At 67.3% G+C, this 57,671-nt stretch carries 43 protein-coding genes and 1 pseudogene (2 of these 44 running past the window's edge); 16 read left to right on the forward strand and 28 right to left on the reverse strand.

Annotation, left to right across the window (positions count from 1 at the left end; genetic code table 11):
* On the forward strand, window positions 1-83 hold the 3' end of the coding sequence (locus IT361_10225; GenBank protein ID MCC6318055.1) for a TerB family tellurite resistance protein. The gene continues 385 nt to the left of window position 1, outside the view; 83 of the gene's 468 nt are visible here — the last part of the coding sequence; its start codon lies beyond the left edge, outside the window; it ends in the stop codon at window positions 81-83.
* On the opposite strand, the gene IT361_10230 is transcribed toward IT361_10225, so the two are convergent.
* From IT361_10230 to IT361_10255, 6 genes and pseudogenes are all read right to left on the reverse strand, one after another.
* On the reverse strand, window positions 45-293 hold the full coding sequence (locus IT361_10230; protein ID MCC6318056.1) for a helix-turn-helix domain-containing protein: 249 nt from the start codon (window positions 291-293) through the stop codon (window positions 45-47). The two genes, IT361_10225 and IT361_10230, sit on opposite strands and share 39 nt — an antisense overlap.
* 155 nt (window positions 294-448) lie before the next feature.
* The gene (locus tag IT361_10235) at window positions 449-625 is read right to left on the reverse strand and encodes a hypothetical protein (GenBank protein MCC6318057.1); all 177 of its coding nucleotides are present in this window, start codon (window positions 623-625) and stop codon (window positions 449-451) included.
* Between the two features lie 24 nt (window positions 626-649).
* A pseudogene (locus IT361_10240) lies at window positions 650-1,704 on the reverse strand (IS630 family transposase).
* Between the two features lie 2,231 nt (window positions 1,705-3,935).
* Window positions 3,936-4,193 carry a hypothetical protein gene (locus tag IT361_10245; protein ID MCC6318058.1) on the reverse strand — a complete coding sequence of 86 codons (258 nt, stop codon included), beginning with the start codon at window positions 4,191-4,193 and terminating at the stop codon, window positions 3,936-3,938.
* A 2-nt stretch (window positions 4,194-4,195) separates the two neighbouring features.
* Window positions 4,196-4,669, reverse strand: coding sequence for a transposase (locus IT361_10250; protein ID MCC6318059.1), 474 nt, complete (start codon window positions 4,667-4,669; stop codon window positions 4,196-4,198).
* A gap of 994 nt (window positions 4,670-5,663) precedes the next feature.
* Window positions 5,664-7,433 carry a M28 family peptidase gene (locus tag IT361_10255; protein ID MCC6318060.1) on the reverse strand — a complete coding sequence of 590 codons (1,770 nt, stop codon included), beginning with the start codon at window positions 7,431-7,433 and terminating at the stop codon, window positions 5,664-5,666.
* A gap of 561 nt (window positions 7,434-7,994) precedes the next feature.
* On the opposite strand from IT361_10255, the gene IT361_10260 reads away from it, so the two are divergent.
* The 3 genes from IT361_10260 (at window position 7,995) to IT361_10270 (ending at window position 11,300) form a co-directional block, all read left to right on the forward strand.
* Window positions 7,995-8,378 carry a RidA family protein gene (locus IT361_10260; protein MCC6318061.1) on the forward strand — a complete coding sequence of 128 codons (384 nt, stop codon included), beginning with the start codon at window positions 7,995-7,997 and terminating at the stop codon, window positions 8,376-8,378.
* A 172-nt stretch (window positions 8,379-8,550) separates the two neighbouring features.
* Window positions 8,551-8,904 carry a hypothetical protein gene (locus tag IT361_10265; protein ID MCC6318062.1) on the forward strand — a complete coding sequence of 118 codons (354 nt, stop codon included), beginning with the start codon at window positions 8,551-8,553 and terminating at the stop codon, window positions 8,902-8,904.
* Window positions 8,905-9,005: 101 nt separating this feature from the next.
* Window positions 9,006-11,300 carry a TonB-dependent receptor gene (locus IT361_10270; GenBank protein ID MCC6318063.1) on the forward strand — a complete coding sequence of 765 codons (2,295 nt, stop codon included), beginning with the start codon at window positions 9,006-9,008 and terminating at the stop codon, window positions 11,298-11,300.
* A gap of 63 nt (window positions 11,301-11,363) precedes the next feature.
* On the opposite strand, the gene IT361_10275 is transcribed toward IT361_10270, so the two are convergent.
* The 4 genes from IT361_10275 to IT361_10290 all read right to left on the reverse strand — a co-directional run bounded on the left by IT361_10275 (window position 11,364) and on the right by IT361_10290 (window position 22,857).
* A complete protein-coding gene (locus IT361_10275) occupies window positions 11,364-12,833 on the reverse strand; it encodes a hypothetical protein (protein ID MCC6318064.1) in 1,470 nt (489 codons plus the stop codon).
* The gene (locus IT361_10280; GenBank protein MCC6318065.1) at window positions 12,830-18,286 is read right to left on the reverse strand and encodes a peptidoglycan-binding protein; all 5,457 of its coding nucleotides are present in this window, start codon (window positions 18,284-18,286) and stop codon (window positions 12,830-12,832) included. The genes IT361_10275 and IT361_10280 overlap by 4 nt, the downstream gene beginning before the upstream one ends.
* A complete protein-coding gene (locus IT361_10285) occupies window positions 18,283-20,328 on the reverse strand; it encodes a CHAT domain-containing protein (GenBank protein MCC6318066.1) in 2,046 nt (681 codons plus the stop codon). The genes IT361_10280 and IT361_10285 overlap by 4 nt, the downstream gene beginning before the upstream one ends.
* A 177-nt stretch (window positions 20,329-20,505) precedes the next feature.
* A complete protein-coding gene (locus tag IT361_10290; protein MCC6318067.1) occupies window positions 20,506-22,857 on the reverse strand; it encodes a CHAT domain-containing protein in 2,352 nt (783 codons plus the stop codon).
* Between the two features lie 133 nt (window positions 22,858-22,990).
* Here IT361_10290 and IT361_10295 point away from each other — a divergent pair, with 133 nt between their 5' ends.
* Window positions 22,991-23,995 carry a trypsin-like serine protease gene (locus IT361_10295; protein MCC6318068.1) on the forward strand — a complete coding sequence of 335 codons (1,005 nt, stop codon included), beginning with the start codon at window positions 22,991-22,993 and terminating at the stop codon, window positions 23,993-23,995.
* A gap of 108 nt (window positions 23,996-24,103) precedes the next feature.
* Here the strand turns inward: IT361_10295 and IT361_10300 are convergent, their stop codons facing one another.
* The gene (locus tag IT361_10300) at window positions 24,104-26,122 is read right to left on the reverse strand and encodes an Ig-like domain-containing protein (protein ID MCC6318069.1); all 2,019 of its coding nucleotides are present in this window, start codon (window positions 26,120-26,122) and stop codon (window positions 24,104-24,106) included.
* Window positions 26,123-26,607: 485 nt separating this feature from the next.
* Entirely contained in the window at window positions 26,608-27,843 is a 1,236-nt protein-coding gene (locus IT361_10305; protein ID MCC6318070.1) for a protein kinase, read from the reverse strand.
* A 423-nt stretch (window positions 27,844-28,266) separates the two neighbouring features.
* Here IT361_10305 and IT361_10310 point away from each other — a divergent pair, with 423 nt between their 5' ends.
* The 7 genes from IT361_10310 (at window position 28,267) to IT361_10340 (ending at window position 34,519) form a co-directional block, all read left to right on the forward strand.
* Window positions 28,267-28,656, forward strand: coding sequence for a class IIb bacteriocin, lactobin A/cerein 7B family (locus IT361_10310; protein MCC6318071.1), 390 nt, complete (start codon window positions 28,267-28,269; stop codon window positions 28,654-28,656).
* A gap of 43 nt (window positions 28,657-28,699) precedes the next feature.
* The gene (locus IT361_10315) at window positions 28,700-29,083 is read left to right on the forward strand and encodes an NHLP leader peptide family RiPP precursor (protein ID MCC6318072.1); all 384 of its coding nucleotides are present in this window, start codon (window positions 28,700-28,702) and stop codon (window positions 29,081-29,083) included.
* Window positions 29,084-29,152: 69 nt separating this feature from the next.
* Window positions 29,153-29,530 carry an NHLP leader peptide family RiPP precursor gene (locus tag IT361_10320; protein MCC6318073.1) on the forward strand — a complete coding sequence of 126 codons (378 nt, stop codon included), beginning with the start codon at window positions 29,153-29,155 and terminating at the stop codon, window positions 29,528-29,530.
* A gap of 95 nt (window positions 29,531-29,625) precedes the next feature.
* On the forward strand, window positions 29,626-29,787 hold the full coding sequence (locus IT361_10325) for a hypothetical protein (GenBank protein MCC6318074.1): 162 nt from the start codon (window positions 29,626-29,628) through the stop codon (window positions 29,785-29,787).
* Between the two features lie 10 nt (window positions 29,788-29,797).
* A complete protein-coding gene (locus IT361_10330) occupies window positions 29,798-32,995 on the forward strand; it encodes a type 2 lantipeptide synthetase LanM family protein (GenBank protein MCC6318075.1) in 3,198 nt (1,065 codons plus the stop codon).
* 21 nt (window positions 32,996-33,016) lie between these two features.
* Window positions 33,017-34,153 (forward strand): zinc-binding alcohol dehydrogenase family protein, encoded by a 1,137-nt coding sequence (locus IT361_10335; GenBank protein ID MCC6318076.1) that lies wholly within the window; start codon window positions 33,017-33,019, stop codon window positions 34,151-34,153.
* Between the two features lie 36 nt (window positions 34,154-34,189).
* Window positions 34,190-34,519, forward strand: coding sequence for a hypothetical protein (locus tag IT361_10340; GenBank protein MCC6318077.1), 330 nt, complete (start codon window positions 34,190-34,192; stop codon window positions 34,517-34,519).
* A 68-nt stretch (window positions 34,520-34,587) separates the two neighbouring features.
* On the opposite strand, the gene IT361_10345 is transcribed toward IT361_10340, so the two are convergent.
* The 13 genes from IT361_10345 to IT361_10405 form a co-directional block, all read right to left on the reverse strand.
* Complete coding sequence (locus IT361_10345; GenBank protein MCC6318078.1) at window positions 34,588-34,785, reverse strand: hypothetical protein; 198 nt, start codon at window positions 34,783-34,785, stop codon at window positions 34,588-34,590.
* Between the two features lie 199 nt (window positions 34,786-34,984).
* Entirely contained in the window at window positions 34,985-36,133 is a 1,149-nt protein-coding gene (locus tag IT361_10350; GenBank protein ID MCC6318079.1) for a sigma 54-interacting transcriptional regulator, read from the reverse strand.
* Between the two features lie 199 nt (window positions 36,134-36,332).
* Window positions 36,333-37,472 carry a hypothetical protein gene (locus tag IT361_10355; protein ID MCC6318080.1) on the reverse strand — a complete coding sequence of 380 codons (1,140 nt, stop codon included), beginning with the start codon at window positions 37,470-37,472 and terminating at the stop codon, window positions 36,333-36,335.
* Between the two features lie 4 nt (window positions 37,473-37,476).
* Window positions 37,477-38,688, reverse strand: a complete 1,212-nt coding sequence (locus IT361_10360) for an ABC transporter substrate-binding protein (protein MCC6318081.1) — start codon at window positions 38,686-38,688, stop codon at window positions 37,477-37,479.
* A gap of 20 nt (window positions 38,689-38,708) precedes the next feature.
* Complete coding sequence (locus IT361_10365; protein ID MCC6318082.1) at window positions 38,709-41,675, reverse strand: NHLP bacteriocin export ABC transporter permease/ATPase subunit; 2,967 nt, start codon at window positions 41,673-41,675, stop codon at window positions 38,709-38,711.
* Window positions 41,676-41,711: 36 nt separating this feature from the next.
* Complete coding sequence (locus IT361_10370; protein ID MCC6318083.1) at window positions 41,712-43,961, reverse strand: NHLP family bacteriocin export ABC transporter peptidase/permease/ATPase subunit; 2,250 nt, start codon at window positions 43,959-43,961, stop codon at window positions 41,712-41,714.
* 40 nt (window positions 43,962-44,001) lie between these two features.
* Window positions 44,002-45,267: an NHLP bacteriocin system secretion protein gene (locus IT361_10375; GenBank protein ID MCC6318084.1), complete on the reverse strand. Its 1,266-nt coding sequence runs from the start codon at window positions 45,265-45,267 to the stop codon at window positions 44,002-44,004.
* 14 nt (window positions 45,268-45,281) lie between these two features.
* Complete coding sequence (locus IT361_10380; GenBank protein MCC6318085.1) at window positions 45,282-46,793, reverse strand: TolC family protein; 1,512 nt, start codon at window positions 46,791-46,793, stop codon at window positions 45,282-45,284.
* A gap of 23 nt (window positions 46,794-46,816) precedes the next feature.
* Window positions 46,817-47,002 (reverse strand): hypothetical protein, encoded by a 186-nt coding sequence (locus IT361_10385; GenBank protein ID MCC6318086.1) that lies wholly within the window; start codon window positions 47,000-47,002, stop codon window positions 46,817-46,819.
* An 18-nt stretch (window positions 47,003-47,020) separates the two neighbouring features.
* Window positions 47,021-47,356, reverse strand: a complete 336-nt coding sequence (locus IT361_10390; protein MCC6318087.1) for an NHLP leader peptide family RiPP precursor — start codon at window positions 47,354-47,356, stop codon at window positions 47,021-47,023.
* Between the two features lie 136 nt (window positions 47,357-47,492).
* A complete protein-coding gene (locus IT361_10395; GenBank protein ID MCC6318088.1) occupies window positions 47,493-48,437 on the reverse strand; it encodes a hypothetical protein in 945 nt (314 codons plus the stop codon).
* Window positions 48,438-48,629, reverse strand: coding sequence for a hypothetical protein (locus IT361_10400; protein ID MCC6318089.1), 192 nt, complete (start codon window positions 48,627-48,629; stop codon window positions 48,438-48,440).
* A gap of 406 nt (window positions 48,630-49,035) precedes the next feature.
* Window positions 49,036-51,960 (reverse strand): protein kinase, encoded by a 2,925-nt coding sequence (locus IT361_10405; GenBank protein ID MCC6318090.1) that lies wholly within the window; start codon window positions 51,958-51,960, stop codon window positions 49,036-49,038.
* Window positions 51,961-52,190: 230 nt separating this feature from the next.
* Here IT361_10405 and IT361_10410 point away from each other — a divergent pair, with 230 nt between their 5' ends.
* A complete protein-coding gene (locus IT361_10410; GenBank protein ID MCC6318091.1) occupies window positions 52,191-52,421 on the forward strand; it encodes a hypothetical protein in 231 nt (76 codons plus the stop codon).
* Between the two features lie 25 nt (window positions 52,422-52,446).
* Here IT361_10410 and IT361_10415 read toward each other — a convergent pair whose 3' ends face one another.
* Complete coding sequence (locus IT361_10415; protein MCC6318092.1) at window positions 52,447-53,607, reverse strand: S9 family peptidase; 1,161 nt, start codon at window positions 53,605-53,607, stop codon at window positions 52,447-52,449.
* A 196-nt stretch (window positions 53,608-53,803) separates the two neighbouring features.
* On the opposite strand from IT361_10415, the gene IT361_10420 reads away from it, so the two are divergent.
* Both IT361_10420 and IT361_10425 read left to right on the forward strand, forming a co-directional pair.
* Window positions 53,804-54,394 carry a hypothetical protein gene (locus tag IT361_10420; GenBank protein ID MCC6318093.1) on the forward strand — a complete coding sequence of 197 codons (591 nt, stop codon included), beginning with the start codon at window positions 53,804-53,806 and terminating at the stop codon, window positions 54,392-54,394.
* Window positions 54,391-55,197: an anti-sigma factor gene (locus tag IT361_10425; protein ID MCC6318094.1), complete on the forward strand. Its 807-nt coding sequence runs from the start codon at window positions 54,391-54,393 to the stop codon at window positions 55,195-55,197. Before IT361_10420 ends, IT361_10425 begins: the two co-directional genes overlap by 4 nt.
* Window positions 55,198-55,245: 48 nt before the next feature.
* Here the strand turns inward: IT361_10425 and IT361_10430 are convergent, their stop codons facing one another.
* Window positions 55,246-55,830, reverse strand: coding sequence for a hypothetical protein (locus tag IT361_10430; GenBank protein MCC6318095.1), 585 nt, complete (start codon window positions 55,828-55,830; stop codon window positions 55,246-55,248).
* A 46-nt stretch (window positions 55,831-55,876) separates the two neighbouring features.
* A complete protein-coding gene (locus IT361_10435; protein ID MCC6318096.1) occupies window positions 55,877-57,193 on the reverse strand; it encodes an aminotransferase class I/II-fold pyridoxal phosphate-dependent enzyme in 1,317 nt (438 codons plus the stop codon).
* Window positions 57,194-57,464: 271 nt separating this feature from the next.
* On the opposite strand from IT361_10435, the gene IT361_10440 reads away from it, so the two are divergent.
* Window positions 57,465-57,671, forward strand: the 5' end (the start) of a protein-coding gene (locus IT361_10440; protein MCC6318097.1) for a hypothetical protein. 363 nt of this gene lie beyond the right edge of the window; the window shows 207 of its 570 coding nt (coding positions 1-207); its start codon is at window positions 57,465-57,467; the stop codon falls past the right edge of the window.

The following is a 57,671-nucleotide window of genomic DNA, read 5'->3' on the forward strand; positions in this document are numbered from 1 at the left end:
CGCGCAAGATCGCCAACCTGCTCGAGCTCGAACCGGGCTACCTCTCAACGGCGAAGACGCGCGCCGAGCACCGGTCGGGGTAGGTTGGCGCGGCGCGTGAAGGCGCCGTCCCGCGTCGCTGCGTTGCGACGTAGCTCCCGCGCGACGGTCGACGGAGCGCGTATCAGCCGGCGGGCGCCATCGCGCGCGCCAAGGCCTTCGGCACGCCACAAGGCCAGCCGCTCCCGCTCAGCGAACGAGAGAACGCGCCCGGAGCGCGGCGCCGCGGAGGGCCCGAGGTGGGCGGGTGGCATCCTCCACCTTGGCGAAACCAGCGCGTTCCGACCGCCCGGGACACGCGCGGCGCGGTGACAGCCGCCCGGGCACAGGCCACGCGCGATCGCCGCCCAGAACACGACGCGGCCCTCGACCTTCGTACTCCAGTCCGTCCCATCGCACACCTTCCTCGTTAGGTGTAGCGACGACCGATTGAGTTCACCGCCACTTTTTTTGCGAAGGCCTGCTCCTGCCGCAGCACCGCCACCTCGCGGCGCAAGCGCTGCAGCAGATCGGCCCGCACATCGAGTTCCCGCGCCACCTGCGCCAGACTCGCTCCCGACTGCCGGCGCTCGTGCACCAACCGCACTGCTTCCTGCTAGTGGACTGTAACTCAAGTTGCGTGGCTACGAATCCGGTGTGTGGGATCGGAGTAGCTCCAGACAAACGGATGGCAGTGCTTGTTGTGCGTGCGGATGTACTGCATCAGCTTGCGCCGCAGATCCGCGGTGGAGGTGAAGATGCCGCGGGCGATGCACTCGCGTTCGATCTTGGCAAACCACAGTTCCACCTGGTTGAGCCAGGAGCTGTAGGTGGGCGTGAAGTGTAGATGGACCCGCGGATGGTCGGCGAGCCACGCGGTGACCGCCTTGGTCTTGTGGGCGGAGAGGTTGTCGGCGATCAGATGAATCTCGCGCCGCGGCGACTGGGTGGCGATCACGCGATCGAGGAAGGCGACGAAGTCGGCGCTGGTGTGCCGGGTCGCCGTCATGCCTTCCACCACGCCGGTGCCCACGTTGAGCGCGGCGTACAAGGAGAGCGTCCCATGCCGGACATACTCGAAGCCGTGGCGTTCCGCGCGACCGGGCGAGAGGGGCAGGATGGGCTCGCGCCGATCGAGGGCCTGGATCGCGGTCTTCTCGTCGACGCAAAACACCACCGCATGCGCCGGGGGATTCAGGTAGAGCCCAATCACATCTGCCGCCTTCTGTTCGAAGTCCGGGTCGGGACTGGCCACGTAGCGCTCGAGGCGATGGGGCTGCAGCCCGGCGCGTCGCCACACCCGCTGCACCGTCATGTGACTCACGCGCAACCGCGCGCCCAAGGTCCGGGTGGTCCAGTGCGTGAGCGGGGCGGGCGGGGGCTGCTGGGTGAGGGCCAGGACCTTCGCCTCCAGCGCGACGCTCAGCCGATCGCCCCGCCCACTCCGCGCCGCATCGTGCAGGCCGGCAATCCGCTGTTGTTCAAAGCGCTTCCGCCAGCGGGTGAGCGTGGTCGTACTCACGTCCAAGCGGGCGCACAGCACGGGATAGGACTCGCCCTCGGCCAAGGCGAGAATCACGCGGGCCCGCTGCGCCAGCCCGCCGCGATCGTGCGCGAGCGGCGCATGGCCTCGAGCTCCTCGCGCTCGACCGCGGACAGCGCGAGCGGATAGGGCGACGTGAACATGGCCCGTAATACCACCTACGTCCCCATCAGCGCAACTTCAGTTACAGTCCACTAGTACTCCGGGCTAAACGCGCGGCGTGCGTGCCGCTCCTTGCGACTGCCGTGGCCTGTTTTCGTCATCGAACACCTCCACCCCGAAGCTAGGGTGCGTGAGGTGTCCACGAAATCGGGGAGGGCTCAACCCCCGGTACAGCTCAGTGCGCTATTGCAACGCTCCCGGGTAACGGAGTCTCTGGGCTGCGAGAACACCAGCGCCCTTGCCAGGACTTCCCTAGCGAATAAATGTAGGACGGTGACGCTGGTACGGAGGAGATGTCCTACCGCTGGAGCACCCCATGCGAGAGTGGTCGACTTCGCTCACGTTCAACCCGCTGTTCCCCCGATCCCGCAGCCGCTCGCCAGGGCTGCCTAACCTGCCCGCCGATCCACTTATCTCGCCCCAATCCTTATCAGAGAGCCGGCCACTTCTCAGCCTACGCTAACCGCGATTGTGTTCTCATGGCGACCTCTACCTGCAGTGTAGTTGCTTTGGTCACGCCTATCTGGCTACTGGTAGGTTGTACGCGAGACGCACCCGTCTCGAGCCTTCAGAAGGCTGAGTCCGCCGACATCGTTTCAGGCGGCGGCGGTCAGTACACAGTTAAGCCACTAGGGTACGTTGTCACGCCAAACGGTCTCTACCACGAGTCCTGCGTATATGCCGTTGAAGCAACTGAATTTGTAGGGAATGGGGAGCGCATAGTTCAACACGACGGGCTCGTGAGGACGATACCTCCCTGTCCGCACCCTGTTCTGCCTCTTCGCGGCGGAGGGGCTACGGCCCGTGAGACGTTCGGCCGCGAGGGTCGTGTGGAGGCGGATAGGTTCCGCAAGGGTGCTCGACTAACGATCAACGGCTACTTCGCATTCTTGGCTGACAATCCTGACGGTGACACTCTGTTCAGCTACGTCGAAGCGTATCTGAGAGTGCCTCCCGCACCTTCGTCCTCGTATTCTACTCCGAACAAGACCTATTACACATTCCCTGCGTTACAGTCTGGCGGAGCAAGCTCTGTAATCCTTCAACCTGTGCTTCAGTACGGCAATAACAGCGCATTCGGTGGCGCTTACTGGACGGTGGCAGGTTGGTCGTGTGATTTTGGCTCAAACTGCTTCCATAGTACCCCACGCACCGTACATGCGAATGATTCTCTTTATGTCGTCGTTGTTGGGTACAGCGACTATCCCTGTGCGTACTCACCAAGTAACAACTGTTGGACTGTGTCGATTCAGAACATTACGCATAGCAGCGAAAGCACTACCTATCAGTACTACGATAACCGCTCATACGTCACATTGATCGGCGGCGCGGTCGAGGTCTACGGCCTTACGACATGCTCTCAGTTTCCATACGACCGCGTAACATTTCAGAACGTTTTCGCGAAGTCATACGACGCTGGAGGCGCTTGGTCGCTTATCCCGCTGTACGGCCAGGTGTTTGCAGTGCCCTCGTATACGGAGTGGATCCAGTCCGGCATGAGCCCGTCGTGCAATGCTAGCACTTCAGTGACCGGCCATCCGCCCTACTACTGGACCAGTTCGATGTACATTCGACACTACTAGGCGGATCGGTCTTCCCTTTAGGTAGAGCGCTGCCGTAGTGACGCAGCTCGCCAATGGACGCGGATTCTGATGTACGACCCTGCCTGGCCTACTCGATGCGCCACGCTCGTCTCGCAGGGGGAGGGGCACCACTGTTCCGGAGGTGAAACGTGCGACCGTCTTGCTGTTTGCTGGCACTTTGCCTTGGCGCGTGCTCTCGTTCTCCTCAGAACACTGAGGTAACGGGCAACGCAACCATTGCCCTCAGCGTTAGAAGCCGCACTGGCACTCTTGTGCCAAACATCAACGTCATGGTTATCTGTCCCGCCGCGGCGATCAGGATCAGCGTAGCAGTCGCGGCGACAGGTCGAGCGTCAGTGTCATTGTATCTGCCCTCCGAGCTGATGAACGCTACTGGGGGAATGGTTGAGTGTTCTTTCCGCGCGCCAAGTGATACAGCAGCAACCTACCGCGCCGATACAACCATAGCGTTCACACCGGCCGGTAGGCTTCATCCAGTACATTTTGTTGACCTTGGCGAAACTTGAGCTGTACTGACGTGACCCCCGAAACCTGATCCTGAATCGCCCCGGCTTTTCGGGTGCGTCCCCAAGTCAGTTGCAATTCAGGTGAGTGCCTCGTGATGCCGCTCATGCTGCGGCGTGGGTGTCGGGAAGGCTGGCGCGCAAGGCGCGCAGCAGCAAGGGCAGATGCTTTACGCCTTTCACACAGCGGAACTGCGCCTCCAGCTGCAGGAGACTGGCCGCACACCAGCGCCGCCGCTGATCACTCGAGCGCCAGCTCGAGACGCGACGTGTCCGCGCTTCGACGCGGGCCATCACACTTTCGATCAGGTTCGTCGTCTTGAAGCGCGTCCCGAGCTCCGGAAACACACCGAGGCGATGCAAGGTCAGCGACTCTTCCAGGCCCTCCAACAAGCTCTCCGCGGCGGAGGCGTTCCGCAGGCGCAGCTCACGCTCCAGCCGCTGCGCGCGCGTTGGGCGTCCGCATAGCGCGGGTGCCCGTATGCCGCCTGTATCTTCCGGCGCCACCCCACCTGCTGAGGCTTCGGGAGATAGCTCACCACATTCTCTCGCTTGTGCCACTGACACCGCTGGACGGGCACGTCCCCGAACACCTCGCGCACGGCCGCGCGGAGCCCCTTCGCGCCATCCAGCACGACCAGCAACCCGTGCGGCGTGCGAAAGCCGCGCTCCACAAGTTCCTGCAGAAACGCGGCACACTCCCGCTTGTTCTCCGTCGCCGTCTGCACCAGGCCCAGAATCCGTTTCTCCCCGGTGGTGGTGACGCCTAACGCGATCACCATCTGGTCCCCAGCGAAGTGCTGTGCAAGTACACCCAAATTCCCGCAGGTTGTGATCACCTAGTTTCCCGCACTGGGCCCTGCGTCTTTGGGGGTGCGTGGCCCTCCGGGTTGGGGTGCGGGGCCGGGGCTCTCCGGCGTCCCGAGCAGGGCGCCGAGTTCTCTGAGTCGGTAGCTCCGTCCGTCGATGGAAATGATGTGCACGTGATGCAGCAGGCGGTCCTGGGGTCGCGAAACACGGCGTTTACTACGATGCGATCACCGCGCAGGACGAGTCCGCTGAAATACTCGGCCGGAGGCACGAGGAGCGGCCGCATCCCTCCCAGTGAGTCAATGACGATCGCACGCCCATTTCCTCGGTCGACCAACAAAAGCTCCACCACGCAACCCGCCGATGAGCGGGCCCAATGAGCGCGACCACTCACCAGGGCCGGATCCTGCCCGCCCGACCGACCGTTTGAACCGACCGTTCGCCGCGTAGATCGCGACATCGCTGCCACTCGAAAGCGGTGCGACAATGTAGGATCCGCTGGACAAACGAACAGCGCGTGAGGCAGGCGTGACAAGGACCGGATCGCCTGGAGCTCCGATTCGAGCGATGAAGCGAGCGACGATCCTGCAGTCTCGACACCCTTTCTCGGTTCGCAGAGCTGTCTCCACGACGTCCGTCGGCTGCGACTGCAAGTGCGCGAAAGCCTTCAGCACCACAAGAAGGCCCGTCACCACGCCCTCCGCTCAATGTTCAGCCACGAAGGCTCGGTTCGATCGTTCTGTCAAGAGCCGAGGGTTGCATCGAGCGGGGACCGACAAGGGCATCGGCCCTGCATCAACTGATCCTTTCGCACGCGCTCGCCTGAGGCTGCTGCCGACACAAGGGGCGATCCAGCGTCCCCGGCCCGCACCCGGCGATCGTGAGCGAGTGGGCTTCCTCGCGGGATCGTCGAGCGCGCCGTGCACTCAGTCAACGAAGACGCTGGCTCCTGTGAAGACCCGGCATCAGCACCGACTCGCCCAATCCCTCCTCACGATAGCGGACGACGACCCGGTGTATGACTCAGGGCACAACAGACCGCGGCGGACGCGCCGGGCGCGTGCCGTTCATGCGCGGGCGCGGACCGTTGCCGACCTCGCGTACGATCCCGTCGATGTAGTTCGTGATCCGGGCGTAGTGCGGGTAGTCGATCCACTCCGCCTCGTCCGTGCGCTGGTGATAGTCGCCGTGCAGGCCGGTGAAGAAGAACGCGATCGGCACGCCCTGCAGCGCATAGTTGTAGTGATCCGAACGGCCGTAGATGTTGTTGTATCCGCTCCACGTGAGCGTGGTGTCGTACTTGTAGTCCAGCTCCAGCGGACGCGCCTGCTTTCGATTGACCTCGGCAACGGTCTCGCCAAGATCCTTTGAGTCGAAGAACGACCCCACCACGCCGAGGTAGTTGGAGCTGCCGCCCGGCAGGTCGCCTTCACGCCCGCGGCCGATCATGTCGATGTTGATCTGCGCCACGATCGAATCCATCGGCACGGTCGGGTTGCGCGTGTAGAACGCCGAACCGACGAGCCCGGCCTCCTCACCGGTGTGCCACACGAACAGCACGCTCCGCCTGGGCTTGACCGGCATGGCCTGGATCGCTTCGGCGATCTCCAGCACCGCCATCGAACCCGAGCCATCGTCGTCCGCGCCGTTGTTGATCGAGTCGATCCGGGCCACCGGATGCACGCGACGGATGCTGTCCATGTTCACGCGGATCGTCGCCAGCTGTTCGGGCCGCAGCTGCAGCATGTTGTTGGCGAGGAGCATCGCGTTCCGGGCGTTGTTGAACGCCTTGAGCGAGTCCTTGTCCACCGGCGTGTTGAAGCCCACGTGATCGTTGTGCGCGCCGATGGCCACGTACTGGTGGCGCAGCACGGGGTCGCTGCCGGGAATGATCGCGACCACGTTGCGGGCGTATTGGCTCGGCAGCTCAACGTAGTCGAGCGACGCGTTCACGGTCCCGCCGGTCGTGCCCCGCGCCATGGCCGCCACCGGCTGACCGCCAAAGAGCTGCGCTGCGGCGGCACTCGTCAGGCGAATCACGGCCTGCGGTGCAAGCTGGTCGAGCTGCGCGCGCAACAGCGCGAGCGAGTCCACGGCCTGACCCGGCTGCGTCGGGCGGCCACGACCCGCCGTGCTCTGCGTCGCCACGGTCGGCGTGTTGATCGCCGCGCGCTGCGCGGCGGACAGTCCGTCGAGGTCGACCGTCGCCACCGCGACCGCCCCGCCAAAGCGCGTCGGTGCCGGGGGCCCAAAGCCGGGCCGACCGCCGCCAGCCGCGGGTGCGCCGGGGAGCAGCACCACGAACTTTCCGTTGGCCTGAGCGGCCGTGATCTGCCGCGTGGTATCACCTGCCACACCGCCGAAGACGACCTCGACGCCGCTTACGGGTCGTGGCGCGCGCGTGCCCGGGACGGCCAGCCAGTCCGCGCCCCAGGTCAGCGGGTTGCCGTTCACCGTCAGGCGCGAGTGATCGGTGAAGTGCTTGAGATGATAGGGAAGGACCTGGAAGTACGAGCCGTTGTCGCCCGCAGGGACGAGCTTGAGGCGCTTGAGTTCCGCGGCGATGTAGTCGGTCCCCTTCATGTTGCCGACCCTCCCGACCTGACGACCCTGCATTGAGTCGTCGGCGAACTGGTAGAGACGGATCTGGAGGTCACGGACCGTGATCTGCGGCGTCGTGGGCGCCGGCTTCATGCGTGCCGGGTTGCCAAAGACGTTCAGCGCGGGGGACTGCGCGGCAACCGGCGCCACCGCGACGAGCGCGACGGTCGCTGCAGCAAGGAATCGGGACATGGGTGCGAGACGTGGTGGATGGTACGCCGAAAGCTGACGGCGCCGTTTACCAGTGCGCCAGTACGGACCGTGGCTGCGCCCGCATCCACTCAACGTGCGACGGGTCGGTCACGCTGGCCGTCGGGCATTGCCGGACGAAGCGGACTTCGGTCGCTGGCCCCGCGGCCAGCCGCGCTGGCGAGGCGCCGTGGCGAAGGAACGCCGGCATTTCGGCAAGAGTCGCAGCCGAGCGCTCACCTCCCGGGCGGCAAACTGCGGTGTCTGGTCTCCACCGGGCCTGGCGACGTACGTGCATGCCCGGCGTTCCTGCCGCAGTGCCCGGACGAGTGGGGGGTGGTCGTGGATGGTGCTGTTCGTTAGTGTCTCGCTGCACCCGCCTTACCGGGGCATGCGAGACTCTGACGCACGTCGTTCGGCGCCTCCGTTTCGAGCGCGTGTGGGTGGTTCGATGAGTGGCGCGTGTCGCCCGCTGGCGCGGTCGTCCGCATTATCCAGCGATTGATCCCTTCTCTGTCAAATGACCCGCCTTCCCGCCTACGCCTTCGCACCGGAGTCCCGCTGATGCCGCGCCGTGCCGTCGAGAGCCCTCGCGGGCCAGCCGCCATTGGACCGTACTCACACGCCGTGTGGGCCGGGGATCTGCTCTACCTGTCGGGCCAGACACCCATCGACCCGACAACGGGTCGTCTCGTCGATGGTGACGTGGAGACGCAGACGCAGCGTGTGTTCGACAACCTGGAGTTCGTGCTGCTCGACAGCGGCCTCTCCATGCACGACGTCATCAAGTGCAACGTCTACCTCACGACGATGGCGGACTTTCCGGCGATGAATGCAGCCTATCAGCGGCGCTTTGCCGCACCGTTCCCCGCGCGCACCACGGTGGCCGTCGCCGGACTCCCACTCGGTGCCAAGGTCGAGATCGAACTCGTCGCCCGCAGGCCGTAGCAAAGGCGGCGAGCTCGACGCCGCGCAGCGGCGGCGGACACATCGGATCGTGCGATTCGCCAGCGACAGGGCGTCCGAGTCGCGCAATTCGTCAGCGGCGGAGCGCCCCGGCGCGTCATATTGATGAGGCATCGGCTGGAGCCTCCTGTCGTCGCATCCGCCGCCACTCTTCGTGACCCAGGCTCGTCGCGCCCTCATCCCCTGGCTTTGGCTTTCGGTAGGCCTGCTCCGCGCCGTACTCGGCACGGCGGTGCCGGTCGCAGAGGCACGCCAGGCCGCGCGCGCGGTGACCACCGAGAGCGTCGCGGCGCACATCGAGGAGACCTCGCGGCCCGAGTGCACGCCACCCACGCACGAGGACTGCGCCCTTTGCGCCTACCTCGGTCTCGCGGTCGAAGTCAGTGACCTGGCGTCCATTGCCGCCGATGACGCAGGGATCGCACAGCGGCCGGCGGGTGCGGTGGCGCTGGGCTCCCGCGCCGTCGAGGCACTCCCGCATCCCCGTGGCCCACCCGTGGTGAGCTGATCGCTCCAACCACGCGGGATCGGCCTCGGCGCCGGCCCGCGGCGTCGGCTCGCCTGTGCGTCCCGGCGCAGGCTTTCCACATTCGCCACGGGACTTCTCCCATGCCATTCGTGCCAGCGCGGCGTTTTGCCGCGCGTCTCGCCGTTTCAATCGGCGCGGTCACCGCACTTGCCGCGATCGCCCATGCGACTCCCGCGCGCGTGCCCGACACGCCGCCGATCGTTGGAGTCGTCCGCGATAGCGCCGGAACGCCCCTCCCCAACGTACAGGTCGTGGTCACCGGGCTCGATCGAAGCACATCGACCAACCACCAGGGGATGTTTCTCTTTCGGGGCCTTCCTCCCGGCCGCTATCACCTCACCACGTTGTTCCTCGGCTTTGCGCCGGGGCACGCCGACGTCGTCGTGCCGGCCGCGGGCGACACCGTGCGCGTCACGATCGTCGTGCACCCCACCGTGCTCACGTTGGGCGGCATCCAGGTCACGGCGACGCCCGTGGGCACCGATCCGCGCAACGTGACGCAATCGGCGACGGAGGTCTCGGGCCAGGCGCTGGCCCGGGCGATGGCGCCGACGATCGCGCAGACGCTCGCGCGCGAACCGGGTGTGTCGATGCGCTTCAACGGCCCGGCCGCCACTGCGCCGGTCATTCGCGGGCTGCAGGGCGAGCGCATTCTCGTGCTGCAGGACGGCAACCGGGCGGGCGATCTCTCGTCGTCCGCGCCGGATCACGGCGTATCGGTCGATCCGCTCACCGCGCAGCGTATCGAGGTCGTGCGCGGCCCCGCTTCACTGCTCTATGGCAACAGCGCGTTGGGGGGCGTGGTGAACGTGATCTCCAATGACATCCCGTCCACCATTCCGTTGCACGTCGACGGATATGTCGGCACGCAGCTCGAATCGGTGACGCCGGGCGGCGGGGTGTCCGGGGGCGTTCAGGTGCCGATCACGAGTGGGCTCGCGCTGGTGGGCCGCGGCGGCATTCGACGCGCCGAAGACCTTCGCCAGGGCGGACGTGAGCGACTGGGGAACTCGTACTACCGCAATGCGTACGGCACGGGCGGGCTCGCGCTCGCGGGCTCGAAGGCGAACGGCGGTGTGGTGTATCGCCGCTACGGCTTCGACTACGGATTGCCGTCGGCCGATGGAGACGGCGCGCACATCGAAGGCACGCGCCACGAGCTGGTGGGTCGCGCGGAGTTGGCCGCACCGGCGGGGGTCGTGCAATCGCTGCGGGCGAGCGGCACGGCGCAGTGGTACTCGCATGACGAGGTGGCGCGCACGGGAACGGTGAACACACGCTTCAACCTTCGCACACAGACGGGAGATGTCCTGGTGCGGACGCTCGTTGGCGCGGTCAACGGCGCGCTGGGTGTGTCCGGACTGTTCAGGCAGTATGAGCCCACGGGCGATGAAGCACTGACACCGCCGGTCAACAGCACCGGCGTGGGAGCGTTCTTCTACGAGGAAGTCCCCCTCGCATCGCTCACCCACCCCGACGATCGGGTTGCGCGCCTGCAGTTCGGCGGGCGCTATGACAGCTACCGCATCACCTCGAGCGGCTCCGGCAGTCCCAAGTTCGGGCCAGGGGTGCATCGTGACTTTCGCGCGGCCTCGGGGTCGGTCGGTCTCAGCGTACCGGTGACGGAGCGCATGAGCCTTGCCGTGAGTGCTGCACGTGCGTTTCGCGCACCGTCGGTGGAGGAGTTGTTCTCCAATGCGTTCCACGAGGCCGCGGGAACCTTCGACCGTGGCAACGTGGCGCTGGAAGAGGAGGTCAACACCGGCGTGGAAGGGATCCTGCGGTTCCACACGCGGCGCATCAACGGGCAGCTCTCTGCGTTTGGCAGCCGCATTGCGAACTACATCTCGCCCAACATCGTGAAGGACACGCTGATCTCGGGCGAGGCAGGGCCCGAACGTGTTCCACTCAATCGCTTCTCGCAGGGCGACGCCGTGCTGCGCGGGCTCGAGGGGCAGATCGAGATGGAGGTGGTGAGGCACCTGGTCGTTGGCGCGATGGGGGATCTCGTGCGCGGCGAGCTCAGGGCGGCACGTGAGCCGCTGCCGTTCATGCCGCCGGCCCGGCTCGGCGGCACCGCGCGATGGGACAACGGGCGGTGGGCGTTTGGCGGCGACCTGCGGCACGGCTTCTCGCAGCGACGCGTGCCCGTGTCGGCGAGCGACTCGGATCCGTCGGGCCGCACGACCGACGCGTTCACGCTCGTGAACGTGAGCGCAGGGCTCACGCTGCCCCTTGGGCATCGGGTGCATGCGTTCACGGTGCGCGTCGACAACGTGGGCGACGTGCGCTACCGCGATGCCACGAGTCGCATCAAGACCTTTGCGCTCAATCCCGGTCGCAACGTCTCACTGGGGTATCGCGTGCTGTTCTGAGGCGCGCGGCCGCTTGCGCGTACACGCAGCGAGCGATCGGCTACGTGCGGTTCGCCCTACCGCTCAGCCGCCGGTCGCTGGCGGGTCGGCGGCAGTGCCAGGTGCGGCTCGACTCGTCAGGCGCTTGACCTGTGCCGTGGCCACCTCGTCGTCAAAGGCGTCGGCCGCCTGGTTGGTGGGCTCCAGGCTGTCGCCGCTTCCGCGCACGCCGGCCTGCCGAGTCGCATCGAGTTGCGCGAGAACGAGGGACTGCACGTCACCGAGCGTGGCGTCCAACCCGACTGTTCCGAGTCGGTAGGCGTCGGGATCTGATTCGAAGGCAATACGGGCCGCACTGACCAGAACCCGCACGTCCGCCGATGGCAAGGGGAACCGCGAGCGCAGCGCATCCTTGCTCACGGTGGCGGCGTCCTTCCAGGCATTCGGCGTTCCGGCGGCGACGGCAGCAAGGGTCTGACCGCCAAAGGCATCGAACGCTGTCGAGAGCCAGGCGGCGGCGACCCGGCCGCAGTCATCGGTGAAGGACGCCATCGGTGTCGCCCCTGCCAGAAGTGTGTCGCGCCGACCGCGCATCTCCTTTGCGCCTTCCGTGTCGCCGAGCTGGTGCAGCGTCGCGGCGACGAGCTCGGCACGTAGTGCGGTGCCAGGGTAGCCGCCGGTGGCACCCACACCCGGCGACTCGCGGCGTACCCTTTCGACATCGAGGGTCACGAAATCGAGCAGCGCGTACCCGAACGCACGGCCACCGCTCAGCGCGCCGTAGACATCGGCGAACGCCTCACCGAGCCAGCCCTGCCAGGCCAGCGCGCGATCGCCCGGAATGCCATGGAGATCAATCACCTGCTCGAGGGACTCCTGCAGCGCAGATGTGAGGTCGAGATCGTCCTCGACGACGTGCCCGGCCTCATGAGCGAGTATCAACACATCCGGCAGGTGCGAGAGCTGGGACCACGGCAACCCGAGGACGGCGATCGGCAGGGTCTTCATCTCTCGCACGAACGCCTGTCGTTCGGTCTCGCCCGACGACACGGATTCCGCCATGAGATCCGCGCCGCGCGTTGCGGCAAATGGCGACCAGTCGCTGTTGAGGTAGCAGAGCGGCGGTTCCCGCACCGACGCTGCGGTCCGGTGCTTCGCCTCAACGGCCGCGCGCAGCGCTGGTGCGATGCACGCCCACGCGTAGTCATCGGCCGCATCCAGAAAGCGTTTCATGCCGGGCTGCAGGCGCTGCGCGAGCTTGCTGCGATGAAACTCCCACATCGCATGCAGCAGCAACACGTCACGCTCCAGCGCGTGACCGAGGGCCATGTTCTTCTCGCTCCGTGTGCTCATGGCCGTCACCTCCTCGGCCAGCGCGGTGCGAAGCCGATCCAGCCGCCTGACGAGTCGGCGCACCTGCGTGTGATGCTTCTCGAACGCCTGGCCCGCCCTGCTCAGCGCCGTCCATTGTGCGAAGTCGAGTGTGAGCGCATCGAGCTTGTCGACAAGGGCCGCGCGGCGGCGCGCCACCATGCCATCCAGCGCGCTGGTCATGACGCGGTCGGTACCCGGGGGCGCACGAAGAGCGTGTGCGCCGGCATCGTCGCATACACCACGCAGACATCCGACGGCGAGGTACGGAGCAGCTTCACGAGGTCGGTCGACTGTCGGCGTTCGCGCCCGGCCGCGGAGCGCAGACGCCGAAGCAGGTCGAGCACCGAGAGTCGGTCCTTCCACGCCTCGGCCATCGCGGCATAGGCTGCCGGCACGCGATCGGTGGTCGGTACTTCGAAGCCCACGGCAATGATGGCGGCGCACGCGCCAATGCGGAACAGTTCGTGCGCGAACACGTTGCGCAGCAGCAACTGGCGCGCGACTTCGGTGTGCGATGTCGCAGGCATCGGGTCGAGCACGACGATGGGCCGATAAACGGGCGGCAACAGCTTGAGCGCCGAGCCCAGGGTGGAGGGAGACTCACCGGGTCCGTCGGGTCCGTCCTTCTCACCGCCGCCGGAGAAGCGCATCACGACGCCGCCCAGCGATGTCGACTCGTCGAAGGTTCCGCACAGGTGGAGTACGACGGGTCGACGGGCCTGCAGCGACGCGACCAGGTTGCGCCCCGGGGACTCCAGGCGCAGCCCGGCGGCGCGATACAGCGCCGTGACGTCAAAGTGCTCCTTGAAGGACGTGCCGGCACGCATGCCTCGACGAGCCCCCTCCTGCGCACCGGCCACCAGAGCCACGGCGTCGCGACGATCGCGCACGAGCCCTTCGCTCAACAGCTGCACCGTGCGGCGATCGAGGAGGCTCGTTGGCGGCAGGCCCCTGGCAGTCTGGAACGCTGCCAGCGCGCGTTGTCCCTGTGGTCCCCAGATGCCGTCGGCCACAACGCGAATGCCATTTTCGACCAGCGACTCCTGGATCCATCGGACCAGCTCACGGGGATTGAGCGCACCGCGGTAGACAGCGCGGGTCTCCTGCGCCGCCTGCAGTGGTATGTCGCCGTTGCCGCCGGCGGGAAGCAGCTCGACCGGCAGCGCGGCCACGGTCGGCGGATCGAGTACCAGCCTGAGCTCCGGCGCCTCCAGGTGCTGCAGATGGTGTCCGAGCTCGGGGCGCGACATCAGGGCACCGGCCAACTCGGCCGCGAACGCGGGCCAGTCGTCGGCCACGCGCCTGACGAGAGCGAACGGAACCACTTCATCATCACGGCCAAGCCCGAGCAGCTCGGTCGCCGGCCCGATGAGGGGCGCGGTGGGCGGCACGATCGTCACCCCGTCCCGTTGCACCTCGACGACGAGTCCGTCGCGCCAATACGTAAGCAGGGTCAGTTGCGGGCTCGCGGCATCGGGCCCTGGCGTCGCTGTCGGCCGGCCAGCCGGAACAGGCGTCGAAGCCGGAGGCGTGGAGGGTTTCGGCGGTTTGCCGTGGGCGGGCGGTGGCCCCACGGGTACCGTCAGGCGCGAGGCGGCGTCGTTGAGCCGCGGCTGACCTAACGACTCGAGCGTGCGATCGGCACGGGCGAGGTGTTCCTGCCATCCGGCGGTGTCGCCGCGGGCGCGAGCCGCCGCGGCCGCTATGGTGTGTGCGATCGCGGCCCAGCGCGTCATGGGATAGGCGTCACCCCCGAGGTCGGCCACCGCCTCATCGGCGCGTTCGGTCGCCGTCGTCAGATCGCCAACACGCAGGGCCAGCTCGGCGAGGGCCAGCGCCACACGGCCGTTCGCCGTATTCGTGGCGTCCTCGCGGCGACGGAAGCGATCGCCCCAGGGCGCGCCGTTCATCGATTGGCCGGCGCCGACGAGCCGACGCGCCAGCTCCAGGGCTGGCGCGGCCAGTGGCTGCACGGTGAGTCGCGGGAGCAATTGCTCCAGGTGGCCGGCGGCCTTCGACGGTCGACCCAGGAGCCACTCGACCGTCGCCATGGCGAGGCGGGTGTGCTCCGCGTCGCCGGCATCGTCGGGCAGTACCGGTTCATCGAGTCCCACCACGGACGCGATCTCGTGCGCGGCATCGCCGGAGAGCCGAAGCGGACGATCCAACAGATGCGCCAGCGTGGCGAGTACGTCGAGCCGAGCCGCCAGCGGTGTGACCGCTGCGAGATCCCGCGAGAATTGCATGACCGTCGCTGGGTCGGGCTGCTCGGTCGCATCGAGCAGCGCGCCAAGGACATGCAGCCGGAGCACCCGCCACCGTCGTACGGCGACGTTGTCCAGCAGTCGCCGCAACGTGTCGGCGAGGTTGGGCGGCGCCGGATGCTGCGACAGTGCGCGGAGCAGCTGCAGCCGCCCGGCAACCTCGGACTCCGCGGGCACGGTGAGGTAGAGGCTCTCCCCAATGAGCGACGCCGCCAGTTGCCGATCGCCGAGCTCAAAGAGTGTGAGTTCGATGCGGCGTCTCAGGGCATCCGCAGCCGCCTCGGCGTTGCCCACGGCAGCCCAGTCGCGCTGGCCCTGCTCGCAGCCATCGACGGCTTCGGACAGCGCGAGCACGGTTTCCCATACTCGAGCACTCGCCATGCTCGCCGTGGCCGCCGCTCCGAGTTCGGCACGATCCGGGACCAGGTTGGGTGCGCGGATCGCGGCGCGCGTGCGCAGCCCGCCGAGGTCCTCCCGCGCGAGTTGCAATGCGGCGTTGGTGTCGCCGAGCCGGAGCCTGGCGATGGCGAGCAGGCCGCAGGCGTGGGCGAGACGGTCCGGTTCGATGCGATCCGCCGCTCGTGCCATGGCGAGTTGGGCATCGGCAAACCGCGCCGCGTCGGTCGCGCGGCCGGTGGCGAGCAGCGCATCCACCAGTCGGGCCGACGGCGCCGCGGGGTCGCTGGTCACCATGAGGTCCGAACCGTGCAGCAGTCCGATCATCGTTTCGTAGTCGCCCAGGGCCTCGAAGATGCGTGCCAGGTCCTGTCGTCGTCGCGGTGTGCGATCGACCGGCATCGCGCGCTCGAAGAGTCCGAGCGCCATCCGCGCGTGCATGCCCGCACGTTCGGACTGTCCGAGACGATCGGCGGCATCGGCGGCGCCAAGGCTCGCGGGAAGGCGCAGGGCATCATCGCGCGCCACCGACAGCGCGTGTTCGAACAGCGGCAGCGCCGCGTTGGCACCCTGCGTGTTGAGCACGCCCTCGGCCTCGACGATCTCGAGCCAGCCCGGGCGCGGGGGACCGGCCCCCGCATGTCGCGTCGTGAAAGCCTTGTACGCTGCAACCGCGCGCACGACCGCGACCCAGGCGAGCCCGCGGTCGCTCCCGGACGCCGCCGTGGCGTCGGAGATCAACGTGTCCAGCCGCAGGGTGTGCGCCAGACTCACCAGGGCCGGCGCGAGCGGCGCCGCCGACTCGTCGAGCTGGGCGTACTCAGGGCTCAGCAATTCCTCGACGAGCACGCGCGCCCAGGCGCGATCACCGGTATCCCTTGCCTGGTCGAGCCACTGTTCGAGGCGGGCTCCCGGTGCGTTGGCCTGCATGAGGTGGTGGATCGCTTCACGCATGGCGACCGTGCGCCGCTCGGGCGTGTCGGCGCCCGCGGCCTGCTGTTCGTAGAACGTCACGGCGGCCGCATGGAGTGCGCGAAACGTCGCTTCCTGGTCTTCACGGAGCACGCGGCGCATCGGTTCCACGACCTCGACGTGGAACGCAATCGCCTGTGCGTCGTCCGCCGATCGATACACAAACGACGAGCTGCTGACGTAGTGCTCGAGGTCGTTCCACAGGACGTCGGCATCGAGGTCTTCCGGCCGCGCGAGCAGCGAGGTCGAGAAGCGCTCCCGGGTGCCGAGGGCAGCCAGGCGGTCGCGCGCCGGTATGTCGTGAGGGGCCGTGCCGTGCATCGCCGCGCGCAGCGCGGGGACCAGGACGCCGTCAAAGAACGCTCGGGTGAGACGCCGCGGAATCACGCCGTAGCGAATCACCCACTGCAGTTGCGGGTTGTGCAGCCGGTCAATGACGCGCTCCACGAGATAGGCAAGGTCGGCCGCGGGTGAGTCCGCAATCTCGCGCGCCGTGATCTCGTCGCGGGCGAGCACGATGTCGGCCCACAGGGCAAGCACGAGGGGAAGGCCCGCGCTCTTGCCGATGACGGAGGCGATCCGGTCGTCGTCCCTGAGCTTCCGCACGCGGACCAGGAACTCGCGGGCTTCATCATCGCCGAACGGGGTCAGCGTGATCGGGATCCACTGGCCCGCGTAGCGCGTGTGGAACTCTCCGGCGCCATCACGACCGGACGGGGAGAATCGGCCGGCAAAGATCACCTTGAGCCGCGGGTGCGCGCGTTGGACGCTCACGAGGAGTTCGAGCACGCTCTCGATCACGTTGCGGCCCTGCGTGCTCGTGAACTCGGCACGCAGGAATGCCTCCTCGATCGTGTCGAAGACCACCAGCACCGGCCCCCGCGCGCGTTCGTGCAGGGCACGACCGAATCGTTCCGCCATTTCAGCGCCAAAGCGCTGCGAGCGCTCCAGGGTCAGCGCTCGTCCCGCGCCTTGTGCCGCACCCTGGCTCTCGAGGGCGATGCGTTCCTGTTCCCGCACCTGGTTCGCGAGTCGTTGCAGCTCCGTCGTTGCACCCTCGGTGCCTTCGAGGCGCAGCTGGACCTCGAGCTGCGCCACGAGCTGCGGGATGACCAGCCACGGATATTCGGCGAGCGCCGTCGGGAGCGCGAAATCGAAGTCGATGCGGGCGCACGGGATTCTCGCCGGCTCCGGGACGCATTGGCGCGAAATGAGCCAGCGCACAAACATGCTCTTGCCCATGCCGCCGCGGGCCTCGACGCAGGCGATCCAGCGTGGATCGTCCGACTGCGTCCACGTGAACGCGTCGCGCATGAAGGTGCGCTCGAGGGCGAAGGCCGACTGCGCATAGGCCTCCGTCCACGCAGTGCGTGATGTGTAGTAGCGTTTGAGATCCGCGCGCTGGCGGAGCAGCTGATCGGTGAGCAGGTCATCGCGCTCATCCATGAGGGCGACGATTTCGCAGCAGCGCACCATGTCGAAGACGGCATCGGCCGTGGCGTACTGCGCGGCGATCTCCGCGCTGGCCTGCGCCGGGTCGGCGGCGATGAGCTGATACAACCGCTCCAGCTCCCATGCCGGTCCCCACTCGATGACCGTGTTGGCCAGCGCGAGGCTCACGGCCACGAAGCGGTCGGCCCGAGCCGACCCGTCGTTGGTGATCGCGATGTCACTGGTCGCGGTCAGCGACCGCACCCACGAGGCCACACGCTCCCCGCGATGACGCTTGCGCATGCGATAGAGCCCCGGGTTGCCCGGGACCACCTCGATGCTCTCGTGGCCGAGGAGCCAGTCGAGGCTCACGACGGACGCCTGGGCCTCCTGCGCGGCGGCCGGCAGGAGTACCTGTTCGATGAGCCTTCGATTGAACACGCGCGGAAGCGCCGCCACGTCGAGGAGTGCGCGCTCGTCAGGCGCCTCCGGCTCCCACGCGTCATCGAGCCCTTCGTCGCGGAAGAGCTGCTCGAGCAACTCGCGGGCAGACCGTCGACCGCTGGTCATGGACCTACCGGCTTCTTCGCGATCTTGCGCACGTACATGGCGAGCCATTCGAGCACGTCGGGCCCGAAGCCGTCGTCGTTCATGTCGTTCGCGACGCGCTCGATCATGTCCTCGGCGCGCTTCCGGTCGAGCTTGCGCAGCAGCAGGTACTCGCTCGACAGCCAGCGCCAGTCACCACGCGCAAACGGGAGGAGCGCTCTTCCGGCGTCGCCTTGCACGACCGACGACAGGCCGAAGCGTGGCACCTGGTCGTCCCTGAGGGCGAGCACGAGTCGGACGGACCCCAACTCCTTGCGCGCGACCACATCCACGAGGAATGGCCGTACCGATTGCGTGAACAGCTCGGGCGGCATGCCACCATCCGCGTCGTCGAGATGATCGACGACGAGGTACAAGGGCTGGCCGTTGGCGACGGCCATCAGGCTCCGGCCGAAGGTCTCGAAGGCACGCTTGAGCGTGCTGTGGTGCGCGTCATCCACGCGGTAGGGCTTTTCGCTGTCGGTCCCCGACGCTTCGGTGCGCAGCAGCGTGACGGGAGGTGGAAGCCCGTCGAGCAGCGCGTTCAGCTCCTCGTTGAAGTCGGCGAACTGCGCGTAGAGATTCGGCCGCAGCAGATCCTTCGAGGGCGTGTCCTTTGGCCCACGGATCAGCCGGAGCAACCCGATCGCGTCGTGCTTGCTCCCCGTCGCGAGGTCGACGTACACCACACGGGCGCCGTGCAGCGCGAACTGCTCGAGGCACGTTTTCAGGAAGTCGCTCTTGCCAATGCCTTCGCCGCCGGCCAGGACCAGCAGGTGTGAGTTCGCGGCCGATGTTTGCCGCACTTCGCGGCGATCCCTGCGCCGCCCCACGAACCCGGCCAGCGAGAGGATCGAGTCGCTCGCGGCGGCGAGGTTGGCGAGATCCGTCGGTGGCGGCGCCTCCATCGCCAGCACGTCGGCCGCGGGGCAACCCAGCGTCAGCGTGAGCAGCGACCAGTCCCGTCGATCATGGCCGAACGGCGCCTGCATCGTCTCGAGCCGCGCCTGCGACACGGCAGCGTCGATCGGCACTCCAGACGCCAACTGTTCGTAGATGCGGCGCGACAACAAGGCCGCAGCATCGCCGAGTACGTCGCCCTGCATGCCGATCACCGCCGGCACCCCGGCGTCCCGAAGGGCGGACGCCACCCGCCAGCCGCCGCGTTCACCGACGAACTCCGCCGTGCGACAGGCGTTCACGAAGGCGAGGCGCGGTGGCGCAGGACTCAGCAACTGGAACATCTCGCGCGCCGTCCAGGTGCGCGCGACGCCTTCGCTCCAGATCTCGAGGCCCGCCGTCGTCTCGTGGTCACCGTCGATGCCATGTCCCACGAAGTGGAGCACGTCGGGCCGGTACGTTGCCAGGTCCGCGGTGAGCCGTGCGACCGAGGGCTGCTCGAGCACCTCGACGTCGAACAGCGTTCGCCGTGGGCAGGTCACGTCGAGGATCGCCTGCACCTCTTCGCGCCACCGGATCTTCTTGTCGGTCGGCTGGCAGCCAATGACCAGGAGAACTTTCACCGGCCGAGCGATCGGTGGGCCGACGACCACCGCTTCGGTTCCGCGGTACCACGGTCCGTGGGCCTCGGTGAAGAAGTACCGCTGCTTGTGATTGACCAGCTCCCACGGAAGGTCGCGCAGGACCGATGGCTCGAACGTAAGGATGGTGCGCAGCGACTCCCCCGTGGCCTTCTTCCCCCATCCGGCGTCGCGCTGGGCCTTCCAAGCCACCGAGATGGCCGGCTGATCGAGGAGGCGAAAGAGCAGCGCCCCTACACGCTCGAAGCCGGTGGCGGACGGACCGGCCTGCGCCTGATACCAGGCGAGCGCGGTCGCCACCGTCAGCAGCGTCCCGGGCTGGTCGGGATGCTCGGGCGCCCCGGCGACCGCGAGATCGCGCGGCAAGGTCCCCTGGGCAATCGGCTGCGCCTCCCATCCCGCCTGCCCGGTGTCGAGCAGGAGCGTGATCGGGTAGTCCTGGCCCGGAGGGGCCTCCGCGACACGGTAGTGAAGGGTCAGCACGATGGTCCGGGTACGCCGACGACGGGTTCGAGAGTCCTGGCGAGCTGATGCGCGTCTGCCTGACGAGCGCATCGTGCAACGCGCTGCAATTCTCGATGTCTCACGCGGGACTGTCCAGATGGTGACCCGACGGCGTCGTCAGGCACGTTGACCGGAGGCGGTCCGGATAGGGTCCGGCTAGGCGAACTGCGGGCGCGTCCACGGGTCGCCGAGGTAGGAGAAGGCCTGGTACGTCGGATCCCTCGGCTTCTCCTTTCGCAACGCCTGGAGCGCCTCGCCGATCGAGCGGCCGGCCCTGAGCTGGGCGTAGAACGCGACGGCAAATTCGCGCGCACTGTCATCGGCGACCGCCCAATACGGCGCGACGATCCCGCTGCAGCCTCCTTCCACGCATTGCGCGGCAAACCCACCCATCTGGCCGAGGGTAACGCCGGAGCTTCCCACCTCGCAGGCGTTCAGGTAGACGATGGGTTGTCCCTGGGCGAGGAGCCTTGACCCCACGACATCGATCGCCCGGATCGTCTCTCCGTTCTCGAGGATCAGCGTGCTGAGGTCGGCGCGCTTTGCATACTCGCCATGCCCCGTGAAGTGCACGAACTGCGTGTCGGTGCGGTCCAGCAACTTCTTCATTGACGCACGGTCCACGGTCGGCATGGCGGTGAACGCCGCCACTTCCTGCTTCACATCGTTGGCCTCGAGCAACGACCAGACGAGTTGCGCGGTGCCCACGTATCTGGGGTTCGCGATCGTGCCGCGCGTGACCCGGAACGCCTGTGGCTGCGGGCGCTGGCCCAGGGCCGGACGCCAGCGACCCATCACGTGCGCAACACCCAGGCGCGGCAGCACTTTTCCGTCCCGATAGGGAACGACCAGTTCCCATGGGATCAGCGTCTCCGTCGAATGGACGAACAGGGACGCCGGCAGGTGCTTCGCGTCGTACAACCGAAAGTATTCGGCGCGGAACTCGGCGGGGAGCTTCTGCCAGAGCCACTTGCCGAGCGTGTCGATCTCGTCCAGAAGGTCGCTGCGCCACTTCCGGAGCGCTGTGGCATTCCCGTCGACAGGAAACCGTTCCGCGAACGACGCGAACAGGTCGTGCAGCAGCGTCGACAGTTCGCTCATGGTGAAGTCGATCCGCCCGACGCGCCTGGATTCGTACGCAGGCTCTCCGGGAATGCGGCAGCGGAGACTCAGGAGGAACGGCGGCTTGTCCGTGTCTTCGATCCCCTCGACGCGGAGCACCAGTTCACACTCCCGATCATCCGTCGCCGTGGCGAATGGGAGCGCACGTGCGGGTTTGGCCGGTGGCAGGGGTGCCGACCAGCCCGCTGGAGTCACCGTCGTCCAGTGCGTCACGCCACCTATGGAGGTGTTGCCGGCCCAGAAGTCGATGCGGATGTCGCGCGATACCGGCTGGCCTCCCGCGGGCGCCAGCGCGGTGAGCGTGAATGTCACCTGTTCCCGCCTGGCGTCGAACTCACGTCCAACCGTGATCGACTGTTCGCGGTCTGGCAACACGGTGAACCCCGGAGCACTCAGCGACGTCATGATCGTCGCCGAGTCTTCACCCGCCTCGATGGCGACCTGGATCGCGCGATCGATCGCCGTGCGCGGCACCTTGTCGGAGAGCTTCACCACGAGCGGATGCGTCTCACCCGCGACCACCGCCTCCGGGAACTTCACCGTGGGAAGGCGTCGCACGTTGAGCGCTGCCTTTGCGGCGGCTTCCTTTCGCGTGGCGCCGCTGGCTGATCGCGTGCGCCCCCGGGTACGCCGTACGGGCGGCGCCTCGTCGGGGACGGGCGGCTCACTTCCCTGAGTTGTCTCCGCCGGGATGTCCGCGGGAGGCGCAGGGGGCGGCCCGCCTGTCGTCGCCGCTGGTGGTGGCTGGGGTGGCGCGTGCAGTGGAGGCTTGGCCCTGGTGGTATGTCGCCGCGGAACCGGCGTGCTTTCCATGCCTTTGCCCAGCGACACGCCGCTTTCTGCCCACGCCACCAATGGCGGTTCTGGCGAGCCGGCCGCCCGCACCTTTCCCAGCGTGGTGAGCGCCGCGCGGAACAGCGGCTCCCGTTGAGCCCACGCATCCGAGGCGGGCGGGAGAGAGCGCAGCACCATGATCCACGCGCCCCGCGCGTCCCGCGCGATCGACATCGCGGAGAACGTGAGTGTGAAGTGCCTCCCCGCTGCATCGGTGATCGCCGCGGCCGGCGGCTCCATCAGCGCCGTCACACCATCGATGACCACGAGGATCGAGTCCCTCGCCTCCACGTTGGGCGCGAGGGAGATCGTGACGTCGGGCAGTCGATCTGTCGAGGTCGCCAGCACCAGACGCAGGCCTTCGACCGCCGTGATGCCATGCGCCTCGAGTACGGTGCCCAGGTCGGCGAGCGCCTGCTCCTCGACGTTGGTCGGCGCGGCGTCCAGGGGGAGCGCCCATCGGGTCAGCGTCGCGTGCCCCACGCAGGTGACCGTGGAGCCGCTGGAGAAATCGGCGCGGGCGTTGGCCGGATCGAGGGTGCATTGCTCCATGTGCGTCGGGCGCGGTGGGATTCCCAGTGTAGGCCTTCGGGCAAGGGCGGTCAAACCTGTGGCGCGTGCGCCGCTCCCTTGTCGCCAGGAGCGCAGTGCGGCATGGTGCGGTGACTCGAACGGAGCAGTGAGCGTGCCGGCGAAACGATTGAGCGACGAACAGAACAACGAACTCGTCCGGGCGGCCATCGCGGAGGCGGAGAGCGCGGCCACGTCCGACGCCGAGTTCGCGCAGATCCTTCGCGCCGTGTATCTGAGGAGCCATCCCGTGATGAGCCGCGCGCTTCCCGTGATGCGCGTGCGCTCACGCCGTGGTGCGGCGGCCGCGCCGGAGCAGGACCCCGATTTCCACATCTACGAAGACGCGCGATTCCTCCAGAACGCGCGCGCCATGGCTGCGCGGGTGAAGGCGCGCCTTCGCATCATGGGCGGCACCACGGTGCCTCCGACCGACTTCCCGGACTGCGTGGCGGTGGGTCGCATGAAGGGCTCCACCGGCGACTGGCAGTGCACCGGAACGCTGATCGCGCCCAACGTGGTTGTCACCGCGTGCCACTGCCAGAAGACGGCCACGCACGTCCACTTCGGTAACGACGTCGCAAAGAAGGGCACGCGCATCGCGGTGAAGGACGCCGTGCGACACCCCGGATATGCGCGGAGCAAGGAGGAGCGCGACGACCTGATGGTGCTCGTGCTCGAGAAGAAGTCCACGGTGAAGCCGCGTGCCATCGCCGACAGCAGGGCGATCGATGCCGCAACGGACGGCCGCGCCGTGGGCTTTGGCAACGTCGACGCCAGCGGGTCGATCGGCTACGGCATCAAGCGCATGGTCGACATTCCGATCGCCTCGACGGCCTGCCGAGGGCGCGTGAAGGGCAGGGGGACGGATGCGAAGATCTATGGCTGCAACCGAGGCCTCGAGCTGGTCGCCGGCAAGCCGATGATGGCCAAGGACAGCTGCTCCGGTGACAGCGGCGGCCCGTTCTACATCCCAAGCGGCAAGACCTGGCTGCTGGCGGGCGCTACCTCACGCGCCACCACCAGCGCGATCGCGACCTGCGGTGACGGGGGCATCTACATTCGCCTCGACCAGTATCGGGAGTGGATCGAAGACGTGGCGAAGGTGAAGCTCGTATAGGTCACAAGAGCAGGCGGATGGTGGTGTGCTACGGGGGGCGGATGCCTATCCGTCCCCCGTCCGTCGATGCCCTCCGGCCCTCCGGCCCGGTCCCCGCCTCACCACCAGCTACGGCGTGACTTTGGGTTTGGGCTCCAGCTTCGCCGCCCACAAGCCGGAGTTGAAGTCGGTGAACAGCACCTGCCCCTTCCACGGCATCGCGTTCATCACGAACGGGGCGTTGGCGGTGTGTCCCTTGGGATCATACGGCTTGAACACCGCGATCTCGCGGCGCTGCTCGGCGAGGTTGCCGAGCAGCTCGCCCGACACGTCGACCACGCGAACGCCGCCGTCGTAATACGCCTGGTAGAGCACGTCGTCTTCGACGATGATGTCGTGCGATCCGTAGTCCTCGAGGTGGTAGCGCCCGACCTTCTTCATGTTCATCGGGTCGGTGGCGTCCACGATGTGCACGTACCCGCCAGACGTCTGGGCCACGCCGCCGGGAGAGCCTAACGTGGCACGGTAGTTGGTGCCCTCCCACACGCGACCCTCGCGGCTCATTTCCTCGTCGCCGAGAAAGAGGTACGTCTTGCCGGTGCTCTTCTGGAAGTACGGATAGATCTCGTGGCCCGAGGCGATGGGGAAGACGTTGATCAGCTTCGGGTTCTGCGGCGTGCCACCCCACTTGCCATTGCCGACGTCCACGATGACGGCGCCAATTCCGCCCTGCGCTGAGTAGGCGATGCCGTTGTTCACCCAGAGGTCGTGGATGCGCGCGCCGGGGTGGCGGTATTCGCCGGCGCGCCTGGGCTTGTAGATGTCGCGTACGTCGATGATGACGTACTTCTGCCCGCCGGAGATCGCATACAGGTAGTCGTTGGTCGCGAACGCGTTGTGCACGCCTCCGGTCAGGTCCTCGTCGAAGGTCGAGGCAACCCTGGGATGTGCCGGGTTCGCGAGATCCAGGATCACGACGCCGTTCACGCGATTCGACGCACCTTCGCGCGTGAGCACTCCGTAGCGTCCGTCCGGCGACACCGTCACGTCGTTGATCGTGCGGGCGTCCACCTTGATGGAGTCCGTCTTCACGATGTTGTTCATGTCGGTGATGTCGAACACGAGCGCGTAGCCGTCACCGCCCCAGGTGCCCACCAGGCAGTAGTCGCGGCCATCCTTTCCGGTCCACGGCCAGAGATCCGACGTCGCCGTCGTGTTCACCGTGCCACGACCGGTCACCGTGATGCGGCGCCGCACGTCGCGCGGCTTGACGTCGAGGACCGTGCGGGCAAACGCCGTACCGACCTGTGCCTGCAGCGTGTAGCGACCTGGCGCGTTTGCCGCAAAAAGGGTCGTGCCGTCCGGCGCGCGATCCACGATGCCCTGCCCACCGGGCGCCGCCGTCGTGTCGTCGGGCTGGTACTGGTAGGACCACGACACCCTGGCATCTGAAACGGGCTGTCCGTTGGTGCGTCGTGCGATGGCGTTGAGGTGTACCACGTCACCGGTACTGACCGTGGTTTCCTTTACGTCCAGCGCGATCGACGCCACCGGGTTCGCCAGGACGCGATAGGTCTTGCGCGCCGTGACGCCTTCGGCGTCCGCCGAGATCGTCACCGTGCCCGGCGCGAGCGCACTCACGGTGCCGAACCGGTCGACCGATGCGATCGCGGCATCGGAAGATCGCCACGTGACCCTCAGGTCGAGCCGCACAGTGCTGTCGGCGTGCATCCCTTTCACCGAATGGCCGAGCATCGTGCCCACGTACGGTGCGCCCGGCTCCGCAAGGATCTCCAGCTTTGCCAGGTTGGGGTTCGTGACCAGCACGGGGATCTCGACGGTGATCGGCGTGACGCCACGTCCACCTGAGGTCACGACGGCGGTGAACGATCCGGCACGGAGCGCCGTGATCTTGCCGTCAGCAATGCGGATCGCACCGCGCGGCCCACTGGCCCGGAGCTGCGGGTTCACGATCTCCCGCCCGGTGGCGTCGAGCGCGGTGATCTTCAGCGCCACGGTCTGCCCCGCCTGCATGGTCACGCGCGTGGGCTCGACCACGATGCGCGCCACGTCCTGCGCGCTGATGCGGCCCGCCAGTGCGACTGTCGCCACGGCCACGGCTCGAGTGAATACTCGTCCAGTACTCATGTCGTGATCCGCTCGGGATTTCCGTCGCTGCTTCCCTCCGCAATGCCACCTGTCGAAGGGACGTAAGTCGATCATCATGGGTCGGCGACCACCGTCCCGCAAGCAACGCTGCCTGGCACGCCGGTGGATGGAGGGTGCACCGGCGCTAAGAGTCTGCCAGGTGACGTGAGCACGCGTGGGTCGCGCCGAAACATCCGGGTCTCATGAAACGGTGCGTTGGCGGTGTGCCCCCTGGGATGGCTTGAATGACGCGATCTCGCGGCGGGGTCCGGTGAGGTTGCCGAGCCGTCCTCGAGGACGGCGGCAAAGGCTGGCAAGCGCAGACGGCCAGCCGGTACGCATCGGCAGCTGGTGCGGGTGACGGGTGGGGTAGGCTTGTTCGGGCCTCCCGTGCGGCGCTTCCTGCCTCATACTGGCCACCGCCTCTCGGTCCCGCTCGCACCTGCGGTCACCGCACGCGTAGCCCGGTGCGAAGGGACAGCCGATCAGCCTGAGCGACGCCGTGTTGTCTCGGCGCGTGTGCGAGCCGGAGCCTTGGTCGTCCGTGCGGGTCGTCGACCGGTGCGGGAAGTAGCGCCGTCACGCGTCCTCCCCGCTGCAGGGCGCGGCGAAGACGACGCCGCGGCCAGCTTCCAGAACTGCGCCTCGGAGATGATACGGACGTCGTGGCCCGTGGCGGCGAGGCGACGGACCTCGAGGAGCTTGGTACCCCCGACGGTGCCAGCAATCTGCAGTTTGTTGGGCCGCCCGCGTACGAGTACGTCGGTGGCCTGACCGGGTTTGGACTGCACCTTCGCACCAGCGCGGCGTGCTGCCGCCATCGCCTCGCTGCGTGGCCGCGAGAGGAACCCGGTGAACGCGATGCTGTGCCCCGCCAGGCTCCTGAGGCGGCCACCCGACGCGGGCGTTTTGGGCCGGCGCCGCAGCGCTGCGATCAGTTCTCCAGCGGCTTCATAGCGCTTCCCGCGCGCACCGAGGCAGCGGTAGATCACCTCCTTCAACTCGTCGCTGCAGGGCAGGCCGCGCACGTCCTTGCTGCCCATCGGGCTGCGGATGTCACCCCGCAGCAGCATCGCCGCCAGCTGGCCAACCTGAAAGATGTCGTCGCGCTGCTGCCACTTCCGCACCTTGCCCCACGCGATCTCCGAGGGTGCGTTGAACGGGTTGAATGCTTCCGCGGTCACCCCGCGCCGACTGAGCTGATGGGTGGCAATGCCGAAATCGCCCAGCTTGAGCTGTGCGTTTGCGCAGACAAAGACGTTGAATGGCGTGAGATCGCGGTGCAGCGCCTGGCCGCGGTGCAGAACGTCGAGCACACCGAGAATGCCGGCAAGCTCGCGGCGCACCACCCGCTCCGGCTGGCCACCATGCTTCCCGAGCCACGCTCCGAGGTCGCCGTGTTCGGCGTACTCCATCACCAGGCAGTAGCGGACGTTCGAGCCTTCGATTGCCACGAACCGATCGTACACGCGCAGTGCGCGCGGTTCGCGCGCGAGCAGCTGCGCGAAATAGGCCTCACGCAGCCACCCGGTGATGTGATCGCTGATCTTCACGCACACCTGCGCGGGCAGGTCGAACACGCGGAGAGGCGTCGCGAGGTACACCTCGCCGAATCCGCCCTTGCCGATCAGCTGATCGAGCCGATACACGCGGCCGGTCTCCGTGCTCTCGACGGTCGGGGCTGGCGGCGGCGCCACCACGGACGATTCCGCAGTCGTCATGGAGGTCTCGAATGGTCGGGGCCTGCAGTCTCACCGGTCCTGCACCGAAAGGCAACCGAATCCGGGAGAGGGGGGGCAGGCGAACGGTACAGCGACGGCTGGCCACGCGCGTCATGGGCTGTTCGCGGTGGCGCAAAGCAGAGCATGCCTAACGCTGGGTCGAGTGTCGGCGTCTGGTCCCCGGCATTGAGGAAGTCGAGCCGACGCTGGCGGGGCAGACACCGTCGTTCTGGCTCGACGAGACGAGGCGTGCATCTATGAAATAGAAGCGTACTCCGTCGCCGCACGTCCGCCAGCCAGCACGGCGTCCACGCAAGTGGTGGCGAGCGAATGGCTTCCGTGACTCTCTGCTCCGGGCACGCGGGTTGCCTTTGGTGCGCCCAGTTGCAGGCCACCCATTCACGGTCCCACGAGGAATCCACCATGAGTCACGCCACCACCGCCCGCACCATCGCGTCCAATCCCGTGCTCGCCCAGAAGGCGAGCGAGCAGTTCCAGGCCCTATTGGCCCGCTCCGCCACGGACATGGAGTTCCGCCGACTGTTGATCACGGACTCGCGCGCCGCGCTCGCGCAGTTCACGGGTGGGGCGTCCAGCGGCACCGCGAACATCGTGTTCGTGGAAAACCGCGCGGATGCGACCATCGTGCTGCCCGACCCCGTGGATCCGGCCGCCGAGCTGAACGAGTCCGAGCTCGAGACGGTGGCTGGCGGCATCACGCCCACCGTCATCCTCGCTTCGCTCGGCGCCGCCGCCGCGAGTGCGCTCACCGGCCAACTGATCGGCCAGGCGATTCACGAGTTCTCCCACTAGTCCCCTGCACCGCACCCTCTCCCTATCACGAGGACACTCGCTCATGAACGCCAAGACGGCCATCAAGGAGTTCCAGAACAACCCGCAACAGGCCCAGTACGCTACCGAGCAGATGCAGGCGCTCCTGTCGCGCTCTGCCACTGATTCCGCATTCCGGCAGAAGCTGCTCACAAACCCGCGCGCGGCGATGGAGGAGTTCACAGGTCGCACGGCGCCGAACGATGTGAACATCGTGTTCGTGGAGAACACGGCGGACGCAACGATCGTCCTGCCGGACCCGGTCGACCCCTCGGCACAGCTCTCGGAAGCCGAGCTCGAGACGGTGGCCGGCGGTGTGACACCGACGATCGTCGCCTCCGTGATCCTCGTCAGTGCCATTACCAACTCGTTCTTCCAGGGCCGGAACGACGGTCAGGAAGCGCACTAACGCCCTTCGGGTCGCGGGCCGACTGGCTCGCGACCGACTTCCCTGCCCACACTCCCTTCTCTCCGACCAATGATCTCCAGGGCCAATGCTCAGGCGCTGAGCCAGGACGCTGCCTTCACGGCGGCCGCACAGGAACAGTACACCGCCATCCTCGCTCGGTCGGCGACGGACAGCGCGTTCCGCAGCAAGCTCCTCACGAATCCGCGCGCCGCCGTCGAGGAGTTCAGCGGCCGTGCCGTGCCAGCCTCGTTCAACATCCGCTTCATCGAGAACGCGGCAGACGCAACGGTCGTCCTGCCTGATCCGATCGACCCCAGGGCCGAGCTGAGTGAATCGGAACTCGAGACCGTCGCCGGCGGCGTCACCCCGACGATCCTGCTCGCCTCACTTGCCTGGAGCGCCGTCGCCAGCCTCTCGGCGTACATCATCGGGCACGAGACCGCGTAGTCGCTGTTCACGCGCGCGTACCTCGCGTGCGCCTTGCGGCGCGGTGCCCAACGGGTGCCGCGCCGCAACGTCACCTCCACGAACCGGAGCGTCCCATGCCCGCTGGCAAGGCATACCTCGTGTGGCTCGGCATCAGCGTTCTCTCCCTCGCCATGATCTGGTGGCAGCAACCACGCGATGCACGACTCTGGCTCATGCTGCTGGTAGCCGTCGGCTCCATCGGTATGACGCTCTATAGCTGGAACGCAACGCACTGACGGGCGGACGATGCCGACCGCACTGCACCTCGAGTCCCTCGTCGCGCGCGCGGTGCCGCTCCGCGAGCGTGCTCGACAGCACCAGTCCTCAGCCATCGACCGGGACGGCAGCCCAAACGCGGTTCCTTCAACACTCCTCACCACCTGGTGCGAGCTGGCCGCCAGCGGCAGCTGGGCAACCTTCGAGAAGCGATTGACGTGGGACGGATTCACGGCGGCAGCCATGGCCGACCTCGTGCAGCGGTCGGGAGCGGAGCAGGTGTCGGACCTGCCTGCCTGGGCATGCCATGTACGCGATGCGTGGCTGCTCACGCCTGAGTTCTCGGACGACGGGTTCCCCGCACTCGAGGAGTCTCACCCGTTTGGCGAGCTGCTCCTTCCCCTCGCGCGGTTGGGGCGTCACCGGGTAGTCGAGTGCCATCCGGACTGGCAGGCCGTCGTCTCTGCCGCCGCGCTCGCCCAACTGGAAGGCGCGCTGCTCAGTCGACTCTGCCGCGTGGCCATGCGCGTGCTGTATGCGGAGTTCAGCGTCTATCGATCCCTGCGTTCGTCGCAGGGACTCGGGGCGATGCTCGCCAGCAGTGTGTCCGGTGGGCCACCCCGCACGCTCTACGATGCATTTCTTCGCGACATGCGGACCGGCGGCCTGGCACGCATCTGCTCGACGTACCCGGTGCTCGCCAGGCTCCTCGGCACCGCGACCGATCTGTGGGTCACGGTCACCGGCGAACTCCTCGAACGCTTGCGCGCGGATCTCCCGGCGCTGGAGGCAACGTTCGGCGAGGGTCAGCCACTCGGTCTCGTGACAGACATCCGCGCTGACCTCTCCGACCCTCATGATGGCGGGCGCTCGGTGTACATCGTCACCTGGGCGTCCGGCCTGCGGCTTGTGTACAAGCCGCGGCCGCTCGGGCTCGAGCAGCGCATGGGAGAGCTGGTGGCGTGGCTCGACGGCATTCCCGGGGTGCCCAGCCTTCGTGCGTTGCGCGTCCTTGATCGCGGGCACCATGGCTGGCTGGAGTTCGCTGCGCACACGCCCTGTCAGCAGGATGACGAAGTCGCGCGGTACTTCGAGCGCTGCGGCGCTCTCCTGTGTGTCGTGTACGCGCTCAATGGTGGCGACCTGCACTACGAGAATCTGATTGCGTCGGGTGAACACCCCGTGCTCATTGATCTCGAGACCCTGCTCGGGCCGCGGGTGCGCGTCGAGCACGACGAGAAGGCCGCACCCGACGCCACGGGCAGCGCCACGCAACGGTGCGCCGAATCGGTCCTCGCCGTGCGCATGTTGCCCGATATCCTGGTCAGAGACGACGGAGGCGCGTTCAACCTCGGTGGACTCGGCGGCGTCGATCCCGACGGCACGTCGGTCGTCGTACCGCGCTGGCGTCACCTCAACAGCGACAACATGCGCCTGGAGTTCGTGCGCACCACCTCGGGCGTACGCGCCAGCAATCTGCCGGTGCGCGACGGCATGCCGGTTCCCGCGTCGGGCCACGTCGACGCAATCGTCGACGGCTTCACGCGCACCTACCGGGCCTTTGTGTCACGTCGGGACGACCTGTTCGCCGAGCATGGAATCCTTGCGCGCATGCGCGAGGCGACGGTCCGCGTGCTGCTGCGCAACACCAACCTGTACGCCACGCTCATCGAGCGCACGCTGCAGCCCGCATACCTCCGCGACGCCGTCGACCGGAGCGTTCAGCTCGACGCGCTCAGCCGTCCGCTCCTGGCCAATCCGCTCCGGCCCCGGATCTGGGACATCGTCGATGCGGAGCACGAGGCGCTCGACAGCCTCGACATTCCGTTGTTCAGTGCGCGCGCCGACTCCACGGTCCTGGCGCTGCCTAACGGCGCCGCCATCCCCGACGCCCTCGAAGTCTCGGCGCTCGACCAGGCCATGCGGCGTCTGCGCTCGCTGAGTGAGACCGACCTCGCCTTCCAGGTGTCGCTCATTCGCAGCGCCTTTGCGACCAATGCGGCGCACGAGCTGCGCGTGTGCTGTCCCGAGCCTCCTCCGACCACCCACGCGGTGGCGTGGTCGCGTGATAAAGTGGTGCAGGCGGCCAGGCGCATTGGATGCCGCCTTCGCAACGCAGCCATCGCGAGCGGGACCAGCGACGAACGAATGGTGCAATGGGTCGGCCCCGAGTACCTCGGACGTGCCCGCCGCTATCGCATGGGCCCACTCGCCCCCGGGCTCATCGATGGCGCGTCGGGAGTCGCGTTCTTTCTGGCTTCCCTGGCGCACGTTACGGGCGAGAGCGAATGGTCCGACCTCGCCCTTCGGGCGCTGCGGCCGTTCCGTGCTGCGCTCCACGATTACCTGCGCTCGCTGCGGCTGCGCCGTCTCGTCGACGTCGGAGCTGGCACCGGGCTCGCCTCGATCGTGTTCGCGCACGTGCACTCTGCACGCCTCCTCGGGCGCCCGGACGTGATGGACATCGCACTGGAAGTTGCGGCCCTCGCCTCTCCGGACGCGCTTGCCCGCAATGACTCGAGCGACCTGATGACCGGCACAGGAGGCGCCATCCTCGGGTTCCTCGCGCTACATGATGCGACTGGAGAGCGCGAGTGGCTCGGCCGCGCGATCGATGCCGGCAGCGTGCTCGCCGAGCGAACGCAGACCACCGCGGGGAGCGAAGGACGCTGGTGGCCCAATCGCCATGGCCAACCTGAACGTGGCATGGCGCATGGGCAGAGCGGGATTGCGATGGCCCTCGCGCGACTCGCACGAGTCAGTGAAGACGCGACCTTCTCGGACCTGGCCACAGCCGCCATCGTGGCGGAGCGCACACTGCCTTATGCGGACGAGCGCCAGGGAGCGTGGAGTCACGGTGTCTGCGGCCTTGTGTGCTCTCGCCTCGATCTCGTCGATGCATCCGGCGTCGATGTCGAGATCGACGAATTCACGCGCGAACCCGACGCGACCTCGGGCTCGGCGTCCGACACGATCGGTGACGGAACGGGCACGCGCATCGACGTGCTGCTTGCCACCGGCATGAGGCTGAACCGGCCCCAGCTCGTGGACCGCGCACGTGCCCTCGGCATGGCCGTCGCCGCGCGGATCGCTCGTGATGTGGTGGTGACCGGTTGGCCAGCGAGCGTCGCCTCACCCGGACTGCTGCATGGCGAAGCGGGCATCGGGCACGCGCTGCTCCGACTCGCTTCCCCGCACCGCGTTCCCAGTCCGCTCATGTGGGCGTGACGCCAACCCGGAGGTACACCGGTGGATCACCTCGTTGTCTTTGGATCCCGCAACAGCATTGACGGCGTGCCCGTCACGCGGCCACGCGTGTGCGTGGATGGAGTAGACGTGCAGTGCGGCTTCGTGCCCGTTGCCACCCCGAGCTTCGACGGAAGCAAGGAGGGAATGCGTGGGTCGGTGCTTGTGCGCGTCCGGGGCTTTTCATGCAACTATCGCGACAAGGCTTTCGCCCGATCGATGCGCTCGGTGGCACCACAGCGATTCTCGCCGATCGGGTCTGAGTACGTGGCCGAAGTCGTCGCAGTCGGGGCCGAGGTCACTACACTCCGCCCTGGGGATCGGGTGATCACGGATCACCATTACGTGGGGCGCCCCTGGCTTGCCGAGCCCGGGGGCCCGCGGGCAGGAGTCGCCAGCAACCAGGCCTCGCGTGGCTACCACGTGACCTCCGCGAGAAAGCTGCGCGCGATTCCACCATCGATGCCGGACGCCATGGCGGCCGCGTTCAGCCTGAACGCCCAAACGGCATACAGCATGTTGCGTCGTCTCGAGCTATCCCCTGGCGCAAACGTGCTCGTCACTTCAGGCGCATCGAACACCTCGCAGTTTGCGCTTGCCGCGCTGCGCCAGCACCCCGTAAATGTCTTCACCGTGACGTCGTCCGCGCGGTGGGCCGAGCGGCTGGGGTCGCTTGGAGCCCACGGGGTGCTGGTGGTGGGACGGCATCTCTCCGGCTTCCACGAGGCTCGCAAGGTCACCGACTTTGCCGAGGAGGTTGGCGGATTCGACGCAATCATCGACCCGTTCTTCGACCTGCACGTGGAGAAGGTGGTCGAAGTGATGAACCCATTCGGCCGATATGTCACGTGTGGCCTCGTCGGGCAGAACGAGGTCGCAGCGCATGCATCGGGCGTCGCGAGCTGCCCGCCGAACAGCGGCCGGCTGTTCACACAGATGATCATGAAGAACCTGACGCTCAGCGGGAACTGTATCGGCGTGTCCAGCGACCTCGACGCGGCGCTGTGCGACCACACGCGCGGGTCCTTTCAACCCGTGCTGGACTCGGTATTTTGCGGGAGTGAGGCGGCTGGCTTTCTGGATCGCACGTTCAATGATCCCGATCGGTTCGGAAAGGTTGCGTTCGTGTACGACAACTGATCGTCTCCCTTCCTACTTTCTCTCTGCGAGGGCATCGTGTCCGCAACGCCCCTGTTCCCCCTGCTCGCGCTGGTCGCAGCTGAAGCTGATGCGGTCAATCGGCTGCACGCGTCGGGCGCTCATGCCCCTGAAAGCGCTCGATCGGTGAGCGCGGATGATGCTGAGTACCTCGCGTCGTCGCTCACGGCGGGTCTGGTTCGCCGGACGCCGAACGGCGGGTACTACGTCGACCGGGATCGGTACGCGGCCTGGCGAGCGCAGCTGGATGGTCGAGCGACGACGGGTTCGCGCCTTGGCCTTTGGGCGGCCGTGGGTGCCGTTGTCCTCGCAGGATTGGTGGTATTCATGCTGATGCGCGGGCAATAGCTGAACGTTCGCCGTCGTCTCGCACGCAGGGGCCCGCACCCGACAACAGGTGCGGGCCTTTGCGTTCGTCACTCCACGGTCGTGGGGCCGGGCAGGACGGGATCGGTCTCCCATGGCTTCGTGCCCTTTGGCGGCCAGATGGGCGGGATGCAACCGCCGGGCCCCACGATGCCGCCACTCACGGACTCGAGGTTCTCCGCGGAAAGCTGGTCGTCGGTGGCTGGTTCCGGCGTGACAGGCGTCGTGTCCTTGTCCTTCGGCGTCATGGATCGCTCCTGGTGAGGTTGGTGTGTACGGGCGGGGGTCCGCACATCGTCCATGAGGAAAGGCAAGTTGGGCGCCACACAGGCCCGGTGGTGTATCCTGATGCCGGACATCGACTTGCGTTTAGCTGCCAGGTTCGTTGGCGTGCCGAGGTTGACGCTAGCCTCTATCGGCTGGAGTCAGCCATCGACTGCGGCATGTTCACTCAGGCTTGAGCTTCTGGTGACGCAGGAAGTCCATGAACTTGAGATAGTCGCCGTCGGGAATGTTGAAGATGCCCAGCAGGCGCTTGTAGCTGCCGCGCGTACGGTCGAGCCCTCGCTCGACGATCGAACGCGCCTCCGCCCGGCTCATCTCCCGTGAGAGGTAGGGCCGATGCACCGCGGTCCAGAAGTCGGTCTCGCGCATCTCCATGCGGACCATGGGATCCTCCGGGTCGCCGCTGCCGGTATCACGTTCGTCGAAGAGCGGAAGCCGCTTTACCTGCTCGCGCCGGGCCCGCACCTCGAGCTCGTCAGCAAATGCCTGGCACTCGATCGCGTCGCTTTCGCTGAGCTGGCAGCCGATTTCCACGATGCTGCGGATTTCGCGCACGTTGCCGGGCCAGTGATAGGCCTTCAGCAGCCGGTAGGCCTCGGGCGACAGCCGCTTCGCTCGGCGCGCGGAGGCCGCGTGGCGCGCCATGTAGTGCTGCGCAATGAGCTCCCAGTCGTCACCGCGCTCCCGCACCGCCGGAACCTGCACGTGGAAGTATCGCAATCGGTAATAGAGGTCGGCGCGGAATGTCCCGGCTGCGATCATCGGCTTGAGGTCGCGGCTCGTCGCGGCCACGACGCGAACATTCACCTGCCTTGGTGACGTGCCTCCGACCGGCACGATCTCGCCTTCACTAAGAACACGAAGCAACATCGCCTGCGCCGGCAACGAAAGCTCGCCAACCTCGTCGAGGAACACCGTACCACCGTTCGCGTCACTGAACACGCCGGCGTGATCCGCTGTGGCGCCCGTGAAGCTGCCACGTTTGTGCCCGAACAGCTCCGATGCCATCAACTGACCGTCGTGGAACTGCGCGCAGTTCACGGCGATGTAGGGAGCGTTCACCCGCTCGGAGAAGAGGTACGATGCCCGCGCAAACAGTTCCTTGCCGGTGCCCGTCTCTCCCGTGACGAGAATTGGATGATCGGCCTTTGCGAATCGCTTCACGCGGTGCAGACTCTCCGCCAGCCGTTCGTGCCTTCCGATGACGACGATCGGTCGCTGGGTGCCCCACCGACGCGCGGCCCGATGCTCCAGCTCGCGTGCCACCGGCAAGGTGGCGTCTCGTTCGATCGTCGTGGGTATCTCCAGCATGTTCCCGTGCTCAGGTTGAGATCCGTTCGTTGCGACACCATCGCCGTCACCTGAATGCAACCGCGCCCGTCCTTCTACCGCGCAGCGCCCCGCGCCAACACGTGCCGCGCGACTCTACGTTCGTCGGACACGTTCAGCAAGCGTGGCCCCGGACGTCGCGTCATGGCATCACCACGGCGTCGGGCCAACCCTGATTCCATCATCCAACGAGCAATGGCGCGAGACCGCCTTGCATCAGTGAAACGATCATGTGCGCTCGATCACGTTTGGCATCCATCATTCGCGGTCGTTTGCGACTCCACGCGCCGAGAGTGCGAGCGGCCTGTATGACGAGCGGCTGCAGGAGGCGGAACGCGCCGTCCGAAAGCGGTGGCGTGCCGCGATAGTTCTCGAGGCGCCCTCCGCTCCGGTACCGAGGGAACGCCTCGAGCCCCATGAACCGCAGGAATGCTTCAGGCCGGTACGCGCCGAACGCTGCGTCGAGACCCGCATAGTCGGCGATCAGTTCGTCGAGGAGGGCATTGCGCATCGAGTTGAACACGCGGCGCGTCAGGTAGTGCGCACACTCATGTTCCAGCCGGATCGTCAGGCTCCGTTTCAGCCACTCCTCCTCGTCCATGGCCATCGCGCTGGCCTCCACCGCACTGTAGTTCCCCTCACTCAGGATCATGAATCGATCCTGGTAGAGCGCCTTCCGGCCCGCCATTCGCGCAAATTCCACTGTCCAGTCCGCTTCCGTGGCGCCCGGGTGTTCAGCACTCCATGCAGCGCGGTACGCCTCCACGCGATCCCAGTTGTTGAACCCGGCCACCATGCACGCGCCCTGTGAACGCGGAACCTCGACGGGCGCGTTTCGATGGAGCACACTCCGTACGAGAAGCTCGAAGTCCCGGCGATCGCCTGCGACGATCACCGGAATGTGTCCAGCCATCGTCGGGTGCAGCAGCAGTTGTACGCGTTGGGGCGCGTGGAATACGCCACGCGAACGTAAGTGGTTCACCGGGCTTCCCCGCCTGGTGACGGCCACATACTCCGGCTGCTCCGGCATTCCCGCGGCAACGGGAAAGTTCAGCTGACGAAGCGGGCCGAGCCGCAGCGCAGCCTCGATGCCAACCTCGGCCGCAGCCTTCTGGTAGCCGCGCCACGCACTGACGAAAGGCTCATCCGCGAGCGGAAACGACTCGACGTCGACTACGGGTTCGCGCGCGTCGCTCGCTTCGATGTACGCCAGCAGCTCCGACTCTTCGGCGGGTCCGGCGCCGAGCTGCCGAAGCATCGGCGCAACGTCGCGCCTCACTCCGGGAGCCGTCACCGTCCCTCCCGTGTGCAGCGATTGCATCGCGTCAGTCCCGTGCCGCGGTGACGGTACTGGCGCCGATCACCGTGAACTGCCCATTGCGCACATGCATCTGCACGAGCGGTCGGTCCTCAAGATCACCCGACTCCGTGAAGGTGAAGGCACCGGTGACTCCCTCCCAACCGGCCCCTGAGCGCAGGGCACGCGCGATCTCGTCGGGCACCGACGAGCGTGCGCGCGCGATGGCCGCTGCCAGCAGGTGGACGGCGTCGTAGCCCAGCGCAGCTCCTGCGTCCGGCAATACGCCGTAACGCTCCTGAAATGCACGCGCGAAGCGCTGCACACGCTCGGCTGCCACCGCCGGGTGGAAGACCGACGGCACGACCGTCCCTTCGGCCGCCAGGCCGAGCGCGAGCGTTCCCGGTGCGTTCAGGGCGTCGCTGCCGAGGATGGGCAGCCGCAAACCTTCCTGATGCGCTGCTTCGATGAACGCACCGGCCGAGGGTGACTCACCCGCCAGAAACACGGCGTCAAGTTCCTGGTGCTTCCATTCCCTGATGACGGAGAGGAACGAGCGCACGTCGGCCTCGCCGCTCGCGTCGTAGGATTGGCGCGCAGGAACTGCCCCGCCCGCTTCGGTGAGCCGCTCCTCGAACGCATTGGCCAGGCCCCGGCCATACGCGTTCCGGATGTAGCAGATGGCGACGCGCCGGTAGCCGCGACCACGCGCAAAGTCAGCCATCTGGCGACCGACTTCCTTGTCGGTGAAGGTCGCCCGAAACACTCGATGGTAGCCACGCGCAGTCAGTTCGGGGTCCGTCGCGGTTGGTGCGACCATCACGATGCCCGCGAGGTCGTAGATGGCGGCGGCCGGCACCGAGACGTACGACTGCAGGTGCCCGATGACCGCGACGACCTCGGGATTGGCGGCCAGCTTCTGCGCGACCAACCGACCGTTGTCTACCGAGCCGTGGTCGTCCTCACGCAAGAGTTTGAGTTTGCGGCCGTTGAGGACACCGCCGGCCGCATTGATCTCATCGGCCGCCATCTGCAGGCCATCACCGTACCTGATGTCCGGGTAGCTGCTCCAGGGCCACGCCACCCCGATCACGACGTCACCCTGGTTTCGCCGCGCCAGGGCGACGCGCTCCTCGTCCGGTGCGTCCGAGCGGCCGCACGCCATGTGTGCCAGGGTCAGGGCGAGGACGGCCGAGGCGCGCAGCGCGCTCGCCAACGATGGTATCACACGGCTGGTCATGGATGCTCCTCCCGGGTTGATCATGCGAGCTGGCGTCGGGCCAGCTCGGCGAAGGGGCCACCGTTGAGCATGAGCTCCTCATAGCGACCGCTTTCCACCACCTGGCCGCGGTCTATGACGATGATGCGATCGGCGTTCACGATCGTGCTGAGCCGATGCGCCACCACCACGCGCGTGGCGTTCAGCCGCTCGAGGCTTTCGCTGACGATGCGCTGTGTCCGGTTGTCGAGCGCACTCGTGGCTTCGTCGAAGAACAGAATGCGTGGGCGCTGCACGATGGCGCGCGCGATCATGAGGCGCTGCCGCTGACCTCCGGACAGCGTGCCACCGCCCTCGCTGATGACGGTATGCATGCCCATCGGCATCGCCTTCACGTCGTCGTCGAACCCGGCCATTCGCGCGGCTTCCCACGCATCATCCATCGTCAGCGGCGCCGATCCCACGATGTTGGTGAAGATGTCGCCCGACATGAGGCGGCCGTTCTGCAGGACGACGCCGATCTGCCGTCGCACGGCCTGCACGTCGAGGCGGCCCAGCTCCTGCCCGTCGTAGTAGATCCCGCCTGACTCAAGCTTCTCGAAGCCGAGCAGCAACCGCAGGATGGTCGACTTGCCGGATCCGGATGGGCCGACGAAGGCGACGAACTCTCCTGGCGCCACCTGCAGCGAGAGATCCCGGAGCACCTGGGGCCCATCGGTCGCGTAGCGGAAGGTTGCACGCTGAATCGCGATGTCTCCGGTGAGCGTGCCGGGGTCCGACTTGTCGTCGTCGACTTCGGGTCGCGTGCGCAGGATCGGCTTGGCCTGCTCGTACAGCGGGATGACGTTGAGCGTGGAGAGCAAGGCGGCGCACGTTCCGAGCAATGCGCCCTGGCACGCGCCGTAGGCGGACAGGAAGGCCAGGAAGTCACCGGTCCGGATCATCGTGCCCGCGGAGAGCATCGGCATCGCGGCCCAGAACAGGACCGTCATCGCGAGGACCGGGAACGCGCCGTTGAAGGCCTGTACGCCGTTGGCCAGCTGGCGCACCCGGTACTGGATGCGACGCTGGTCACTGAAACGCGCCGCCCACACCGCAAAGGCATGGCGTTCAGCCCCGGCCACCCGAAGCTTCGCGATGCTGCTCAGGAGCTCGAGCACGAGGCCTGAGGTCCTGGCCTGGACGGCGAGTGCCGCCCGCTGGTGTCGCAGCTGAAGGATGCTGCCGAGGGACGTCACGGCGACGGCAACGCCGATGAGAATCGTCGCCCGCCAGGCGAGCGTTGAGCTGTAGTGGAACATGAGCGCAAAGTTCACCAGCGAGAACACGCCGCCGATGATGGCCGTGACCGTCGTGCCCGAGACGACTTGCCGGATCGCGTCGATGTTCATCGCGCGCACGGCGAGATCGCCAGCGGTGTACGACCGGAAGAACGGCATGGGCAGGCTGAGCAGGCGATCCCAGACGGCGCTCTGCACCGACCCGGCCATGCGGGCCTCGATGCGCAGGAGGGCGAGCCCACGCGTCACGTTGAACATCGCCGTCGTCATCGCGCAGACCACGAGCACCAGCGTCATCTGCACCAGCTGCGACCGCTCGGCGCCGGGAATGATCGTATTGAACATCCGGCCGGTTGCCATCGCCGGCACCAACCCGAGGAGCGCACCGGCCGCACCCATCGCGAGCACCACGAGCAGGTCGCGCCGACACCCGAACAGCCCGGCCGACAGCACGTCGCGCACCGTGAGCTCGGTGTCGGGGAAGGGTCGGTAGAAGGTGTAGGCAAACGCATGAATGCCGGCAGCATTCTCCGCGGTCACCGGCGCGACCGTGGCGGCCAGCGGATCCTGCAGCCGGTATCCGCCACGCTCTGGCAGCAGCGCCACGGGCCGCATGTCACCTTCGGTGTAGCCGAGCAGCGGTCCATTCTCCTGCCGCCACCACGCATCGCGGAGCGCCACCCGACGCACGCGGATGCGCGATGACCGGGCGATCGCCTCGAGCGGGTCACGGGGTGCCTGGCCGGTTTCGGAGGTGGCGTACGGCCGGATCGTGACGCCCATCGCGCTCCCGACGAGACGACTCGCCTCGTAGAGCGCGGCGTGCATGTCCTTCGCCCCGGCGTTGCCGGTCACGTCTTCGGTGGCTGCGGCGCGCCGATCGGGGCCCTGAAGCGTGGCGGCGAGCGCACGACACGCATCAGCCAGGCGCGCCGCCGCAGCGCGGCCGCGGCGCTGGAGTCGATCCCGGTCCGCCGCCCTGCCCCGCGCCGCGACGAGGTCGGCATATCGCAGGACGATCGCGTGCAGGGTGTCGAGGCCCTGCCAGAGGGCTGCTTCGTCTGGCAGACCATCGGTAGGGAGCATGTGCACGCGGCTCTGGTCCTGCATGTGGAGCCACGCCCGTCGGGCAATCGGCGTGTAGCCGGACCCGTTGACCGTGAGCGACTCGCGCCCCAGGAACAACGAGTGACCTTCAAGGTGCCGGACCCACCCCACGGCGGCGCGCGGGCGTGCCGCCACGGCCTGTGACACCTTGATCTCGCGTCCGAGTTCCAGCTCGGCACATCGTTTGGGCGCGACGTCGCGGGAAATGCCGGCGCTCAGGGCCTCGACCCACGCATCCACCAGCGTATGGACCGCCGGTCGACCCTGGGGCATGGCGTGATACTGACCCAACCACTCGCGAGATACCTCGATGAGCTGGGTATCCGTGCTCCCCACCGCAAGCATCAGGCGCCCGGGCACCACATCGGTAGCGGTGCCAAACCCAAGCACGGCGCCACCCGTCGGGACCGTGAGGACGTGCGACCGTGAGCCTGCCTCGCCGTTCGCGTCACGCAACGCGGAGAACACGTGCACTTCCCCCTGTGCTACCAGCCAGACGCGGTCGCTCTCGAGCGTGAACGGTCGATCGCTTCCGCTCACGACCAGGCGGCCATCGCGCGTGGCAACGCGGAGCAGTTCGTCTCGCTGATCGGGGGCCGCGTAGGAGCCGGTGTGTCTCATCGAGGGCGGGGGTGGGAGCGACGTCGGAGGCCGCGGCTATTCAGACGCGATGAGCCGTCGATACGGACCGTCCACGGCGTGCAGGTCAGCGTGTGTCCCTCGTTGCACCACGCGGCCGCGGTCGAGCAGGATGATCTCGTCGCAATCGCGGATCGTGCTCAGTCGATGCGCCACGATCAGGCAGGTGCATCCACGGCGGCGCAGGTTGTCGTCAATGACCTTCTCGGTCGTCGGATCGAGCGCGCTCGTCGCCTCGTCGAGGATGAGGATCGACGGGTTGTTCACCAGCGCGCGGGCGATCTCCATGCGCTGTCGCTGGCCACCGCTGAAGTTGCGACCGCCCTCTTCCATTCGACTCTGGTATCCCGACGGCCTGGCCGCCACCTCCTCATGGATGCAGGCATCCCGCGCGGCGCTCACGAGATCCTGTTCGGGAACCGTCGAGTCCCACAACGCGAGGTTGTGCTCGATCGAGTCCTCGAACATCGCAATGTCCTGATCGACGACGCCGATGGACGTGGTGAGCAGGTCGCGTGGAATCTCCTGCCGCGACCTCCCGTCGAAATGGATCGTCCCCTCCCACGGCTCGTAGAGCCCCGCCACCAGTTTCGCTACCGTGGACTTCCCGGACCCCGACCCTCCAACCAGCGCGACGCGGCTCCCGGGCCGCAGTACGAGACTGAAGCGCTCGATGAGTGGTGGCTCCAGCACGCTGTAGCCGAAGCTCACGTCACGGAGTTCGAGGCGCCCGCTCAGCTTTGTTTGACTGGACAGGCCAGCCGCCCTGGCCTCGGCCGGGACCAGCGGGGCGGATGCCTCCTCCGGCTCCCCAACCGTGCGCGACGTCGCGGGAGCGCCCGTGAGTGGATCGCGAGACGCGCGCAGCACGTCGTCGAGGCGCGCGAGGTCGCCCTTCACCTCCTGCGCCATCGATCCGAGGTCCATCATCCGGTTCACCGGCGTGATGAACAGCGACATCAGCGACTGGAAGGCGATGAGCAGGCCCATGCTCATGTGGCCATCCATGACGCGCAGGCCACCCACGCCCAGAATCATCGCCGTGTTGAGGGCCATCAGGCATGGCGGTACCACGCTCAGCATCTGGCTGGTGAACTGCAGGTCCTGGTAGGCGTTGCTCACCTTGGCCTGATAGCCTGCCCATCGGCTGAAGAAGTCCGACTCTGAGCCCGTCGCCTTGAGTGTCTCGATCGTCTGCAGGCCACCCATGGCCGTCCCCATCAGCTTGCCGCGGTCCTGCAGGAGGCGGCGGCTCAGATCTTCGCGCCGGCGCGACACGTACTTGAGCGCCAGCAGGTTGAGGCCGGCCGTCAATACTCCGATTCCCGCCAGCAGGATGTCGTACTGGAACAGCAGGACCGCGTAGAACACGATCACGATGGCATTGAGTGCCGTCGTGGCCAGGTCGCTCGAGACCAGGCGAGCGATGCGATCGTTGATGGTGACACGGTTGCCGATGTCGCCGGCATAGCGCTGCGTGAAGAACGCCGCTGGCAGCCGCAATACGTGCCAGAAGAATCGACCGGAGGTCTCGATGGCGAGCTTCGTCTCGAGCCGTAGCAGGTAGCGCTGCTGGATCCAGACCAACACGCCCGAGATGATCGCCGTGATCAGCATGAGCCACAGCAACGGCTTGACCCAGTCGCTGAGCCCCTTCACCAGCACGTCGTCCACGAAGACCTTGCTGAACGTCGGTGTAACCACGCCTGGCAGCACCAGGGCGAGCCCCGCCAGCAAGATGAAGAGCAGCGCGCCATGCGCGCCCGGGAGCCGACGCGCGAGCGCGCTCAGCAGACTCGGTGCAGCTCCACCAGTGCGGAACTCCTCGCCACGCTCGAACGTGAGGGCGACGCCGGTGAACGACTGATCGAACTCCGCCTCGGAGACGGTCATGGGGCCGGTGGCCGGATCGTTCAGGTGTGCCATCCCGTTCCGGAATCCCTCGAAGACCACGAAGTGGTTGAAGTTCCAGTGCAGGACCATTGGCACCGGCATCTCGCGCAATTGGGCCGGCTCCTTCTTGTAGCCTTTGGCGACGAGTCCGTAGGTGCGGGCAGCCTTGAGGACATTGCTTGCCTTGCTACCATCGCGTGACACGCCGCACGCCACACGCAGCTCTTCGAGCGGGACCCACCGCCCATGGTGCGCGAGGACCATCGCGAGGGCTGCAGCACCACACTCCACCGCTTCCATCTGGAGGATGGTGGGCGTCTTCGCCCGCGCCACGACGCGCGGCCGTTCGCCCTGACGCCCTGGCAGGACACCCATGCCCCAGCGGGCCAGCGACGTGGTCACAGCTCCTCCCACGTCAGAGTCCCGCCTGACGACGCAGGAGAGGCATCACCAGCTCGATCGGACGTCGCGCGGCAACCTCGATGTTGCCAAACGCCAGTGTGCCGCTCTGGATGGTGAGGGGCGGCCCCTTCGACGAGGACCACCGAAAGCCACTTGTCGTCGCTGGATCGAGCTGCAACTCGGCGCGCACCTCATACGGCGCATCGTTGCCCGACAATGCAGCAACCAGCTTCTCGTTCTTGAGAACGCGCCGCATGCCGCGCGTGGTCGCCGGAAAGTCCGATACGTAGGTCACGCGGCCGAGGATGAAGCCGAACTCCTCCTGCTTCACGGTCGAGGGCGCGATCTGGATCGTCATGCCGGGCCGGATCTGCTTGCCGAGCACACTGGGCACGTAGACCACAGCCTCTAGTCCGGAAACGGCCTTGCCGGTCAGATCGAGGCTCAGGATCGGCTCGCCGGGCGCGACGATGCTCCCGCGCTCGGTCATGACTTCGAGAATCCGCCCGGTCTCCGGCGCCGTTACCTCGGAGCTGCTGCGCAGCTGGCGCTCCAGCTCCGCGACGTTCATCTCGTGACGCTCGATGGCCAGCGCGGCCTGCCGTGCCTCCTCCGCGCGCTGGTTCTCGACGGTAAGTCTGCGGGCCGCCAGTTGGGTGATCTGGCTCTGCAAGTCGGCAAGCTTCTCACGGGTCGCATCGTACTGTTGGCGCGTGGCAAGCACGGTGTTGCGCGTCATGAGGCCCTGCTTCACCAGCTGTTCCTGCGTCGCGATGCGCTCATCGAGCCAGCGCAGCGTCTGCTCGGCCGCGGCGATTCCCTGTCGGACGCTGCTGTCCTGCTGCGCCAGGTACGAGCCCTGGAGCCGTACATCGCGTTCGCCGAAGGCGACCACGTCGTCGCGGTCCGCGCGGGCAGCGGCGAGGTTCGCGCGCTCCTGCTGCAGGCGCTCCACGAGCGCTTCTTGCCCGATGCGGGCCACGACCTGGCCTTCCGTCACCACGTCGCCCACACCCACCGCGACGTCAATCACCCGTCCGCCCGTCGTCGGCACCACTTCGAACACACCACCGCTCTTCACCAGGATGCCGGTGCCCATGACCTTCTGCGGCAGTCGGCCCACCACGCCCCACATCACCGCAGTGGCCAGCAGTAGCCCGAGCGCCGCGAGTGCGATCCAGCCACGTGCGTCGGTCACTCGCATCACCTGGTCGAGCTGCTCCGGCGACGACAGGCGATCGAGCGATACCTTGCGGAAGACGGTGGTGGAGTCGGACACGGAGGCTCCGGGGTTCAGTTCGGGAGGGTGAGCGGACGACTGGCCGGCGCGCGAACAGCGTCGTGGTCGACGGAGACAAGGGTGCCCGTTGCGAAACGAAGGTCGACCACCGCCTGGGCGTGGGCTTGCTGACTCGACACCGCGGCGAGCCGCGCGGCGGTAAGCGCATCTTCTGCGTTGATGATGTCGAACAATGTCGACGTACCGAGGCGGAACTTCGTCATCTCGTTCTCTACCGTCTCCTCGTATAGCGACACCGAGCGCGACGCCTCCTGCAGGCTGGCCCGACTGGCCCGCACCGCGCTCCACGCGACGCGCACGCTGGCGTGCGCACGCCGACGCGCCTCGGCAAGCTGCACGTCCTGCTGGCGCACGATTGCTTCGGCCTGGGCCAGCCGACCTCGCGCGCCAACGTTCAGCACTGGCCACTGGTAGCTCAGCTGCACCGCTCCCTTGAGTCCACTCGTGTTCTGGACGAAGGGACGGACGAGTCCGGGCACTCCCCAGCGTGCAGCGTACCCGTCGTATCCAGCCGACAGGGCAAGGTCGGCGCGCGGCTTGAGGCTGCCGGTCACACCATCCGCCTCGACACGTGACGCGTCGCTCAGGCGGCGCAAGGCATGTACGTCCTCACGGGCGCTGTCCGCGAGTGCGAGGTACCGGGCGGTCGCACCGCTCGTGTCGGGGCCGAAGTCGATCGTCGGGAACGTGGACGTGGCGTCGAAGGCCGCCGTCAGCCGCTCGGGATCGACGCCTACCGCGAGCGCGAGGTCGCGCTGCGCTTCGAGAACGCGCTGCTCTGCCTGGATGCGCGCGGCGCGCTTCGACGCCACGTTCGCCTCCACCTGGCGCATGTCGGCGGCCGGCCGTTCGTCGGCCGCCACGAGCCGTTGGGTTTCCAGTGTCATCCGCTGGGCGCGCGTCTCCGCTTCCAGCTGAATCACCAAACGGTCTCGTGCAGCCATGTACGTCCACCAGACCGTGACCGCGTCCCGGATGACGGTCGAGGCAACGAATCGGAGGTCGTGGCCGCTGGCCTGCAGGGCCAGCTCGGCCGCTCGTTCAGGAGCGCCTGTGACCCGGCCCCCGCGGTCGTTCAGCAACGGGACCGCCACCTGCAGGGCTGCGGTCGCGACACCGCTTGGCGCGGTACCAACGCCGGTCGTCCTGGACTGCGACACCTGCACCACCGGCCGGATGCTGATACCGGAACGAAGCAGCTTTTCGCCCTCCACGCGATACTCCAACCCATCGACGCCGAGATAGCTCGCGGCACTTGCGCCAACAGCCGGCGGCAGCAGGGTCTGTTCGCGCTGCGACGTCACGCTCGAGCGTACCAGTGGATCGAAGGGCGCTCCCGATTGCTGCCAGACTCCCCGCGCGCGGTCCAGCGCACGGCGAGCGGACTCGAGCCGCGGACTGTATTGCAACGTGAGCGAGAGGACCTCCTGCAGGTCGGCTGCCGGCCTCGCGTCCTGCGCCAGGACCGGTGCGGCGACAGCAAATACGGACAGCAAGGTGCCCATTCGCGCAGTCAGACACCACGCGTTCATAGCAGCAGCCCGTTGGTCAGTTCGTGCTGCGCTACGCTCGCGATGTCGGGCACGCGACCGATCCACGCACGCGCCAGCCCTCCCACCACGTGCTCGAGCGCCGCGTCGTCAAGCTCACCGTTTTCCTGCGGTGGTTCCTCGGCCGGCCTCACGGGCGGCCGGGCCTCGTTCCGCTGTGTCACGTGAACGCCCTCCCGCCGTCAGTAGTGGCTGCGACGTGAACGTGGCGACGTCTTCAGCGCGCCACGCCACATCAGGTGAGAACCTCCGCCTGCCCCTCCGCTCACACCGTCGAGCTCGTCGTCCGACAGGGTTCGCGTGTCATCGATGAGGTCAGGCAGGACGACCAGCGCGTCGAGATCCGGATCTCGCTCGATGAACTTCAGGCGCACATCGTCCGGAACGCGGACGCCAAATGCCTGGTGGATGGCCGCGCGCGGACTCTCGAGCAGGGCGCGCCGGAACTCGCTATCTCGCGCCGCGCGTTCGAGCACGGCATCAAGGACTTCCTGTGTACGGGACTGCGGTGATTCCATGTCGCGACTCGGGCGAGGACTACACTCCCTCAAGCAACCGATGTACCAGCGCGCTGGCGGGCGGCAACACGTTGTGGCAGCGCACGATCGATCGATGTCGCCAGCGCACGGCGCTCGTCGCTGTCGACGCCCGCCTCTATCGAGTAGAGTCCCGCTTCGCCTTCGCGCGGCGTGGCCGGATCTCGAGGCAGAGATATGCCTTGAGTTCCCGTCTGCGGTCGGCCCGCAGCTGAAACTTCACGTGGTTCACGCGACGAACCAGCGTGCTCGGCCAGAGATGATGAGGCAGCGTGCGCACTTCCGCACCGCAATACGCCTCGAGTGCGTGGCACTGTGCCCGCGTGCACCAGCCCCGGTCCGCGACCTGCGCGAGCCAGGAGGATTCCGCGAGTCGACCCGCCAGCTGCGGCACGCGCGCGAAGGCGTACTCCACGCCCAGTCCCGGCCGCACACGGCCATCCACATCGAGATGGATCATCGCGATCGGTGGCGCCGCGGCCGCGGGCTCGAGGAGGAGACGCGCACCTCCCCGTGAGCCCGGCCACGCCACCGCGTCGAGGAAGGCGAGGTGTGACCTGTTCGGGAGCCCGGCAATGCACAGTCGAATGCCGGCGCCCTTGCCGCGCGCGCTCATGTCGCCGATGTACACCAGCCGTGCACCGCGAGGCAGCGCGCTCAGTACCCGATCACACACCTCGCGTACCCCTGGCGCGAACAGGGAGCGCTGCACGGTTGTTGACGGGTTCCGGAGGCCGGCTGTCCCGGCCGGATTGGACGCGAGGTCGTACAACACGTGCTCGGCGATCACCGAGCGCGCTCCGCTTTCGCTGCAGTCGCGCTCGATCCACCGCGCCGGACCGTCTGTTCCTTCAGGGATGAAGAACGCCGTATCCACGCGCCCCGCGTCAGCGCCGAGGCGACACTCCAGGTAGGCACACGGGCTCGTGTCCGCCGGCACATCCCGCACGGCAGCCACGGCCGCGCTGAGCCCCTCCCTCGATGCGAGGGCGGGGCTCACGTGTGCCGCGGCAAGGGCGAGTACGTCGGCCAGCGCGCGTCCCGCGTTCGGGCCTGCTTTCACCTACCTGTCATCGACGACAATCGGCAGCGCGATTGGATCATCGATGGGCTGAATGATCGGAGGCGTGATCACGATGGGGCGCGGCCACGTGGGTCGAATCGGCGTGTGCAGGGGCTGTCCGCCTGCGACCTGTTCGAGGGAAGCGTCGCTGAGTTCTTCGCTGCGGGGAGCTTCGTCTTCACGTGCGGTCATGAGATCCTTCCTGGTTGGGTTGAGAGGAGGAGACTGCATCAGTTCCACGGGGTCGATTCGGGCTTCGAGGCCGGCGGCGCCGGTGTCGATGTTGTGCCCGATCCCTGCCCACTCCCACCGAACCCGCCGAGCACCTGTTCCAACGCGTCTTCCGACAGCTCGTCGGAACGCGGGACACCCGGTCGCGTTGGGGACGGTGTTGAGGGGGGATCCTTCTGTGCCGACATGAAGCGCCTCGCGATGTCTGTTGCACCATACTGAGGCAAGCCCGGGGCCAGATGCACGCTCCGACGGATCTCACGCACGCGCATGCACTTGTGTGCGTGCGCGCCATCGCACGAGAAGTGCGCGGTAGAGGGCCCCTTCTATTTGGTAGAGTGCGAGCGCGACGCGAGTCGAACGCGCCTCAGCGGCGAAGGCGCGCGAGACCCGCCGCTGCCTCGTCCATCATCGCACGAACGGGCGCGTCGGCGCCTGCCCATGCCTCGCGCACATACGTGTACCCGCGGAGGGCAGCTTCCCGGTCCCCGCGGCGCTCGGCAAGGCGAGCGGCCTCCAGCATCCACACCACTCGCACCGGACCCCGCATGCGCACGGGCCTGCTGAGGAGGCGTGCGGCCGCGTCCTGATTCCCGCGTGCGACGTGCAGCTGTGCGAGCGTCAGCAGCGCCGCATCACACTCGGGCCATTCGCACGCCGCCGAGCGCACCGAATCCAGGCGCACGATCGCCCCGGCCGTGTCCCCGTGGACCAGGGCGTCGTACGCCTCCGCGACCTGGCGGTACGACGCACCGAGTGCACCGTATCGGACCTCGAAGGCACGGGTCACCTGCACGGCTCGTTTCACGCCGGAGGTGTCGCCCTCGCGCGTGCGCCACTGAATCCCTTCGAGCGCATCTACGGGGAGCCCGCTTGCCAGGCGCGCGTCCAGCTCGGCACGTACCACATCGGGGGATGCCGCTCCGAGCCAGGCCATGGGGCCTGCGTAGCCGAGTGGTCGGTCCGCGGACGCTTCGCGTGCCTCCGCGAAGCGTCCGCGGTCGGCCAGCGCCTGACCGTAGATGCGATGTCGTGCGCGTCGCACGGCCTCCACGTTCGCCTGCGCGGTGACCGAATCACGCGCGAAGACGCGAAGCAAGCGTACAAGCGCCGTATCGGGATCGGCTGCGTTATACAGTTTGTCATGAAGCTGCCGGATGGGCTCGCCGCGCAGAGCGGTCACCAGGCTGTCGAGGTCGAGGTGCAGCGTCTGCGCGCGATCCAGGAGCGCAACAAGCGCACTCACGGCGGCCGCATCGGTCTCACCGGGCTGCAGTCCCAGATACCGCCGACCATACGCCATCGCCGAGTCGAACTCCTGCTCGTACACCGCGATGTCGATCAGGTGCAGGTAGCTCGGAGCGAAGGCCGAATCCAGGTCGATCGCCGTTCGCATGGATCGGCCGGCCGCGCCCGGACTCGCCGCGCTGTCGAATGGCCAGAAGTGAAACTGCGCATCACCGAACCGGAACTGGACTTCAGGATCTCGCGGAAACTGCACCGACGCCGCACGAAGCGTGGCCAGCAACCGCATGGCCATGCCCCGACGCGCGCTCGGCTGAGCAATGGTCGCCATGGCGCTCCACTGCGAATCGGCTGCAACGAGCAAACTCTCCCGCGGGGCCAGACCACGGTTCATGGCGCCTGCCCGCATGGCGTATGTGATGCGTAACGTCGAGTCGAAACCCGCCACACGCCGCCATTCGAGTGCATTGCTGAGGCGGCGCATCGCCGGGCCAAACTGGCTGTCCGCCTGAATCGCTGCCTGGAACGCGGTAGCCGCGGAGTCCCACGCTCCTCGACGATAGAATTGTTCGCCGATGAGGTATGCGCGCACGGCCGACAGGGTCGACGAGCCGATCGAACCGCGCGGCGATGCGCTCACTCCACGCGTGCCCCGGAGCGCACTCAGCACACCTACCGCGATCGAGTCCGCCGCGCGATCCATCGCGGATTCCGCAACTCGGAAGTCGAACTCGCGCAGGGCCCGCGCGCTCCCCGCATCCATGAGGGACGCCTGCACGCGCACCGAGTCGACGCCCGAACGCACCACACGCCCGACCACCGTCATCGACGCCTCTGTGGCCCGCGCGAGCGCGCTGCCGGAGGCGGCGTCGGCTCGACCCGACCAGCGCCGCACGGCAACCGTGGGGGATACCGTGCGCAGCGATCCGGCTCCATCCAGCGCTGACGACAGCAGGTCGACCATGCCCTCGCGCCACATGTCGAGGTCGCGCCCAAGAACGTCGAATGGCGCGACGACGAGCAAATCGCGATCAGCCGCGTGTTTCACGGACGGGCCTCGAGCGAACCACGCGAGGGACGCGGCCAGCGCGAGCGCCGCGATGCCCATGACGGCGAACACCGCGAGGCGCCTCGGTCGTCTGGCGACAGTGCGCGGCCCGGTAGTGAAGCCAAGGCCCAGTGCATCGCGAAAATCACCGCAGCTCGCAAACCGCCGTTCCGGGTCGTGCTCGAGGGCGCGGGCAACGCAGAGCGCGAGCGGCGCGGGCAGCGTGGGGTCGAGCTCGTCGAGGCGTTGAGGAATTGCGGTCAGCTGTGTGCGCAGCAACTCGCTTTGTGACCCACCGGAGAATGGGCGCGCACCCGACAGCATTTCGTATCCCACCACACCAAGGGCATACTGGTCAGCGCGCCCGTCGACGTCGGGATCGCCCGCGAGCTGCTCAGGCGCCATGTACCCGATCGTGCCCAGCGACGTGCCCGCCTCGGTCAACGGCTCGGAGCGGCCCCCCCCCGCAGTGGTCGAGACAGCGAGCACGCGTGCGATCCCGAAATCGGCCACCGTCGCGTGTCCCTCGACAAGCAAGACGTTGTCGGGCTTGATGTCGCGGTGCACGACCCCGCGTGCGTGAGCGTAGGCGAGTGCGTCGGAGATCTCGTACAGCAGACGCGTTGCCTCGTGCACGGGGATCCGACCTTCGCGCGAGAGCCGTTGTCGCAGCGACTCACCTTCAACGTAGGGCATGACGTAGTACAGCAGGTCATCGTGCCCACCTGTCGCCAGCACTGGCAGAATGTGGGGGTGTTGCAGCCGCGCCGTGACCTCGGCCTCCTGGCGGAAGCGTGCCTCCGTGGCCCGACTGACGAGGTCCGGATTCAGGACCTTGACTACCACGCGACGCTGCAGCGCTCGCTCCGTCGCCAGGAACACACGACTCATGCCGCCACCACCCAGCTCTCGCTCCAGCTGGTACGCCTCACCCAGCGCGCCCGAGAGGCGCACGCCCAAGGGGTCGCCGGGACTGTCGTGCTGGTGTGGTTGCGTCATGGGCTCAGGTCGACGTGCGTACATGCTCCTTGCCTAAGATCGACCAGCGCGCCCGGGAAGTGCCACCCCACCCGCGGAGGACCATCGCGCGGGGAATGGATCGAGACATGCCCACCAGCCAGCCTCGTCTCATCGGGAGCTCCCACCAGACCTGCGCGCGCATCGCCCCGCGCGAAACCGGAGCGGGGCGGGACGAGTAGGTCCAGGTGCTGCCGTGACCGAGGGCCCCCATGTCTGACGAGTACGAGCCGATCCCCCAGCCCGACGGATCCCTGGATCCGCCGCGAACGCCGCCACCCACGGCACTCGCCACCAGCGCTCCGCTCCCCGAACCGGCTCGTGGACCGGTGCGCTGGCTCTCGGCGCGGCGCACCACAACGCTCGGCCGCCTCATCGACAGCGCCCTCGACGCACTCGATCGCATCGGCGACTCGGTGCGCAAGACCCTCGGTGCGCGTTAGGCAGTGCCGCGCGTCAGGCGGCGCATCACGGCGCCGGCCGACGGCGCGAGCAGTCCTGCGAGGCGCACGGAGGCAGTGGTTTCGAACGATCCTCGTACGGACGCAGGGTCCAGTCAAAGAAGGCCCACGTCCGGTTCCATGAGTCGATCTGCGCCGGCGAGTCCACGCGCTCGAGCGTCTCCGGGTCCACGCGCCGGCTGAACGCGTGGCCCACGCTGGCCCCCCACGGCGCGGGATCCTCGTAGACCTTCGTTTCGGCAAGATCGGGTTTGAGCGCCCGCAACTTCCACACGAGCTGCTGATCCTCCACGTAGTTCACGTCTTCGTCGTTGGTCGCCACGTGCACCAGGATCGGGACCTGCAGCTTCTCCACGTGGTACAGGGGTGAGCGCTTGATGTACTCTTCGCGATTCTCGTGCGGAGCCCCACGGATCCCCGCCTGCGTCGAGAAGCTGCGCGTGTAGCCGGGTCCCTTGTAGGCAAGACGGAAGAACAGATTGGTCACCGGAACGATGGCGGCTCCACCCTTGAAGGGGTGTTGATCGCGAAAGAGGTTGAGCGCCGTGATGAATCCGCCGTGGCTCCACCCCATGATGCCGATGCGCTCCTGGTCCACGTGCGGCAGCGTCTTGAGGAAGTCCACCGCCGAGCGCACGTCGTCGACTTCCTTGCCGCCATAGTCGATCGCGTCGTGAAACGCCTTGCCGTATCCCGTACTCCCGCGATAGTCCGGTGCAATCACCACGTACCCGCGCTGCACGGCTTCCTTCACAAAGGGAAAGAGCGTCACGCCCCAGTTCCCGTGGACACCGCCATGCACCCAGACCAGCGCCGCGTGTCCCCTGGCTCCGCGCTTGCCGAGCGGTTGATACAGGTGCGCAGGGATTTCGAGCCCATCGACCGAGGAGCGATAACTGACCTTCCGATAGTCGATGATGCCGGCCGAACGCGCGACGTTGATGCTGTCGGAATGTTTGCGCGCCTCGATGTCGCGCGCGTAGTCCGCCGGCGGATGGTCTTCCGGTCGATTGCTGACGTACAACTCGCGAGCCCGCACCGAGTCCATGGTCACGCGCACCCTGGCCCCGGCTTGTTGTGCGCCCGCAGTCACGCCGAAGAGCGCCACGATGGCGCCAAGCGCAAGCGTTGGTAGGTAACGGACTAAGGTGTTGCGGTGAATGGACATGGCGCACCTCGATCGGACGGGGGCTTTCGGGCTGGAATGGCGGACACAGAACTTGGTGATTGGCCGGATGGTCGGCCAGAGACGACGCCACCTGACCTCCTCCAATCCACCGGCGCATTGCCGGCGTAGACAACATGCGATGCGCGCGTAGACTCTGCGGAGCCTCCGCCGCGATGGTTCTCGTTCCAATGGCCGCATGACGGACCTGAAGACAGGGTTTCAGGAAGCCACCCTCTCTGATGAGCGTGACCGGCGTGACGCGATGCTCCTGGCGCGCATCGCGGCGGGCGACGAGCGCGCGCTGGGTTCCCTCTACGATGCCTACGGAGCCGTGCTGTACGGTCTGGCGGTCGCGATCACACGCAGTGCCGATGTGGCTGAAACGGTCGTTGCCGACGCGTTCGGCGCCGTCTGGCGCGAGGCGCGCTCGTTTGATCCGCACCGGCGCTCCGCGTTCGTCTGGATCTCCGCGATGGTGCGCTCACTGGCGCTGGCAGCACGTCGCCAGGCCGTGCCGGTGGTCGAACCTTCGCTTCCCACCTTGAGCGGCGACTCCTTCGTGGGATCCGCACTGGCGAGCCTGACCGGCACGCAACGCACGGCCGTGGAACTCGCCTACTTCGGCGGGCTGCGCATTGCGGACATCGCGACGCGCCTTGGTGAGTCCGAAGCCGCCGCGGGCCAGTATCTTCGCACGGCCATGGACGCGCTGCGCCATGCGCTCGCACCCGCGAGCGCTCACACTCCTGTGGCGGACTCTGCCCCACGTCAGGTGGCCGGCTCGTGACCGCGCGCGACCATCTCGAGGCCGCGGCCGCCTACGCACTGGATGCCGTCGATGCCCACGAACGTGCGGTGCTCGACGCGCTCATGACCACCGACGCCGCGTTCCGCGTCGAAGTCGAACGGTATCGCGAGGTCGTGGGACTCATGGGGCTCGCAGCACCGGGCCTCACCGCGCCAGCCGCGCTGCGGCAGCGGATCCTGGACGACGCTGCCACCGTGCGGCCGATCGCCACCGCGGCCTCTGCTCCGAGCCCGCACTCGCTGGCCCAGCGCCCTGCGCGCCGCCTCACGGCCATCCTGCCGTGGCTCGCCGCCGCGGCGAGTCTTGGCGTGGCCGTGTTCAACAGCTCGCAGTTGCGCGACACCCGTTCGACACTCGCCACGTTGCAGGGTGAGCTCGTCACGGCGCAGGACGCGCTCGCTCGCAAGGACTCCACGATCTCGGCGTTCTTCGGCCCCGACGTGCACGTGGTGTCGCTCAGCAGTGCGGCACAGCAGCCGTCGGCTCGCGTGTACTGGAACCACACGCGCCGCGTGTTCATCGTGACCGCGTTCAACGTGCCACCCGCACCGTCCGGCCGCACCTACCAGCTGTGGGCCATCGCCAAGGGCAAGAACCCGATGTCGATGGGCACCTTCAACACGGACGCGAGCGGACGCGCGACGCTCGTGGTGCCGGTGAACGACGTGGTCCTGCACGGCGGGACCATCGATCTGTGCGGACTCACCATGGAGCCCGTCGGCGGCTCGACGCAGCCCACCGAACAGCCGCGGCTCGTCGGCACCTGGCGGCACACGGACTAACGACGGCAAACACGGCACACCCCGGGCCTCACCCGGCCCGGGCGCGCACTACTGCATCGTCGCCGTGAACATGATGTGCGCCTTGGGCGTGCCCGGCAGCATGATCCACGGGTCGCTGCCACGTGGCCGCTCGGAGAGTCCGGTGGACGCGCCCGTCGCGAACGGTACGTACAACACGTACAGCCGACGTCCTTCCTTCACGGCTTGCGTCTTTGGGTCATATCCAGTGCCAAAGATCTGGTAAAGCGCCGCCGGCCCGTCGGGCAACTTGAGCTTGCCCTGCTTCACTTCGGCAAAGCGCACCGTGTCGACCTGCGGCTCCGCGGTGCCGGCGGCGCGCAGTTCGCGCCCGCGCCCCATGAACGGCTCCAGCGATTCGTGATAACACGAGACGTGGAATCGCGCTTCCCTCGGGTACTGGGCAAGGCACACCATGCCCTTGCCCTCACGCAGTGTCACGAACTTGCCGGTGGCATCGTAGCCCAGCACGCGCGCCCCAGCACGCAGCCCTTCCGGGAGCGGCAGCACCGCCGCGGCGACCTGCTCGTCCCGAGGCGGGATCGGTGCCGTCTGCGCCGCGAGCCGGGTCGTGGAACCGAAGAGCAGAAGGGCAGCCATGGCGACAGTGCGCATCGTGGGTCTCCTGAGCGTGGAAGTCCGGACCGATCGTACGACCTGCCTAACGAAGCGCCTCGAGTCCGGACTTGAGGCGCGGCAGGGCGCCGGCGATGTCCGCCAGGCTCACCGCGCCAACCGAAAGTCGGCACCATCCGTTCTCTCCGTCCATGCCGAAGGCATTGAAGGGCACGAGGCCGAGTCCGGTTGTCCGCAGCAGCCACTTGCGGATGTCGTCGTTGGTGGTGAGGCGCTCCCCCTCGGGCGTGACCTTCCCCATCAGCGCAAACCGGCCGCTCAAATAGATGGCGCCCTGCGGCGCCACCGCGTCCAGCGGGTGACCCGCGTCGCGCAGGGCAACAATCCCGCTGTAGAGCGCATCAAGCCGCGCGCGGGCGCCAGCGATGAGTTCCTGTCGATACGTCTCGATTGCCGACTCCGCCATCAGCAGCCGCGCCGTCGCCACCTGCTCGGCACGCGGAGCCCAGGTGCCCACGTGCTGCAGGAAGTTGTTGGCCTTCTCGATGATGTCCGTAGGCGCGATCAGCCAGCCCACCCGTACCCCCGTCGAGGCGAACGCCTTGGAGATACCGTCCACGTACACCGTGTACCGCGCCATCTCGGGTCGCAGCGAGACCGGATCGACGTGGGCGATGTCGCCGAAGGTGAGCTGCCAGTACACTTGGTCGTACATGAGGTAGAGCGGGCGCTCACCGGCCCCGCGGCGGGCGTTCTCCTCCAGCACGAGGTCGCAGATCGCGCCAAGCTGCTCGGCGGTGAAGCACGTACCGCACGGATTGAGCGGGGAGTTGAGCGCCAGCAGGCGCGCGCCCTTGAGATGCGGGGCGAGCGACGCCGCCGTCGGCATAAACGCGTCCTCAGCCGTACACGTAACCGGCACGGCCTCGGCACCTACCATGTGGCAGTAGTAGTTGTTGTTCCACGAGGGAGCGCCATACACCACGCGATCACCGGGGTCGACCAGCGTCGCATACGTCCCATAGACGCCCGGCCGCGACCCCGATGTCACGAGCACGCAATCCACGGGATAGCGCAGGCCAAGTGATCGTTCGGTGTAAGCCACGATCGCCTCGCGCAGTGCCGGCATGCCGAGCGAAGGCGGATAGTTCGTCTCGCGCGCATGCAACGCATCGACGATCGCCGACTCGAGGTACGTGGGAATCGGAAACTGCTTCGGGTCGAAGTCGCCGACGGTCAGGTTGCACACCTTTTCGCCAGCGGCCATGCGCTGACGGATCTCGCCAGCGATCCTGAGGATCGCCGATCCCTCGAGCGTCCCGACGGGCGTGGAGATGCGTCCCTTGGTGGCCGCGGGTGTCCTGACGAATTCGGCGGTGTCGATCGCGGTGTCCTGCGGCATTGGTGAGCGGGGCGGGAGTGGCGGTCCTGGCAGGTGGACCGAGAGTCGTCGTCAACATATTCCGCCGCCCGACCCCTTCCAACTCCAACGAGTCGGTGAGTGAGCGCCGGCCGGTTGCCCCGCTGGCACCCTTCTTCCATTTGATGCGGCCGTTTCCCGCGCGGGCTCCTGACCGTCCTCCCTTCATGGGTGACCCCAGCGGCCTCCGACGTTGCTTCCAGCACGGCGAGGCACGGGCTAAGTTGCTGTCCAACCGACAATTACGGCGTTCATGATGCGTGGAACTCTCCGCTGGCCCTCCCTCGGCAGCGCCCTGATCCTATCCGCGGTCGCCCTGGCGATGCCGCTCAACGAGGCCCGGGCGCAGCAAGCGACCCTACCCATCGCCCCAGGCACACGGGTGCGGGTGCGCGCCGCCAACCTGGTCGCGCCGCTCGTGGCCAACTTCGTCCAGATGCGGGGTGATACCGCCGTGTTC

The organism is Gemmatimonadaceae bacterium (assembly GCA_020846935.1).
Lineage (GTDB): Bacteria > Gemmatimonadota > Gemmatimonadetes > Gemmatimonadales > Gemmatimonadaceae > RBC101.

Bases quoted from the DNA above. Each gene is read 5' to 3' on its own strand.
- IT361_10230 (MCC6318056.1), bottom strand. From the start codon at position 293: ATGCCACCCGCCCACCTCGGGCCCTCCGCGGCGCCGCGCTCCGGGCGC.
- IT361_10255 (MCC6318060.1), bottom strand. From the start codon at position 7,433: ATGTCCCGATTCCTTGCTGCAGCGACCGTCGCGCTCGTCGCGGTGGCG.
- IT361_10260 (MCC6318061.1), top strand. From the start codon at position 7,995: ATGCCGCGCCGTGCCGTCGAGAGCCCTCGCGGGCCAGCCGCCATTGGA.
- IT361_10270 (MCC6318063.1), top strand. From the start codon at position 9,006: ATGCCATTCGTGCCAGCGCGGCGTTTTGCCGCGCGTCTCGCCGTTTCA.
- IT361_10275 (MCC6318064.1), bottom strand. From the start codon at position 12,833: ATGACCAGCGCGCTGGATGGCATGGTGGCGCGCCGCCGCGCGGCCCTT.
- IT361_10280 (MCC6318065.1), bottom strand. From the start codon at position 18,286: ATGACCAGCGGTCGACGGTCTGCCCGCGAGTTGCTCGAGCAGCTCTTC.
- IT361_10290 (MCC6318067.1), bottom strand. From the start codon at position 22,857: ATGGAGCAATGCACCCTCGATCCGGCCAACGCCCGCGCCGATTTCTCC.
- IT361_10300 (MCC6318069.1), bottom strand. From the start codon at position 26,122: ATGAGTACTGGACGAGTATTCACTCGAGCCGTGGCCGTGGCGACAGTC.
- IT361_10305 (MCC6318070.1), bottom strand. From the start codon at position 27,843: ATGACGACTGCGGAATCGTCCGTGGTGGCGCCGCCGCCAGCCCCGACC.
- IT361_10310 (MCC6318071.1), top strand. From the start codon at position 28,267: ATGAGTCACGCCACCACCGCCCGCACCATCGCGTCCAATCCCGTGCTC.
- IT361_10315 (MCC6318072.1), top strand. From the start codon at position 28,700: ATGAACGCCAAGACGGCCATCAAGGAGTTCCAGAACAACCCGCAACAG.
- IT361_10320 (MCC6318073.1), top strand. From the start codon at position 29,153: ATGATCTCCAGGGCCAATGCTCAGGCGCTGAGCCAGGACGCTGCCTTC.
- IT361_10325 (MCC6318074.1), top strand. From the start codon at position 29,626: ATGCCCGCTGGCAAGGCATACCTCGTGTGGCTCGGCATCAGCGTTCTC.
- IT361_10330 (MCC6318075.1), top strand. From the start codon at position 29,798: ATGCCGACCGCACTGCACCTCGAGTCCCTCGTCGCGCGCGCGGTGCCG.
- IT361_10345 (MCC6318078.1), bottom strand. From the start codon at position 34,785: ATGACGCCGAAGGACAAGGACACGACGCCTGTCACGCCGGAACCAGCC.
- IT361_10350 (MCC6318079.1), bottom strand. From the start codon at position 36,133: ATGCTGGAGATACCCACGACGATCGAACGAGACGCCACCTTGCCGGTG.
- IT361_10355 (MCC6318080.1), bottom strand. From the start codon at position 37,472: ATGCAATCGCTGCACACGGGAGGGACGGTGACGGCTCCCGGAGTGAGG.
- IT361_10360 (MCC6318081.1), bottom strand. From the start codon at position 38,688: ATGACCAGCCGTGTGATACCATCGTTGGCGAGCGCGCTGCGCGCCTCG.
- IT361_10365 (MCC6318082.1), bottom strand. From the start codon at position 41,675: ATGAGACACACCGGCTCCTACGCGGCCCCCGATCAGCGAGACGAACTG.
- IT361_10370 (MCC6318083.1), bottom strand. From the start codon at position 43,961: ATGGGTGTCCTGCCAGGGCGTCAGGGCGAACGGCCGCGCGTCGTGGCG.
- IT361_10380 (MCC6318085.1), bottom strand. From the start codon at position 46,793: ATGGGCACCTTGCTGTCCGTATTTGCTGTCGCCGCACCGGTCCTGGCG.
- IT361_10390 (MCC6318087.1), bottom strand. From the start codon at position 47,356: ATGGAATCACCGCAGTCCCGTACACAGGAAGTCCTTGATGCCGTGCTC.
- IT361_10400 (MCC6318089.1), bottom strand. From the start codon at position 48,629: ATGACCGCACGTGAAGACGAAGCTCCCCGCAGCGAAGAACTCAGCGAC.
- IT361_10405 (MCC6318090.1), bottom strand. From the start codon at position 51,960: ATGACGCAACCACACCAGCACGACAGTCCCGGCGACCCCTTGGGCGTG.
- IT361_10410 (MCC6318091.1), top strand. From the start codon at position 52,191: ATGTCTGACGAGTACGAGCCGATCCCCCAGCCCGACGGATCCCTGGAT.
- IT361_10415 (MCC6318092.1), bottom strand. From the start codon at position 53,607: ATGTCCATTCACCGCAACACCTTAGTCCGTTACCTACCAACGCTTGCG.
- IT361_10420 (MCC6318093.1), top strand. From the start codon at position 53,804: ATGACGGACCTGAAGACAGGGTTTCAGGAAGCCACCCTCTCTGATGAG.
- IT361_10430 (MCC6318095.1), bottom strand. From the start codon at position 55,830: ATGCGCACTGTCGCCATGGCTGCCCTTCTGCTCTTCGGTTCCACGACC.
- IT361_10435 (MCC6318096.1), bottom strand. From the start codon at position 57,193: ATGCCGCAGGACACCGCGATCGACACCGCCGAATTCGTCAGGACACCC.